32 protein-coding genes (1 of these 32 running past the window's edge) are annotated in these 57,671 nt (G+C 40.9%); 14 read left to right on the top strand and 18 right to left on the bottom strand.

Annotated features, from left to right (window positions below; genetic code table 11):
• Positions 1–314 precede the first annotated feature (314 nt).
• The 10 genes from DW862_RS20370 to DW862_RS20415 all read right to left on the bottom strand — a co-directional run bounded on the left by DW862_RS20370 (position 315) and on the right by DW862_RS20415 (position 17,804).
• Complete coding sequence (locus tag DW862_RS20370; RefSeq protein WP_004307748.1) at positions 315–1,217, bottom strand: BT_3987 domain-containing protein; 903 nt, start codon at positions 1,215–1,217, stop codon at positions 315–317.
• Positions 1,218–1,246: 29 nt separating this feature from the next.
• The gene (locus tag DW862_RS20375) at positions 1,247–3,043 is read right to left on the bottom strand and encodes a RagB/SusD family nutrient uptake outer membrane protein (protein ID WP_004307747.1); all 1,797 of its coding nucleotides are present in this window, start codon (positions 3,041–3,043) and stop codon (positions 1,247–1,249) included.
• Between the two features lie 25 nt (positions 3,044–3,068).
• Positions 3,069–6,152 (bottom strand): SusC/RagA family TonB-linked outer membrane protein, encoded by a 3,084-nt coding sequence (locus DW862_RS20380; RefSeq protein WP_004307746.1) that lies wholly within the window; start codon positions 6,150–6,152, stop codon positions 3,069–3,071.
• A gap of 22 nt (positions 6,153–6,174) precedes the next feature.
• The gene (locus tag DW862_RS20385; RefSeq protein ID WP_032855758.1) at positions 6,175–8,061 is read right to left on the bottom strand and encodes a RagB/SusD family nutrient uptake outer membrane protein; all 1,887 of its coding nucleotides are present in this window, start codon (positions 8,059–8,061) and stop codon (positions 6,175–6,177) included.
• A gap of 20 nt (positions 8,062–8,081) precedes the next feature.
• Complete coding sequence (locus tag DW862_RS20390; protein ID WP_008023524.1) at positions 8,082–11,270, bottom strand: TonB-dependent receptor; 3,189 nt, start codon at positions 11,268–11,270, stop codon at positions 8,082–8,084.
• Between the two features lie 140 nt (positions 11,271–11,410).
• Positions 11,411–12,394, bottom strand: a complete 984-nt coding sequence (locus DW862_RS20395; protein WP_118408732.1) for a glycoside hydrolase family 43 protein — start codon at positions 12,392–12,394, stop codon at positions 11,411–11,413.
• A 35-nt stretch (positions 12,395–12,429) separates the two neighbouring features.
• Positions 12,430–14,061, bottom strand: a complete 1,632-nt coding sequence (locus DW862_RS20400) for a DUF1735 domain-containing protein (protein WP_120070121.1) — start codon at positions 14,059–14,061, stop codon at positions 12,430–12,432.
• 12 nt (positions 14,062–14,073) lie between these two features.
• Positions 14,074–14,484 (bottom strand): hypothetical protein, encoded by a 411-nt coding sequence (locus DW862_RS20405; protein ID WP_074556622.1) that lies wholly within the window; start codon positions 14,482–14,484, stop codon positions 14,074–14,076.
• Between the two features lie 21 nt (positions 14,485–14,505).
• The gene (locus DW862_RS20410; RefSeq protein ID WP_120070124.1) at positions 14,506–16,164 is read right to left on the bottom strand and encodes a hypothetical protein; all 1,659 of its coding nucleotides are present in this window, start codon (positions 16,162–16,164) and stop codon (positions 14,506–14,508) included.
• A 113-nt stretch (positions 16,165–16,277) separates the two neighbouring features.
• Positions 16,278–17,804 (bottom strand): sulfatase-like hydrolase/transferase, encoded by a 1,527-nt coding sequence (locus tag DW862_RS20415; RefSeq protein WP_120070128.1) that lies wholly within the window; start codon positions 17,802–17,804, stop codon positions 16,278–16,280.
• Positions 17,805–18,083: 279 nt separating this feature from the next.
• On the opposite strand from DW862_RS20415, the gene DW862_RS20420 reads away from it, so the two are divergent.
• The 9 genes from DW862_RS20420 (at position 18,084) to lgt (ending at position 30,490) form a co-directional block, all read left to right on the top strand.
• Entirely contained in the window at positions 18,084–19,115 is a 1,032-nt protein-coding gene (locus tag DW862_RS20420; protein ID WP_120070131.1) for a hypothetical protein, read from the top strand.
• Positions 19,112–21,496 (top strand): hypothetical protein, encoded by a 2,385-nt coding sequence (locus tag DW862_RS20425; RefSeq protein WP_120070134.1) that lies wholly within the window; start codon positions 19,112–19,114, stop codon positions 21,494–21,496. The genes DW862_RS20420 and DW862_RS20425 overlap by 4 nt, the downstream gene beginning before the upstream one ends.
• Positions 21,497–21,520: 24 nt before the next feature.
• Positions 21,521–22,927, top strand: coding sequence for a S9 family peptidase (locus DW862_RS20430; protein ID WP_120070138.1), 1,407 nt, complete (start codon positions 21,521–21,523; stop codon positions 22,925–22,927).
• A 50-nt stretch (positions 22,928–22,977) separates the two neighbouring features.
• Positions 22,978–23,349 carry a hypothetical protein gene (locus tag DW862_RS20435; RefSeq protein WP_074908681.1) on the top strand — a complete coding sequence of 124 codons (372 nt, stop codon included), beginning with the start codon at positions 22,978–22,980 and terminating at the stop codon, positions 23,347–23,349.
• 292 nt (positions 23,350–23,641) lie between these two features.
• Positions 23,642–24,784, top strand: coding sequence for an MFS transporter AraJ (araJ, locus tag DW862_RS20440; RefSeq protein WP_074908684.1), 1,143 nt, complete (start codon positions 23,642–23,644; stop codon positions 24,782–24,784).
• A 548-nt stretch (positions 24,785–25,332) separates the two neighbouring features.
• Positions 25,333–26,586 carry an AAA family ATPase gene (locus tag DW862_RS20450; protein ID WP_207895172.1) on the top strand — a complete coding sequence of 418 codons (1,254 nt, stop codon included), beginning with the start codon at positions 25,333–25,335 and terminating at the stop codon, positions 26,584–26,586.
• Between the two features lie 981 nt (positions 26,587–27,567).
• Positions 27,568–28,671, top strand: coding sequence for a redox-regulated ATPase YchF (ychF, locus tag DW862_RS20460; protein ID WP_004298673.1), 1,104 nt, complete (start codon positions 27,568–27,570; stop codon positions 28,669–28,671).
• 47 nt (positions 28,672–28,718) lie between these two features.
• On the top strand, positions 28,719–29,636 hold the full coding sequence (locus DW862_RS20465; protein WP_004322665.1) for a ketopantoate reductase family protein: 918 nt from the start codon (positions 28,719–28,721) through the stop codon (positions 29,634–29,636).
• A gap of 17 nt (positions 29,637–29,653) precedes the next feature.
• The gene (lgt, locus tag DW862_RS20470; protein ID WP_008641392.1) at positions 29,654–30,490 is read left to right on the top strand and encodes a prolipoprotein diacylglyceryl transferase; all 837 of its coding nucleotides are present in this window, start codon (positions 29,654–29,656) and stop codon (positions 30,488–30,490) included.
• 128 nt (positions 30,491–30,618) lie between these two features.
• Here lgt and mutS read toward each other — a convergent pair whose 3' ends face one another.
• On the bottom strand, positions 30,619–33,207 hold the full coding sequence (gene mutS, locus DW862_RS20475) for a DNA mismatch repair protein MutS (RefSeq protein WP_032849410.1): 2,589 nt from the start codon (positions 33,205–33,207) through the stop codon (positions 30,619–30,621).
• A gap of 1,193 nt (positions 33,208–34,400) precedes the next feature.
• Between mutS and DW862_RS20485 the strand changes: the two genes are divergently transcribed.
• Genes DW862_RS20485 through DW862_RS20500 form a run of 4 tightly spaced genes read left to right on the top strand, consistent with a single transcriptional unit; the run spans position 34,401 to position 40,649 of the window.
• A complete protein-coding gene (locus DW862_RS20485; protein WP_008023592.1) occupies positions 34,401–37,718 on the top strand; it encodes a SusC/RagA family TonB-linked outer membrane protein in 3,318 nt (1,105 codons plus the stop codon).
• 13 nt (positions 37,719–37,731) lie between these two features.
• Positions 37,732–39,117, top strand: coding sequence for a RagB/SusD family nutrient uptake outer membrane protein (locus DW862_RS20490; protein WP_008023593.1), 1,386 nt, complete (start codon positions 37,732–37,734; stop codon positions 39,115–39,117).
• Between the two features lie 26 nt (positions 39,118–39,143).
• Positions 39,144–39,350 (top strand): hypothetical protein, encoded by a 207-nt coding sequence (locus tag DW862_RS20495; RefSeq protein ID WP_004307714.1) that lies wholly within the window; start codon positions 39,144–39,146, stop codon positions 39,348–39,350.
• Between the two features lie 12 nt (positions 39,351–39,362).
• Positions 39,363–40,649: a hypothetical protein gene (locus DW862_RS20500; protein ID WP_008023595.1), complete on the top strand. Its 1,287-nt coding sequence runs from the start codon at positions 39,363–39,365 to the stop codon at positions 40,647–40,649.
• 100 nt (positions 40,650–40,749) lie between these two features.
• Here DW862_RS20500 and DW862_RS20505 read toward each other — a convergent pair whose 3' ends face one another.
• The 7 genes from DW862_RS20505 to DW862_RS20535 form a co-directional block, all read right to left on the bottom strand.
• On the bottom strand, positions 40,750–43,248 hold the full coding sequence (locus DW862_RS20505) for a zinc-dependent metalloprotease (protein ID WP_008023597.1): 2,499 nt from the start codon (positions 43,246–43,248) through the stop codon (positions 40,750–40,752).
• On the bottom strand, positions 43,245–45,836 hold the full coding sequence (locus DW862_RS20510) for a zinc-dependent metalloprotease (RefSeq protein ID WP_117811230.1): 2,592 nt from the start codon (positions 45,834–45,836) through the stop codon (positions 43,245–43,247). Before DW862_RS20510 ends, DW862_RS20505 begins: the two co-directional genes overlap by 4 nt.
• A 133-nt stretch (positions 45,837–45,969) precedes the next feature.
• Positions 45,970–48,594 (bottom strand): hypothetical protein, encoded by a 2,625-nt coding sequence (locus DW862_RS20515; RefSeq protein WP_117811233.1) that lies wholly within the window; start codon positions 48,592–48,594, stop codon positions 45,970–45,972.
• A 120-nt stretch (positions 48,595–48,714) separates the two neighbouring features.
• Positions 48,715–50,739: a metallophosphoesterase gene (locus DW862_RS20520; protein WP_120070141.1), complete on the bottom strand. Its 2,025-nt coding sequence runs from the start codon at positions 50,737–50,739 to the stop codon at positions 48,715–48,717.
• A gap of 68 nt (positions 50,740–50,807) precedes the next feature.
• Positions 50,808–51,902, bottom strand: a complete 1,095-nt coding sequence (locus tag DW862_RS20525) for a glycoside hydrolase family 99-like domain-containing protein (protein ID WP_074908747.1) — start codon at positions 51,900–51,902, stop codon at positions 50,808–50,810.
• Positions 51,903–51,914: 12 nt separating this feature from the next.
• Complete coding sequence (locus DW862_RS20530) at positions 51,915–53,597, bottom strand: SusD/RagB family nutrient-binding outer membrane lipoprotein (RefSeq protein ID WP_061447930.1); 1,683 nt, start codon at positions 53,595–53,597, stop codon at positions 51,915–51,917.
• Positions 53,598–53,609: 12 nt separating this feature from the next.
• Positions 53,610–56,801 (bottom strand): SusC/RagA family TonB-linked outer membrane protein, encoded by a 3,192-nt coding sequence (locus DW862_RS20535; protein WP_120070144.1) that lies wholly within the window; start codon positions 56,799–56,801, stop codon positions 53,610–53,612.
• A 231-nt stretch (positions 56,802–57,032) separates the two neighbouring features.
• Here DW862_RS20535 and DW862_RS20540 point away from each other — a divergent pair, with 231 nt between their 5' ends.
• On the top strand, positions 57,033–57,671 hold the 5' portion of the coding sequence (locus DW862_RS20540; RefSeq protein ID WP_120070147.1) for a GH92 family glycosyl hydrolase. 1,620 nt of this gene lie beyond the right edge of the window; 639 of the gene's 2,259 nt are visible here — the first part of the coding sequence; the start codon lies at positions 57,033–57,035; its stop codon lies off the right edge, out of view.

Consider the following 57,671-nt stretch of genomic DNA (forward strand, 5'->3'; position numbering starts at 1 on the left):
GTTGCTCAGGTACTTAAAAAAAATATTTTATAATAGTGTTGCGGAATTAAGGTAAACGGAACTTGCATTTATAAAAACAAAGCTTGCAATTATAGTTTGGAATGAAGAAAAAGGAAGTTATCCAACCGGCAAAAAGAAGTTTGGTCTATATCAAAAGGAAGTTAGCTATTAATAGCCAACAGGGCAAGTAGGTATATATTGTAAATCAACTACGCCCAACAGAAAAAGATATCGCCGGTAATTAATCTGCAACATTCACTGATGTAGCTAATTACCGGCGAGCAATAGAAATCTATAATCAACTCATACCTATTCTACCATTCCTGGAAGCGTAAATCAGCTTCCGGATTCTGACGACGAATCAGTTCCTCGTCAACCTGATAAGTGACGCCACCTTTCGTGTACTTATAAGAAAGGGTAAACTTAGGCTGTTTCCCTACAAATTCCAATGATTCGGCTGCAGGATCTAATGTGGCGGATGCATCTGTGATAGCGACGCTTCCTCCGGCTTCAATATTGACGCTTCCATCCGGATTGACTGTCAGATTCACCGACTCATTGTTTTCCAATGTGTTTCCGAAACCCGGTCTGCGTACTTTGTTTCTACCTAACGAAACAAAGTCGCGGGTCATATTCTGACTCAAATCCTTGTTACTGTATTCAGTAACCTGCTGGGTAGACAAATTGGTAACTTTTCCTTTCACAAAGTAGGTACCATGATACTGGCTGACAAATTTGACAACTACAATACTGTAATCCTTCAAATTACCATTCACATCAGTACTAATTTCATCCTGATTATGATCGACCAACCGGAAAGGGATTGCATAGTGCTTGTTCAAAGCAGCATTGTCTTCATAGAAAGCATCGGAGAAAGTCACTTTCACATCTGCGATTGCCAGGTTCGGGTTGCTGATCGTCATCTTGTTCGGATTAGCCAACTGATAATAGTTTTCCGGCATTAGTGTCAAGCCCGTACCATCCAATAAAGACGGATCGATCTCGAATGTAGCCCAATCATCGGTATGCACCTCTCTTTTACCGCCAATAGCCACTCCTACCTTTATCGACATATCTGTATCGGCTACCAGTGTCCGCAAAGGTTTTTGCGAAGCAAAGTACACAGAACTCTCATCGTAGTCCTTTTCATAATCGTCATAACAAGCAGTCATCAGAACGCTTATCAGCCCTATCCATAATATATTTAGTCTTTTCATTGTAAATAAGTATTTATATCAACAGCACGTTATTCCCAACCCTGATTATTCATTAGATTCTTATTCTTTTCCAGCTCTGCATACGGTAATGGCATGAAATAGTTTTTCACTTCATATTTCCGTTGTTCCACTTTCTGTACTTTGAAGCTGAATGTGCCATCTTCATTGCGGGTAACGGCAACACCCTCCACCTCTTCGTTCAACGGTAATACCCAACGACGCATATCAAAATAACGATGATTCTCGAAAGTAAATTCCAAGCGACGTTCGTTCTGAATCAACTTTCTGAACGAGTCCTTACTTTGAGCCATTTCATCCAGATAAAGATCAAAATTGATACCCCCGGCTTGCGAACGGATTGTTTTCAATATTTCGTATGCAGAATACAGGCATCCTTCGGCTTTCACCGTCGGGTTGCCCCAAGCCTCATTGGCAGCTTCGGCAAAGTTAAGAAGAACTTCCGATTTCCGTAACAAAGGATTGTAATGAACCGAGTTTAACGTCTGAATCGGATTCAGCATAGCCGATTTCTTGGAAACGAATTTAGCCAGATAATAACCCGTACGTGTAGCATTCTCACTAAACGAAGGAGAATCTTTTCCACCCTCGGACATATCCAACGGCTGACCGGAATCGCCAAATGTAGCACTATGATAGTAGACATTCAGCGCAAAGCGATTATCCAGTACGGCATAAAGCTGCGTCAGATCGAAATCAGGATCAGACAGATCGACACCGGAACGAACATCGGTTGCCGGATAACCATTCTTCGCATAAAAAGCCTTTACCAGATTATGAGAAGGAGTGGCACGGGCACTTCCGTAGTAGAACGGCGGGAAATGAAGGCCTTCCAACAGGTTATTATTAAAATATCTGCGGAAAGCATAATCGGAACTTTCCGTCTGAACATCGGCAATGGAGGAAGCCGTAACAGGAACATAAGTTCCGAAACCTTCCATGCCCAGAATCTTATTGATCTCTTTGGCTACCGCTTCCCATTTTGCTTGGTAAACCGTAGGGTTCAGTATTTCGAATTGTCCCATGCCGGTGATCTTCGTCACGTCATCATCCTGCATGGCAGGGCTTGCGCTATATAAAAGCGCACGACTTTTCAGAACAGCTGCCGCCGCTTTCGTGGCACGACCGATTTGTGTATTACCGAACTCCAAGTCATCTCCCTGATACACGTTCGGCAATAACTCGATGGCATTATTCAAATCGTTGACGATAAAATCGACTGTTGCCTGATAAGTAGGACGAAGAAATTCACCGTTCTGCGCGGCCTCATCCTGCGAAATAAAATGATCTGCCAACGGAATACCCAACGCTTTTCCATTCTTCGCCTTTCCGCCGTACATCTTCAATAGCTCAAAATGCCACCATGCACGCAGGAAATACGATTCACCTTCCAGACGCAGCTTGATTTGCTTGTCCACTTCCGGGTCGGTGCGGTTGTACTGCACTTGGTCGGTTAAGCCGTTTTCGAGGAAAGAGTTTACATAGTTCAGCATGTTGTACGCATTACTCCAGTTTCCGATTGGGTTGTTAAACGCTGTCATCCCACCCATATTTAATTTATAGACAGAAGAGCTGCGCAGATTAGTCACTGCATTATCGGTAGCACAATCCAGAAAGTTATCTTCAAAACAATCCGGACGGTTGGCTATGCCATTATAAGCTTTATATAGTACGCCTTGAGCAAGTTCCGGCACTCTCCAGGTATCAGAGTCTCCGATCTGCCATGTCACCTTTGTATCCAATGTGTCGTCACAAGCACAAAAGAGAAACAGACCTGCTAAAACGCAACTTCCTAATATATGTTTCATATTGCCATCTATTAATTGTTCAAAATTAAAATACAAAAGAGACTCCGCCTGTAAAAGTACGTGTCACCGGATAGTTTGTCACACCGGCATTCAGCAATTCAGGATCCAAATCTTTCACGGAAGAAAGGACAAATAAGTTTGCACCACGAGCGAAAACCTTCATCTTCTTCACGACCGAACTTGGGGAGAACTGATTAAACGTGTAGCTCAATTCAACATTCTTCATACGGAAGAAGCTTGTATTCTTCAACCAGAAAGAAGAATTGCGGAAGTTGTTCTCACCGGCAGTGGTTGTCAGGCGCGGATAACTTCCGGTCGGATTGTTTGCCGGATGATAACGGTCTAATGCCAGTTTGGAGTATTTACCTTCTCCATTATTCCAGTAATAAGCATTCGTTGCCCAAGTGTGAACGCCCAGTTCGGAATATCCCTGAAGATACAATCCCCAGCCTTTGTAACTTACATTGAAATCGATGCCCAATGTAGTACGTGGGAATGAGTTTCCGAGTTCCTTTACGTCACGACCGTCAATGATCTTATCGCCGTTCAGGTCTTTGTAGGCGATGTCGCCTTCCTGATAATCGGCAAACGTCTGGGGGGCATGTCCGTTGATGGCTACATCTTTGCCAAATAATCCTTCGGCAACCAGTCCCATCATAGCATCGGTAGAACGCCCCACTGTATAACGGTATTCTTCACCATGTTTCACTTGGTTCCATTTCAATACTTTATTCTTAGACCATACGAAATTAGCTCCTACCGAATAAGACCAGTCGTTGATACGGTCGCTCCAAGTGAACATTCCTTCTATACCATGATTCAAGACGGAGCCCATGTTATCCTGGTAGGTAAAGTTGCCAGTATAATCCCCGTAAGAGGCATCAACAGAACCAATGATATCCGTATGTTTCTCACGGAAATAGTTTATTTCGGTATATAAGCGGTTGTTCAGGAACAGGCCTTCCACACCGATGTTCCATTCTGCTGCCTTTTCCCATTTCAGGTTCGGATTGCCTGCACGGACAAAAGTGGAATAGTAAGCCGTAGCACCGTTGTTCGTTGTTCCGAACCGGAAGCTGCCGTCTTGTGACCAGGCACGTTCATACAATAAATGTTCGGTGCTTCTGTCATATCCCAAGATACCAGCACTGGTTTTCAGTTTCAGGAAGTTCACGTATTCATTGTCTTTCAGGAAATCTTCATTGCTTAGAATCCAGGCAAGGCCGCCCGCTGCCGAGAAGAAGTATTTATTTCCCGATTTGAAACGGTTGCTTCCCATCAATGCCATGTCGGCTTCCACAGCATAACGGCGGTCATACATATAGTTTAAGCGCAATGCGTAGTTTGCATTGATGATGTCCTGGGTCACTCCCTGATTCGTTGTTTTCGAGTACATGTAAGTCAGCCGTGCCGATACATCATGCTTTTGGTTGAATGTATTCTCGTATGCAGCAAAGGCATTCCAACCCAATGTCTGTTGTAAGGTAGTCGACTTCCGACTCTGTGAAGTGGCTACATCTGTTTTCTTCATCTGGGTGTACATGATCTGTTCCTCACCGGCAAAGTTACGATATGTTTTGATGGCATACGTCGGATAGACTTTGCTCAAAGAGAGTTGCAGGTAATCATAGTTGTCGAAAGAAAGGAAAGCACCGGCTTTCAACCCTTTTGTCAGCATATCAAGATCGAATTTCAAACCGATATTGGTCTGGCTGCGTGTATAACGCTCATCCGTATATCCTCCGTACATTGTTTCCGCGTATGCATTCATCGGACGCAGCAGACTTGCGCCAAACAAAGGAATTCCGTCCGAGCTGGCTAGTCCGGTTTCTTCCGGTGACATAGTCAGCGGGTATTCATTCGGACGATGCGTAGACAGGGCCGTAAATACCTGACCACAGTCCAATTGCCCCCATTTACGCATTTCCATACGTCCGGCAACGTCTGCGGATATAGTCAGGAAATCCGTTACATTGAAGTCGAGGTTTCCGCGAAGAGTCAGACGGTGCAGTTGCGGAGTATAGGTAACGTCTTCAAATCCGCTACCTCCTACATATCCGGCAATCAGGGCATAACGCACTCTGTCGGTACCTCCCGTCATATCGAACGATACTTTCCGATAGTTGGCATTTTTGTTCAATAACTGATCGTACAAATCGACGTTCGGATACAATAGGTCATTGGCTCCTTTGGAGTTTTTATATCCTTCCAGTTGTTTCTGATTATAGTAAGGAGTCAATCCGTCATTTGCACGCGCTTCATTGTACAGATTAGCATACTGATAAGAATTCAGAAAATCAGGAGTACGCGTCATCTGTACCACACCTGCTTCGGCGGTTGCGTTATAAATGCGGCGGTTGGCCTTTCCTCTGCGGGTAGTCACCCAAAGTACGCCATTCGCAGCACGCGCCCCATAAAGAATCTTGGCAGTGGCATCTTTCAGCAACTCGATACGTTCGATTTCTTCAGGAATCAAATCCGCTGCCGGACGTTCCACACCATCGATGATAACAATAGCTGTATTCTCCGACATGCCATGCTGGCCACGGATAAATAAATCAGGCGTATTATTACCCAATCCGCTGACTGTGGAGCGAACTTGCAGACCTAACATTTTACCTTGCAGCATATTAGTCAGCGTCAAATCAGGGAACGTTCCGAACTGTCCGTTCTCCAGTACGCTCGTTGCGCCTACTTCATTCCCTTTATATGTCTTGCCACCATCGGCTCTATTCACCAACGATTCTTCGGTCAGGAACAGAGGCTCTTTCTTCAGGACAATCTTTTCAGGAACGATATTGCTGCCTGTCAGCTTATACACTTTATCTTCATATCCCAAAGCCTCCACCATGACGGTTGCGTCATTCTCGACCTTCGTCTGAAAACGTCCCTTTGCATCTGTATATAGAACGACTGCGCCTTCTCCACAAATGATAGAAACATTCTTCAACGGGCTACCTTTCTCGTCGGTAACAATAGAAACTACTTCCACCAAAGGCTTCTTCGCCGACTTTCTCTTTGATTTATTCTGTGCGAAAGTCAGGCTAGAGCCAACGATAAGGACAAATATGAGCCCTATCAGTCTTATATATCTAATCTTGTTTCTCATATACTTTTCTTTATTTTAGGTATCACCATCCGGGGTTCTGTTGAAGATTATCCAAAGCCGCCACTTCATCCATCGGTAGCGGATACCAATAATTACGCTTGTTAAACGTCCGCACGGCTGTCCTCACCGGAACATACTCGTAAGTAAAGTCGGTCAACTTATAAGTGCAGGCTTTTTCCACTTTCAACTGGTCGGCCGTATAAGAATGATTGATCGGGGTTGCTTTGACACCCATGATCGGATATTCACCCTTAAACAGGTCTTCAGCAATCATCCAACGGCGGATATCATACCAGCGGTGTCCTTCGAACATCAATTCCACACCACGTTCCCGACGATAAGCTTCTCTAAAATCCACTCCATCCGGTAGTTCGCCGATTCCGGCTCTTACACGGATTTTATTCAAAGCCTGACGGGCCGACATCGTACAACCCGTAACGACTGCATCCGGATCACCTGTCGCCTCGTATGAAGCCTCTGCCATATCCAGATAAACTTGCGAAACACGAATGTACACAGCCACCAAACGATATAATTGGAAACCAGCTTCGCCAAACAAAGGCACACTTGCTTCCGGCCAAATGAACTTCTTACACATATATCCGGTCTGTTGAGAGCCTCTCGTAAACTGATTGGTAGAAATGAAGTTCTCGGAGTAACCGCCCGAATAAGTAGTCAGATAATAAGGAACACCCTGTAAATTCTTTCCCCATTGCTCACCGGGCACGAGGATATTATTAGTGAAGCGAGGGTCTCTATCCGAGTAAGGATTGGTAGTCTTTACCGCATCATAACCGGAACGCGGATCAGTAATCGGATAGTATTTACCGTCGGCTCCCTTACGTTCGTACATATCTACCGCATTTTGTGTCGGAGCATTATAAGGAGTACCTTCGGCACCGGTTTTATTATCGTATGGTTGTGTCAGCCATTGCGCTCTGACGAAAGCAGACCAGTTGCCATGATGCCAACGCAGGAACCATAAATATTCCGGCTGTGCGAATTGATTGGAATTAGGCATTAGCTGAATACTACGATATTCGTCATGATTCATCAGGCGATAATATTCGTGACTTTCAATAGCATTGATCGCCTTTTGCGCACTACGGGCAGCTTCAGCAGCCATCTCTTTTCCATATCCTTTGTTTTCAATAGAATTCAAGTCGTTCTGCATCAAAGGGCTGGCAGCATAAAGCTGTGTCATCGCTTTTAATGCCATGGCGCTTACTCTGTCAGGCCGTCCATGTTCCTCGTCAGGCCAGCTTATAGGTAAATATTCAATGGCTTTATCCAAGTCAGTCTGCATCCAAGCATTGGATTCCTGATAAGTTTTACGGGGAAAGTCAAAGTCGTCCGATGCTCCCCAAAGCTGGTCAAAGATGGGCATTCCGCCATATCGTTTGATAATCTCAAAATAGAAGTAGGCACGCAGGAAATGGGCCTGTCCCAACAGTTTTCTCCTTTGGTCGTCTGTGATGGATTTCACTTGATCTACTCCGCTAATTACACGGTTCACGATACGAAGTCCGGTATAAGCACGAGAAATAGCACTTTTGAAATTCTTCCCATCACTTTTACTTCCTATTTCGAAACGTGTACCGGCATTCTCCAGCCAGTTACCTGCATTGACAAACTTCGACGGATCATTATCGCGAACGGATGCATATTCATCCGATAAATTACCTACCGTTACGTATGTATTCGAATAAGAGTTGATACCATGTGTAAAGATTAATATATCATCATTTTGAAAGATGCGGTCCATGAACCCTAACAAACTGCTATAATCTTTATAAACATCATCTTCGGAAAGTCCGTCATCGGGAGAGCGGTCCAGATAGTCCTCACAACTTCCTACAAACAACCCCAATAGAATGATCCATATCCAATTCAACTTATGTCTTCTCATATCAGTAAATTTAAAGTGTCTCATAATCCTAATCTAAAACCAATGTTATAACGTCTCACCACCGGATAAACATTCTGTCCCGAATGTTCGGGGTCACGGCGGGAATCACCTTTTGAGAACGTCAACAAATTGGTACCGTTGACATATACTTGCAGTTTTGTCAGACGTAAAGGCTGCAACCAACGCTTCGGAATCTGATAATTCACTTCCAGGTTCTTCAAGCGAAGATAAGCATGGTTGGTATATGTGTATGTACTAGCCACCGAATTATAACTTCTCTGAACATGAATACTGGGGCGAATCGGACCGCCTTGAATCGGAGCATCGGCTGTCCATGTATTCAACGTATTTGGTTGAGCCTTGATATTACCTTCCGGAAAATCCCATAAATAGGAAGGAATCGCTTCTTTATAAACGTCCATAGCACTGTACCACAACATATTGAATCCGATTCCTTTGTAAGAACCTCCCAATGTAAATCCGAGGGTAGTAGTCGGATAGTTCAGGTTTTTCATCGGAACCATATCCTTAGCATCAATCATGCCGTCACCATTATAATCGATGTAATACAAGTCTCCCGGAATCAATGTATTATGTGTACCATTGGCAATAGTGGACTGCGCCGAGTTATAAATATCATCCAATGACTGGAAGTTTCCTGTTGCCAGGTATTTATTCACATATCCGATTGACTTTCCGGCTTTTTTCAAATATTCGCTCTGATTCTTCGGGTCATCAATAAAGACAACACGGTTCTCACTGGTTGCAAAATTAAACTTCGCGTAATAATTAAACTTTCCGATACGGTCGTTCCAAGCAATATCCAGTTCAAGACCGTGATTTTTAGTCTTACCCAGATTCACCTGCGGAAAAGCAATACCACTATCGGCCCATGACGGAATCGTATTACGTGTCATCAAAATGTTATTACGCTTTTCATCGAACAAGTCCACAGTAAAGTTTAGTTTACCCCACAAACCTATTTCGATACCGATATTCTGCTTAATAGATTCTTCCCAAGTAGCATCGGGGTCGGCCAGTTTTCCTTCTTTGTACAAAGGTCCCCAGTTACTGGTCTGATATTTACCAAACTGCGCATTGGCAGATAGTTGCTCAAACTTCTGAATATAGTTGAAACGGGTAGCACCTTTATCATTACCAACTACTCCATACGAATAGCGCACTTTCAGGTTGGTCAGTACACCTTTGGTCAATTTCTTTACCCATGGTTCTTCACTGATACGCCAACCAATAGAGGCAGAGGGGAAGAATCCGAAACGGCGTCCCGGAGCAAATTTTTCCGAACCAGTGTAGGCACCGTTAAATTCAGCAAGATAACGCTCTTTGAAGTTGTAAGTGACACGGCCTACCCAGTCTTCTTCGTAAGCCGGGAAGTTCATCACACCCGAATTAGCAGTATTGGTTGATTCGTTCATCTTACGGTTAAACACAAATAAGGCACTTACATCGTGATCGCCAAACTGGCGACTATAATTCAATGCTAATTCGTAATAAAGTTTACGTCCGTAAGCCTTGAAACCGTCATAAACACCACCAACAGGCAAATCTCCGGGAGCATTTTCATCCGGATAGCGTTTCTCGGTATAATTATAAGTAATTGTTCCGTCAGCATTATAAATAGGATTGGCGTAATCATACACACGATTAATACGAATATGTGTACGTTGGGCAACCAAATCGTCTTTACCTAAAATCTTACCCGGCATGATCTGGGTAGTCCATGAAGAAGAAGTAGTGTAAGACAATGATGCTTTCAATGACAGTCCCTTTGTAATAAAGTCCAGCTTCTGATTCAAGATTACATCGTAGAAACCTTGATGTTGCTTAATATTACGACTACCTCCTTCGTTCATCAGACAGGCTATATTTTGATCGGAGCTTAACCCGTCTCCCCATATTCCATTACTATATTTAATCGGAAATTCATTACTTGGAGCCGTAAAGAACGTTTTAAAAAAACGTTCATCCGGAGAATCGACATTCTCATAATAAGACGGTTGGTTCTGATAACCCATCTTACCGGCCACATTGAACGAAAGTTTAGTAGTACTTGTGATATTGAAGTCGAAATTACTACGCCAGTTATAACGACGGTAAGAGAAGGAAGGATCGAAATCCTCTTGTTTGGTAGTATTAAAAATATCTCCGTCATGCAAATAACCCAAAGATACGAAATAACTCATTTTCTTCGTACCACCGCGTACATTAAGATTATAAGCCTGTTCATAACCTACATTCTTTACCAGTTCTTTCCACCAGTCCACTTCGGGAAAGACATCGTTATACGGACCGTAATTTCCGGTAGCATACGCATTTTCCCATGCGGTAATGGTAGATTCGGGAACCATTGCTCCCCAGTTACCATCATTAGCCTGGGCTCTGTTATATTGTTTCATAGAGGTCACATAGTCAGACCATTCAGGAGCAGCAGAAGGTTGTTTAAAACCGAAGTTAGCTGTAAATGATATTTCCGGTTTCTGTTCGAGTCCGCGTTTGGTTGTCAGCAAGATAACGCCGTTCGCACCTTTCACACCGTAAACCGCAGTTGCCGAAGCGTCTTTCAGTACCGAAATAGATTCGATTTCGTTCACATCTACATCGTTGAAGTCACGTTCGATACCGTCCACCAATACCAGTGGTTCCGCTTCTCCCCAAGTAGACTTACCACGAATCAATAAAGAAGCTTTATCGGCTCCCGGCTTTGAAGTGGAATTGATGGCAACCACACCCGGCATCTGACCTTGCAAGGCTTCGGAAACGGAGTTCACGCTACCTATCTTTAATAAATCATCTCCTTTTGCAGTAGCAATGGAACCGACACTGGATACCTTTTTCTGTACACCGTATCCAACCACTACTACTTCTTCCAGTGTCTCCGTATCTTCTCCTAAAGAGATTACTCCTAAAGTCGTTTTATTCTTTAAATCCAGTTCCAGAGTTTTATAACCCACATAAGAAATGACAAGTATGTCTCCTTTCGATGCCTTCACAGTAAAATTACCGTCAAAATCAGTAATCGTACCGCTTCCCGTACCTTTCACGCGAACACTGACGCCAATCATCGGTTCACCAGATACTGCATCCTTCACTTGTCCCTTCCAATAATCTTGTTGTGCCTGCACGTCCAGCGCACAAAACAAAAAGCAACAAAGACATAAGAAAGAAAAATAAAGTCTGTCTCTTTTCATAAACATTATTTTTAACTGTTAACAAATTCTTTATCTCAAGACACAAATTAAGCGGGAAAATCTTCAAATGAAAAGGAAGATTATCCTCAAAACTCGTACAAATGTGCAAAATAGATTTCTCTACTACATTTCTGAACAAATCATTTCCACATTGGCTTTATGACGTGCTCTTTGTCTACGGTGATGTTGTATATGCCATCGTTTCCTTTCTTCAGGATGAGCGGAACAATACGTGTTTTACGAGGGGACACGGTGGAATCTGAACGATGAACGTGGTAAACATAGTAATATTTTCCATCCAGACCTTTAAATACATCTCCATGTCCTGATCCGTTTTCTCCTACGAGGCTGCGATGAATGATCGGACTGTTCGGATGCTTTTTCCACGGACCGAAAGGGGAAGAAGCAGTGGCATAACCTACCGAATAGTCGATATTCATAAAATGATTGGCAGAATAGAAGAGGTAATATACCCCGTCCCACTTCATAACAGTCGGTCCTTCCATCACCGGTGCAGACTTATAGTTCGGAGTCTTTTCCCAAGGCTCCGTACAGTCCATACATTGTTTCAATGTTTCCGGTTTGATACTTCCCTTCTTTATGTCAAACTCGGCTACCCAAAGATAATTGCCTTTATTAAAGCGGACATGATACAGGTAGTATTTTCCATCATCATCCTTAAATAGGAAAGAGTCTATATTCTTAGCGGAAGCGTCTATCGGTTTGACTTCCTTCTGCCGGAAAGGACCGAACACCGATTTGGAAGAAGCGATCACCGTTTGCTCATTGGCGGTATAAGTGAAATAATAAGTTCTTTTATCCTTAAAGTATTGAGGTGCCCAGAAGCCTTTTTCACCGAAAGCTTGGTCTCCCTTTCTCAATATAAGTTGCAAATCTTTTCCATTAGGCACAGTCCAATGCTTCAAGTCGGTCGATTCGAGGATAGCAAAACCCTGCGGTTCCCGATTGCGTGTACCTGTGAGATAATACTTTCCGTTCTCCACAAAGATAGTGGGATCGGCAAAGAATATTTCTTTCCATGAATCCGCCCATGATTGGGTGATAGATACACATATCACCGCTAATATGAAAATTACTTTTTGGATAGTCTTACATTCTTTCATAAACATATTTCTTACGATTTATTTTATAAAACCATTTATTGAGCCAATTCCCAAACCAAACGAGGCTTCTCTCCTGAAAGATCCCAAATAGACTCATCCCATTGAAGAGCCTTTACTGCTGCCATAAGAGTAGGTATGGTAGAAAGTCCGTTATAACGGTCAGCACCATTAACAGTTGCCGAATAATTTGGAACTACCTCATCTACTATTGCAGGTGTATTAGCTGAAAAACGGCACTCCATATTCGGATTGGCATAACAATTATTTGCCTCATTTTTATCGAAACGTCCGCATACTCTTCCTGATTTAGGTGCACCATTCGAATATAAGGAAGAATTCCAAGCCACACAACGTGTCACTGTTACTCCTGTTCCTTTATTGGCAAGTCCCAAAATGCCTCCTACTTGATTTTGAGCAGCAATTTCACATTCAGAGTAACAATGTGAGATGAGCGCTGTTGGGCTCGGCTCTACAAGTCCTGCAATACCAGCTCCGGGATTCGGAGGTGTAACATTAGGATAGGACTTAGCCACTCCTGATGAATAACAATGAGTAACAGTACCCTGAAACATCCTGCTTACAATACCACCAACACATGACTTTGTGATAATATCTCCTACAAAATAACATTGAGTAATAGTAGCGCCTCCTTTTGCTTCTCCACAAATACCACCAGCAGACCATGTAGCATTAATACTCATTTCTGAAGAACATTGATAGATTTTACTTTCCGCTCCTTGAATTCTTCCGCATATACCACCAGCTTGTCCATTCTCCCAAGCAGTCGGTCCTGTTCCTGAAGTCAGATTTATCGTACCAGATACCCGTACATTTTCAACAACTCCTGCCGCTGAAGCATTTCCAACATGTCCGGCAAGAACTCCTGTCAACTTTTGATTGGCTGTAATCTGCGCATTTTCAAAGTTTATATTGGAACACTTACCAACCAACAATCCAAAGAATCCCTGATTAACAGAAGAGGAAGTATTTACTTTCAGATTACGAATCGTATGGCCGCCTCCATCCAATACAAGTTGTTTGGAAACCGAGGTCTCTATCGGTTGCCAGTCTACACCTTGCAAATCAATATCATTCTCTATCTTGGCATAGATCGTCTTACCATCTTTGAGTTTCTCTCCGAGAGTTATCAAGTCGCTCGTTGTCGCCACGGTATAAGGGTTGTCGATTTCTCCCTGTTTCTGTTGCAGGAAGAAAGTCATTGTACTTTTCTCTTGATTGACTGCAAGATCATCGGAAACCAGTTTCAAACCGAGAACGTATTTCTTTGATCCGTCAAGCGTACCTAAATCATGGAAGCGCAAATTTACCATACGCAGGACATCGTCCCCCTTAAAATTAAAATTACTTCCATCCAGATCATAATATTCCACAGGTAAGAGGTGATATTCTTCACCAAACTCTTTGGCATCGACAACAGCCAATTCCGCCTTTGCTTCTTTTTCGCAATGGCTTTTCTCCACCATAATGTTATATTGGTATTCCGGCTCATCCAGATATAAATCATATTTGCCTGTCTGATAAAGCGACAAGGTAATATTGGAATAGGTAACTTCAGCCTTTTCCGGCTGTGTCAGATCCATGACTTCACCACATGATATCAACGAAAACACCATTAATGACGCTACAATAGGAATGTATCTTTTCATAATATCTTTCTTTTAATTATTAAAAACAGGGATTACTATACCGACGTTATCTCCTGACAACCAAACTTTATCTCCGTCTATACGAACTACCTCCATCTCCATCCCTTCTTTGAGGAAAGAAACTCCTTGGAATGAGAATTCAGTCTTTATCTTTTGACCAACAGCCGTGGGCTTCCCGTCAAACTTCACATGAATGTATTTGCTTTGATCCGAATTTTGTAGGCGATAAGTCAACCGTTTAGGATTAATTGCAGCCTGAAGTTGTTCCTGCTCTGTAAAAGTACAAATTCCATCCAAACTATAAAACCCAACTTCGGTATATCCTGTTATATTCTTCTTATCAACCCCGTTTTCGGCATATTCCGTCTCCGCACAAGAGGTGAAAGCCAACAAACATACCAACACTACATATATTACTTTCATAAGCGAATAAATTTAAGATAATTACTTTCTAATAGTTGTCGACAATATTTCTACCGATCCATCCTTATAAGTCACTTCGGCGGTAAGTATTTGTCCGTTCAGGTTCTTATTCACTATATTGATTTCCTGTCCATCCAGCTTTACTTTATAAGATGAGACATCAGCCGGCAAATTTAATAGTTGTACTAACATATATTCATCCACTTGTTGATATTTCAACAAAGGAAACTTTCCTGTTACAGACTTGGTCTTAACATCATCCTTCCACAACACGGCATCATCCGATTTCAGCAATGCTACATGGTAGGCAGTTCCGGGAACAAGATTTTCAACCAATGTATAGTCATTCTCCGAATCAAGCGACCGACGTACTACCTCTGTTCCATTTTCATCTGTTACTGACAATATACCTGTTTTATCGGCTCCATTCCCCCAACGAATGAACAATTCCCGTTGCCCTCCGACAAGGCTGGAAACTGCCAATCCATCCCGGGCAGCGATGAAATCGGGATACAGCAATGGATTGGGATTGTAGAATCCGTCTGCATCCAGTCCTAAATAACGGGAAAAATAAATTCCTCCAAGTTCCCACATTTCAGTCTTCGCATCGTAAACAGCTCTCGCTCCACCGGGAACCACACTAAAACGTCCGGTAATGGCATACGTATCATATTTCTTGAACACCTCATAAAAAGTTTTATACCAATTCTTCGGATACCAGGAATAACTCTCAAAAAGGCTCTTGAACTCGGTTGCACTGACCGGTGTACCGGCGTTAGCTTTTTCGGCTATCAGATTAAGATATTCGTAAATTTTCATCCCGGCCGTATAACCATGCTTGGTTCCCCATTCTCCCAGTGCGTCGGCTACATGAGGATTTAAAGCACGTACCATAGAGAATTCCGTGCAAATCAGTTTCTTTGTTACACCATATTTATCGCGGATAATACGGAAATCATCTTCCGCCTGGTTGATTTTCAATGCGTGAACGTGCAAGTCGAGCCCTACAACATTAGGATTGTTATTAACCACAGAGACTACTGCAGGTACCGTTTCGCTCTTCGGCAACTCGGAAACACGGTTCAATGCTCCGGCATAAATATCAAATGTCCAGCCATTAGCCTGTTTCCAGGTAGTCAGCCGATTGGCAAACTCATTCAGAAATGCCCGATAATCTTCACCATCCGCATGACAGAGATCGGTATCCAATGCATTCTCCCATTCCGGCTCGTTACCCATGACAAGTATTTCAATATTCTTCGCCATATCATAGGTTTTCAGTAATATTTCCGTTGCCTGAAATATGTACTCCATCTCCTTAGTTCCTACTTTGGGAACCGTATCGGTATATAATTCAAAAGGTATTTTCAGACTCAAGATGAATTTCACACGGTCGCCCAACGCTTTCTTGGCCTGAATAAATTTCAATGTAGGAATATGTGTCCTGATGACATTTTCTTTCACACCAACAATCTTCCCGTTTTCATTCTGAAGAAACAGATTGGGGATATTGACAAATCCTCTCACCCAACTCACTTTCGACTGTTTCAACATCTCTATTTCCGTAATCGGGTAATCTATATTTTCATTATAGTTCGCCCCCAAATCCTGCGCCTTTGTTCCCATCGAACATAAGAACAGCAATACAAACATTAAAAAAGCTTTCATTTTCATATACATACTTCAAGGTTAATTGTCCGACATCGAACAGAACAAAGGTAAAGAAATAAATCCCGGTAGAATAGAACGATTGTTTTATCAACGGGATTTATGTTCAGAATAAACATTTGACCTTATTTTAATGGTTCTTCTTCTACTTCACTGCGATAATAACCGTCCACTTCAGCAAAGAAATTCTGCTTCAGGGAGTCCAGAAGTTCGAGCTGTTGTGCCGCCATATTCTGGTATTGAGTTCGGTCGGCTTTTACATTGAATAAACCGTATTCACCCAAGTTACCCAATTCATTTCCGGTCAGGTTGCGTTCGGAACCTTTATAAGGAGGCATCATAATCCAGTCGCCCGAACGATAAGCCATACGTCCTTGCGCTTCCAACACTACATCCTTGCGGGCAGTCTGCTCTTTTCCGAAGAAAGCATCCAGATAGTTCCGACTATCCAAACCTTCCGGCAAATCGGCATGTATCATCGACCCCAGAGAAGCAAGAATATCTACCTGGCAAACCAGTGCATCGGACACAACCGGCTGAATCTTTCCTTTCCAATAAACAAACAAAGGAATATGCGTACCACCGTCGAACAAACTATATTTACCTCCGCGCAGACCTCCTGCAGGAAGGTGATCGCCTGCCAATTCGGGAGCTCCGTCTTTGTAACCGTCATTCAGAACCGGCCCGTTATCACTGGAGAAGATAATCAGTGTCTTTTCCAACAATCCTTCTTTCTTCAAGTGGGCAAGCAGTTCGCCGACACACCAGTCTGCCTCAACGATGGCATCGCCACGAGGCCCCATCGTTGTTTTGCCCACAAATCGCTGGTGGGGAGCACGAGGTACGTGAGGTTCGTGTAAACCATAATACAGGAAGAAAGGAGCATCTTTGTGTTCAGTAACAAAGTTCTTTACCTTATCTACAAAATAGTCGGCCATATCCTCGTCTTTCCAACGGGCTTTCTGTCCGCCTTTCATATATCCGATACGAGGAATTCCGTTTACTATAGAGTTATTATGTCCGTGTGCCCACTGCATTTTCAGCATCTCCGGATGAGAGATGGCAGTCGGTTCGCCCTCAAAATTATGCTCGTAACTCACTTCGATAGGGTCGACCGGGTCGAGTCCTACTACATCACCGTTTTCCACGTAAACCGTCGGGACACGGTCGTTGGTTGCCGCAATCAGGCAAGAGTAGTCGAAACCGATTTCTTTGGCACCCGGTTTGACGGTTTCGTTCCAGTTGACATTGCCGTCTCCCATCCCCAAATGCCACTTTCCGATAGCTCCGGTCACATACCCGCACTGCTGCATCATCTTCGGCAAGGTAAACTGATTTTCATTAATGATAAGAGGAGCATCTCCCGGCAGGATTTTTGCATCCTTATTTTTCCACGGATACATTCCGGTCATCAAAGCGTAGCGGCTGGGAGTGGAAGTTGCCGAAGTGGCATATCCGTTCGTGAAACAAACTCCGCCATGAGCCAGACTGTCGATATTCGGAGTATGAATCGTAGTAGAGCCGTAAGCGCTGACATCACCAAATCCCAGATCATCGGCAAGAATCACAATCACATTCGGCTTTTCTTCTACGTGCTGTGAGGTACAACCTACTAAAGACAACGTAGGAACTAGATAGATTATCTTTTTCATAATATTATGTAGTTAATAACGATGCAAATTTAGCCACCACTTATTTATTTATGTAGAACAAATGTTTAATAATGGGGAGAAATGTCCATCCTGCAACTATTCTTATGAATCGGATGTAGCATATATATCAATCAAGAGCCTTATGTGAGTTTACAAACAGTAGACAAATTACTTCCATATTTCGATTGCAAAAGCATTTTTTTTCATAACTTTGTTCGCAATATCTTGGTTACCTCTCTTGCGGAATACAATTTAATGAGCCAAGATACCCGATAATATATGCAGACTCGACTACTACAACTGGCTATTTTACTCATCTGCCTGTCCGGATGCACCAATGAACATACCAATACTCCCGCATTTTATATATGGAAAAGCAAATTAAGCGTACAAGATGCGGATACTGCCTACCTGAATACACTCGGAGCCCAAAAAATATACGCCCGGATGTTTGATGTAGACAACAAAGGAAACGGGGCATTCCCTACGGCAGACTATTCGCCTTCGTTTTCTTTGGATAATCCCGGCTTTCAGCAAAAGATAGTCCCCGTTATATTTATCACCAACAAGGCAATCCGGCAATGCACTGCCGCTGATATAGAGAAGCTTGCCCGCAACTGTGCCGACCGGATAGACACCTTATACCGTTTGCATTTCAACAAGCTCCCGACCGAATATCAGTTCGACTGCGACTGGACGGAAAAGACAAAAGAAAACTATTTCAACTTCCTGAACCACATCCGCAAGCTAAGGAAAGGAGTCCCGATAAGCTGCACCATCCGCCTCCATCAGATCAAGTTCAAAGACAAAACCGGAATACCTCCCGTCGATAAGGGAACACTGATGTACTACGCTTCATCCGAACCTACGGATTTCGAGAATGAAAATACCATATTAAACAATAAAGACGCTGCTTCATACATCGAAAAGATCGGTTCCTATCCGCTGCATCTGGACATCGCACTGCCGCTCTACAGCTGGGGAATCGTGAGAAATCCGTTCGGACAGATTAAACTGATAAACGGAGTCCGCAAAGCTACCATCGACGCACGTCCCGACTATTACCAACCAACGAAAGACGGTATTTACTGCATACTCCAATCACACTATATAAACGGAGTATGGGTGAATAAAGACTACGAACTTAAAGTAGAAGAAGTCAGCCCGGAAACACTGCTCGAAGCGGCCAAACTCCTGCGCAAAAAACTACGAAAGGAAAACAGGGAAATCATTTTCTACCACCTGGACAAAGAGATTATCAAGCAATATTCTACCGAACAATTAATCAACATCATAAACACTTTCTCATGAAACATCTGAAACGCTTTATCGCCACACTTGCCATAACCGTACTCCCCTTCCACTCCTACGTCAACGGATGCGGAGGCGATTTTTACGATTATATGAACTACTATAACCTTTTCGACCAGCTTCTTCTCGAGAACAAAGGCCTGCAACCTTTCCTCCTGACAACGGATGATGCATTCTACGGAGAAGACATGAACCCGGACGGGAAACAACAGCAGCCCGACGAAAATATAAACGCATGGATGACATTTTTCAAGAAGAACAAAACCCTTCAGGACATGAATGAAGAGCAGTTCAAAGCATTGCTTTACACCGCTTCCTACCAGTCGTTGAAGCAACCTTCTTCCCCATACGTCACCGCCCTGAACAAGACAGATGCAGGAAAGCATACCCTTACCTACCTGCAATATGCGAAAGAACTGGAGCCATACGCCCAACTATCGAATAACGGCGACTGGTGGGAAATGAAACGCACCTCCTCCCCCTCTGAAGAAACATACACCCACTACAAAGACAAAGGACTGGAACTCTACCGGAACTGCCCATACGATGAACTGAAACTAAGGTACGGCTACCAACTCGTACGCCTGGCACACTATATGCGAAATAAGAACAACGAAGCTATCCGAATGTACAACCTATACGTGAAACCTCTCAAACAGGAACATTACATCTACTACGCCGCCCTCGAACAGACAGCCGGTGCCCTCTATAACATAGGTAAACTGGCAAATGCCAACTACCTCTACTCCCGTGTGTTCGACCATTCGGATAACAGGAAAAAAACAGCCTATACCAGCTTCAAAATACAAAACGAAATAGACTGGAACGAAGCAATGTCCTGGTGTAAAGACAATCGGGAGAAAGCAGCCATGTATGCACTCCGGGGTTATAATACGTTCTCCAATGAACTGGAAGAAGTGGAAAACATCCTGAATATATATCCTGAATCACCCTATATCAAGCTGCTCGCCATCCGCTATATCAACAAGATGGAAAGGGATATTCTGACGCGCTACAGTCATTCGGATGCCACCGACGACACAAGTTCATTCATGCAACCTTCCGGAAAAGTACTTGCAGAATATGAGCGTGCACAGCAGATAATCAAAGCGGTAATGAATCACCCCAAAGTGGGCGACAAAGACTTTTGGGCTCTCTACCATGCACATATGTCTTTCCTCTGCAAAGATTACCGACAGGCAGCCACATTCATCGACTCCCTCCAGACCACGAAGCCCGAATTGCTGAAACAAAAAAGCCGTACCCAATTCAGTCTTTACCTGGCACAACTGAAGTTTATCGGTGAAGATGAAGAAAAAAACATCCGGCAATACCTGCAAACAAGCCATGCCGATGAGGACTTTATCAACGAAATTGTCGGTCATCTTTATAAAATGCAGAAAGACTACGGCAAAGCATTCCTTACCCACAACCGCATAGAGAACCTGCGGCAGAATCCGGACCCGGATATTATCAATTCGCTTCTGGCAAATGCCGGGAAAGAGAATGACCAGACGCTATTGACCCAGCTTTACGAACTGAAAGGAACTTATTACCTACGCATGAATAACTTTGCAGAAGCAGCCAAATGGTTTGCCAAAGTTCCGGAATCCTATAGCCTCACTCACTATAAATACGATTATGAAACAGAGAAATATATCCCTGCGGGTATCTCCTCGGATGATTTCAACGGCTATTCGGAAATCTCCCCGTTGATATTCAGCAATGGATTCAAGAGACTATTCAGCGTTCCTGCCGCTTCGCAACTAACGGACGTGATGTACGAACAGTATCCCTATCTGAACAAAGAACACAATAAGGCTACATTGACCGCTGCCCTGATGCAACTGGAAAAGGAAAGCCAGATGATGACGGAAAAAGGCGCACGGGCTGCCTATATGCTGGCCAACTATTATTATAACATATCTCCTACCGGTTATTACAGAAATATTCCTGCATACTTCACAGACAACTCCTACTATTGGTCTGCATACGTCTCATACGGCACAACAGGCCCAAACTCCATTCCTGATTACAGCAAAGAGTATAATTACAGAGACTTCACCCAGGAATATATGATAGTCGATAATATGGAGAACGCCCTCGCTCTGTATGAACAAGCTGCCACCTACTTCACCGACCGCGAATATAAAGCACGCGCACTGTTCATGGCCTCTTCCTGTACAATGGATCTTTATGCCCAAAACTGGTGGAGTAACTGGAACAATATCCTTAATTCTGATTTCAGCAGGTCGGATGACGAAAAGAAAGTGGACAGCTATTTCCGCCAATTGAAAAAATCATATAGCGACACACAGTTCTTCAAGGAGGCCGTACACGAATGTAAGTATTTCGAATATTATGTAAAGACTGAACTCTAATTCCCCAATCATCATCACTATAAAATGAAAACAGCAGTATTTAAAACAAAAATGAGAGCTCTCGTCTTCTTACTGGCAGGACTGGCTTTATCCTCTTCCTTATCCGCCCAAGATATTTCGGGAACTTGGCATGGAAAACTTTCCCTTCCCACCGGTTCGCTGACTATTGTATTCCACATCAGTCAAACGGAACAAGGCGCTTATGTGACCACACTGGACAGTCCCGACCAGGGAGCCAACGGTATCAAGACACAGACCACTTCTTTCAATGATTCTACTTTAATTATCCAGATACCTATGATTCATGCTTCGTACAAAGGAAAGCTGAACAGTGATAACACAATCAACGGAACATTTACGCAAGGGATGCCCCTTCCGTTGAATTTGAAAAAGGGAGAAGCCAGCCGCCCCAAACGTCCGCAGGAGCCTCAACCGCCTTTCCCTTACAGAAGTGAAGAAGTCACCGTGAGGAATGAACGGGATGGAATTAACCTTGCCGGAACATTGACTCTTCCCGAAAAAGGAACTAAATTTCCGGCAGTAGTAATGGTGACGGGAAGCGGTGCGCAGAACCGGGATGAAGAAATCATGGGACATAAACCTTTCTTTGTCATCGCCGATTATCTGACCCGAAATGGAATTGCTGTGCTTAGATGTGATGACAGGGGCACTGCCGCTTCACAAGGTACTCACGCAACAGCTACCAATGAGGATTTTGCCACAGATACGGAAGCAATAGTGAATTACCTGCGCAGCAGAAAAGAAATAAATGCAAAGAAAATCGGAATTATCGGACATAGCGCAGGCGGAATCATTGCATTCATCGTCGCTGCCAAAGACCCTTCCATTGCATTTGTCGTTTCATTGGCAGGAGCCGGCGTGAGAGGCGACAGTCTGATGCTGAAGCAGGTAGAGTTAATCTCTAAATCCCAGGGAATGCCGGATGCCGTCTGGCAAGGGATGAAGCCTTCAATACGGAACAGATATGCCATACTGCAACAAACAGACAAAACTCCCGAAGAGTTGCAGAAAGAACTGTATGCAGACGTTACAAAAACAATGTCTCCCGAACAATTGAAAGACCTGAATACCATCCAGCAACTATCCGCACAAATCAGTTCGATGACTTCTCCGTGGTATCTTCATTTTATGAGATATGACCCGGCCCAGGATTTGAAGAAACTAAAATGTCCGGTTCTGGCTCTGAACGGAGAAAAGGATATTCAAGTGGATGCCACCATGAATCTTGCTGCCATCCAGGAAAGAATCACCGGAAATGGAAACAAAAATGTAACAGTCAAAGCCTATCCGAACTTAAATCACCTGTTTCAGACTTGCAAAAAAGGAACATTGGCCGAATACGGGCAGTTGGAAGAAACAATCAATCCGGAAGTCTTGAAAGATATCATTGAATGGATAAGGAAACAATAAGTCTCTTATTGACTAAAGGAATAAAATATTAATTTTTAATTGAAAGAGAAATGAGCACTCAAACAAATGATTTAAAGGAAATTATAAAGAAATGGATTATCAATATTGATAAAACAGAAGAACTACCTTCCGATATTGTGGCTTTGAGCTTCAATCTTTATGAACCATATGGTTTAGAATTGGTTGGAGCTACTTGGTTTGATGAAGAAGACGAAGATTGGGCATGTGATGAAGATTTTGAACCTACTCAACGGAGTTGTCCTGATTTTAAAATTTCAGATGATCTAGAATGGGAAGAAGTATTAGAGATTGTCACAGCTACTCTTAAAGCTCTAATCAAAGAACTTCCTGATTTAAGACTTTTCAAAGTCGAACATATAGCAGTTGGATTTGTGGATGGAGATCTGATAATTCTAAAATGATCCTTATTGATTATATACTTTTCAGGAAATATTTCTGAAACTCATATTTACTTTCTTTCCAATTCTTGCAAATATTTGCAAGAATTGGAAAGAAAGTAAATAGCTACAATTTACATATACTACATAAATCCCTCGTCATCAGTTTACACCAACATTGTCTAAATTGATTTAAATCAAAATCCATCTCATCGAACTCACCCTGAAAGATTTTGTTTTACCTTTACAGCCAAAACAAATAAGCGGCAAATAATAGCAAGGTAGTAAGGTAACAGGTATTAAGGTAAAGTTTTGTATGAAGAAGAGTCTTATTGCATTGGCGTTCGGCACACTGGGATTAGGTATTGCCGAATTTGTAATGATGGGAATTTTGCCCGATGTGGCAAAAGATTTAGGTATTAGTATTCCTACCGCAGGGCATTTCATTTCTGCTTATGCATTAGGCGTCTGTGTCGGTGCACCTGTATTGACATTGGCTCGCAAATATCCGCTAAAACATATTCTGTTAGTATTAGTTACCTTAATTATGATAGGTAATATCTGTGCGGCTATGGCTCCCAATTACTGGGTATTGCTCGCTGCCCGCTTTATTTCCGGTTTGCCTCATGGTGCATACTTCGGAGTAGGCTCTATTGTTGCAGAGAAACTGGCCGACAAGGGTAAAGGTTCGGAAGCCGTCTCCATCATGATTGCAGGAATGACCATTGCCAATCTGTTTGGCGTACCTTTGGGCACTTCCTTAAGTACCATGCTTTCCTGGCGTGCCACTTTCCTGCTGGTTGGTATCTGGGGAATTGTTATCCTATATTATATCTGGCGATGGGTTCCGCATGTAGAGGGTCTGAAGGATACCGGCTTTAAAGGACAATTCCGCTTTCTTAAAACTCCGGCTCCGTGGTTGATTCTTGGCGCTACGGCACTAGGTAATGGCGGTGTATTCTGCTGGTATAGCTACATCAATCCGATGCTTACCAATGTGTCCGGCTTCTCCGCAGAAAGCATTACGCCCTTAATGATCCTTGCCGGCTTCGGTATGGTGATGGGAAACCTGATTAGTGGACGTCTCTCCGACCGCTACACCCCCGGAAAAGTAGGAACTGCCGCTCAAGCACTTATCTGTATTATGTTATTGCTCATCTTCTTCCTTTCTCCCTATAAATGGGCAGCAGCCCTGTTGATGTGCCTTTGTACGGCAGGACTGTTCGCAGTATCCAGTCCGGAGCAGATATTAATTATCCGCGTATCAAAGGGAGGAGAAATGCTGGGAGCAGCCTGCGTGCAGGTTGCATTCAATCTCGGAAATGCCATCGGTGCTTATGCAGGCGGACTGGCTGTTAATGGTGGCTACCGTTATCCGGCTCTGGCGGGTGTACCATTTGCTCTAATTGGATTTACTTTATTCCTGATTTTCTATAAGAAATACCAAGCAAAATACTAAAGAGAATATTACTTGATTGAAAATATTGCCATACAAAGGAACTATTGGAATATATTCATTACATTTGCGCACATTCATTATAAATGATATTACATTGTCTAAACAAACAAGTATTCTAATAGAAAAACGATTATGGCCTCAAATTCTGAATCACCCAAACACAATAAAATAGAAAGTAAGCAACTCGGTTATGGCTTCACTTTTGTATTAATCGGGCTACTCGCATTAGTAACTGGAATTATTATACTTTCGATAGAAGTAATAATTGGTGCCATAGTTGGAATTATTATTGGTTTCATAATAATGTCTACAAGCAAAATAACAATAACCCCCAATAATACTTTGGAAAAGCAGCCCATACAAACAACCGCTACATTCAATGGAATCGATCAACCTTATTTTAATATTGTTCAAGACTGTAAGATAAACTATTTCTGTTTATTCAGAAACTAAACGATAATCCACGTCTAAAAGAAGAGGTTGACAATGCGATACATTTCCATTCTACCGGCAACCCCGCTGAAATACCATTTCCAGACTTGATTAATATGTTGATAACCGCAGATTTATTAAAGGTTTATCAGCAACTAGGTTATCGATTTGGAATAGATAGAAAGGAGAGCTTTGCCATCATCTATCTGTTTGCCCGCATATATGGCTTACAGAAAATCACATTCTCTAAATTGCCTGTTGCCTATGACCGTATTTCTAATAGTATTGCCGATTACCTCCCTCTCATTGAAAAAATAAATGCGGACAATATCAAATCGGACACTTTATTCATATTAGGTGCAATCATCAACAATATGGATAATGAAATAGGAAAACAATACCATTTACTTTTATATCGTTATGCATCTATTATTGCCAAAGCAGATGGAACCATTACAACAAAAGAAACCGATTTCCTGAAAAGCATCATGTCTCCCTGGAATAATGAAATCAGTAAAAGTGAGCTAGAATCTAATACGGCTACATACGTCAGCACACCCGAAAAGCAAGGAGGAATGGAGCAGCTAACTCAGTTGACCGGACTTGAACTAGTAAAAAATGATGTGGCTACATTAGTCAATTTTATCAAAATTCAGAAGGTACGTGCATCAAAAGGAATGAAAGCCCCCTCACTTTCATATCATTGTGTATTTATAGGGAATCCTGGAACAGGAAAGACTACCGTTGCACGAATTTTAGCCTGCATTTATAAAGAACTAGGTATCTTGGAGAAAGGACATTTAGTTGAAACCGATCGATCTGGCCTGGTCGCAGAATATGTAGGACAAACCGCTGTCAAAACAAATAAAATCATAGACTCTGCCATGGGTGGAATACTGTTTATTGATGAAGCTTATTCTTTGGTTACAAATTCAAGCAATGATTATGGAAAAGAAGCAATAGCAACACTGCTAAAACGAATGGAAGATGACAGAGAACGCCTGGTTGTTATTCTTGCCGGTTACACGCAAGAGATGAAAGAATTCATAGACTCAAATCCCGGACTACAATCGCGCTTCAACCGCTACATTGAGTTTAAGGATTACTCAGCAGAAGAACTATTACAGATATACCTTGGTAATCTGAAAAAGTATGAATATGTAATCACTGATGGAGCCATAGAGAAAATGAAACGGGTGATTAATAAAGCTATTATCAATAAAGACCACAATTTTGGAAATGCCCGTTGGGTTCGCAACATTTTTGAAAAAACATTGGAAATTCAAGCGAACCGTTTAGCGACGGACGGAAACATATCAAATGAATCGTTGACTACTATTACAGAGGATGATATAATTGAAAACGATTGAAACTTTTCACTAAGCCCAAAAATCGAAAGCGGGCATTTGATTCTTTATCGCATAAAAGAATCACCCTAATATAAATTTATTTTCAGTCGGCTTATAACAAAGCAAAACAGCTGACGCAATAGATATCGGAAGAAATGAACCAGCCCTATTTCTTTTTCTTTTGATACCGCAAAGGTATTATATCACAAGGGATTGAAATGACGTACTTTGTCCCAGATTAGCTTACTTTGTCTTACTTTCATCTAAAATGTATTTACTTTCATCTAGAATGATTTTACTTATGCACCGGACGATTTATCGTATATTTGGGATACGATAAGCATCTCAATGAACCATGAGCCTCTTGATAGCAAGTGCTGATTAGCTATAATGAAATCGGGATTAGCTATAATGAAATTGAGATTAGCTATAATGAAAATAAAAGCAGCTATAATGGGATTCTGTGCTATACATAGCATAGGAAGATAAACTGGCTGTGAGTTTTCTTTTTAATAGTGTACACGTGCGCAGACGCAAAAGAATATTCTTTTTATATGAAAAAAGCGTGTAATTGAGGTGGCCCCCCTCCACCTCAATTACACGCTTTTTCTAATATAATTAATTATATAAAGAGAATAAATATCATAAGTAAATGATAAAGACAAAACAAATGAGCCTTTGCATCTTTTTAAAACAACATTTAGCTGGCTCATTACCAAAAAAACAGATGAAGTCTACATTGAAAGAGACATTGATATCGTTTTTATCTGTTTTTTAAAGACAGAAAGCATACCACGTTTTCTTCGTTAGCTTAAAAATTGATTTTTAATGGACAAACTTATTTTGTTCTACGAAATTGGGGTAATTTCGATTAGTAAGTATTATCTTTGCAAACTACAATGAGCAGCCCGGCAACAAATACTCTTTATTTATCCGGACATTGTTGCCAAATCGTTGTTCATTTGTATAAATCATTGATAATAAAAGAAATAATAGATTAATATGGCATTGCAATGTGGTATTGTAGGACTACCGAACGTGGGTAAGTCGACACTTTTCAACTGTTTGTCGAATGCGAAAGCACAGGCGGCAAATTTCCCTTTCTGTACAATTGAACCCAATGTAGGTGTAATCACTGTTCCTGACGAACGTCTGAACGCACTCGCTGAATTGGTGCACCCCCAACGAATTGTTCCTACAACTGTAGAAATCGTAGATATCGCCGGACTGGTGAAAGGCGCAAGCAAAGGTGAAGGACTGGGAAACAAGTTCCTTGCCAATATCCGTGAAACAGACGCAATTATCCACGTACTCCGTTGCTTCGATGACGACAATGTGACACACGTAGACGGAAGCGTAAATCCCGTCCGCGACAAAGAAATCATTGACTACGAACTTCAATTGAAAGACCTGGAAACCATCGAAAGCCGTATCCAGAAAGTACAGAAACAAGCACAGACGGGCGGAGACAAAGCTGCAAAGTTAGCTTACGATGTACTCGTTCAATATAAAGACGCACTGGAACAAGGAAAATCTGCACGTACAGTGACTTTTGAAACAAAAGACGAACAAAAGATTGCTCACGAACTGTTCTTATTGACCAGCAAGCCGGTAATGTATGTCTGCAATGTTGATGAAGCAAGCGCAGTAAACGGAAATAAATACGTAGATATGGTACGCGAAGCCGTAAAAGACGAGAATGCTCAAATCCTGATTGTCGCAGCCAAAACAGAAGCGGACATCGCCGAACTGGAAACGTACGAAGACCGTCAAATGTTCCTTGCCGAAGTAGGCTTGGAAGAATCGGGCGTAGCACGTCTTATCAAGTCTGCTTACAAACTCCTGAATCTTGAAACATATTTCACTGCCGGTGTACAAGAAGTACGTGCCTGGACATACGAAAAAGGATGGAAAGCTCCTCAATGTGCCGGAGTGATCCACACCGATTTTGAAAAAGGCTTTATCCGTGCCGAAGTTATCAAATACGATGATTATATCAAATACGGCTCGGAAGCAGCTGTGAAAGAAGCCGGAAAACTGGGTGTAGAAGGAAAAGAATATGTGGTGCAGGATGGCGACATCATGCATTTCCGTTTCAACGTGTGATTATCGGTTACCACCGACGACTTATTAATTACTAATTCGCTAACAATATGAAATATCTCATTGCAGGAACGGGAGGTGTAGGCGGCAGTATCGCAGGATTCTTGTCGCTGGCAGGCAAAGATGTAACCTGTATTGCCCGTGGAGCTCATTTGCAGTCGATTCAAACGAACGGTTTGAAACTGAAATCGGATTTGAAGGGCGAACATACGCTCCGGATTCCGGCAACTACCGCTGAAGAATTCAATGGAAAAGCAGATGTGATATTTGTATGCGTAAAAGGTTATTCGGTCGATTCTATCGTAGAACTGATTAAAAGAGCAGCGCACAAAGACACGGTTGTCATCCCTATCCTGAATGTGTACGGCACAGGGCCACGCATACAAAAGTTGGTACCGGAAGTCACTGTCCTCGACGGCTGCATCTATATCGTAGGCTTCGTATCCGGCACCGGAGAAATCACCCAAATGGGAAAGATATTCCGGTTGGTATACGGCGCTCATCGCGGCACGGTTGTGAAGCCCGGATTGCTGGAAGCTATCCAACAAGACTTGCAGGAAGCAGGCATAAAGGTAGACCTGTCACCAGACATCAACCGGGATACGTTTATCAAATGGTCGTTTATCTCTGCAATGGCCGTAACGGGTGCTTACTACGACGTTCCGATGGGAAAAGTACAGAAACCGGGAAAGATACGGGATACATTTATCGGACTTTCTACGGAAAGCGCTGCCTTAGGAAAGAAACTAGGCGTCGAATTTCCCGAAGACCCAGTCAGCTACAACCTGAAAGTGATTGACAAGCTCGACCCCGAAAGTACCGCTTCTATGCAAAAAGACCTGGCACGCGGACACGACTCGGAAATACAAGGATTGCTCTTCGACATGATTGCAGCAGCCGAAGAACAGGGAATAGATATACCGACCTACCGGATGGTTGCAGAGAAATTCAAAAAATCTAATCATTAACATTAATCCAATATAGAATGAATACCATGCTATTATCCATCAACTGGAACCCGAATCCCGAACTATTCAACCTGTTCGGCATTTCTATCCGTTATTACGGATTACTGTGGGCAGTAGGAATATTCTTTGCTTATGTGGTTGTTCACTACCAGTACCGGGATAAAAAGATAGAGGAAAAGAAGTTTGACCCGCTTTTCTTTTACTGTTTCTTTGGTATTCTAATCGGTGCCCGCCTAGGACACTGCCTGTTCTATGACCCGGGATACTACCTGTCTCATTTTTGGGAAATGATTCTTCCTATCAAGTTCATGCCGGACGGAAACTGGAAATTTACCGGATATGAAGGACTTGCCAGCCACGGCGGTACATTAGGACTGATAATCGCCCTTTGGCTGTATTGCCGCAAGACGAAGCTCCATTATATGGACGTGCTGGATATGATTGCCGTAGCTACTCCAATCACCGCCTGCTTCATCCGCCTTGCCAACCTGATGAACTCCGAAATCATCGGCAAACCGTCTGATGTGCCCTGGGCATTCGTTTTCGAACGTGTAGATATGCTCCCCCGTCATCCGGGACAGCTCTACGAAGCCATCGCTTATCTTATCCTGTTCTTCATCATGATTTACCTGTATAAGAATTACAGCAAGAAACTGCACCGTGGCTTCTTCTTCGGGCTCTGCCTGACTTACATCTTCACCTTCCGCTTTTTCATCGAATTCCTAAAAGAAAATCAGGAAGATTTTGAAAACAGCATGATGTTCAATATGGGGCAATGGCTAAGCGTTCCGTTTATCATAATAGGCGTCTATTTCATGTTCTTCTATGACAAGAAGAAAAAGAAAATAGCCTAAATCAAAAAAAGGGATTAGCGGTTCAAACATCACTAATCCCTCTTTCTTATCAATAAAACAAATGCCATTTCCCTAATGTCAGGACAACAATCGAAAACATATCCTAAGACATTATATACATTTTCAGCTTATTTCCCCCTGACTATCTTCTTAATATCATTCAGTTTATTCAGCGCTTCAATAGGAGTAAGATTATTCACATCAAGATTCAATATCTCATCGCGAATCTGACAGAGAATCGGATCGTCCAACTGGAAGAAGCTTAACTGCATACCTCCACGATTCTCGCTCACTTCTGCCAACGGTTTACCTGCTATGCCCTGTTGGCGATTATCAGATTCAAGCTGTTTCAATATCTCATTTGCACGTTTCACAATGCTTTTCGGCATACCGGCCATCTTTGCCACATGAATACCGAAAGAGTGTTCACTACCGCCACGTTCCAGTTTACGAAGGAAGATTACTTTATTATCAACTTCTTTCACCGATACATTATAATTCTTGATGCGCTTGAAAGATTTCTCCATCTCATTCAATTCATGATAATGCGTAGCAAATAATGTACGTGCTTTTGCTTTCGGATGTTCATGGATATACTCTACAATTGCCCAGGCAATGGAAATACCATCATAAGTAGAAGTACCACGACCCAATTCGTCAAATAATACCAGACTCCGGGAAGAAACATTATTCAGGATATCAGCCGCTTCATTCATCTCTACCATAAATGTAGATTCACCGACTGATATATTATCGCTCGCTCCTACACGGGTAAATATCTTATCAACTAAACCGATATGCGCACTTTCCGCAGGAACAAACGAGCCGATTTGAGCCAATAGCGTAATCAACGCCGTCTGACGCAAGAGTGCCGACTTACCGGCCATGTTCGGACCTGTAATAATAATAATCTGCTGTGTATCGCTGTCCAGCATTACATCATTGGCAATATACTTCTCACCTATCGGAAGTTGTTTTTCTATTACCGGGTGACGTCCCTGACGAATATCCAGTACGTCATTATCCTCAATAATCGGACGGATATAACGATTCTCACGGGCCACATTGGCAAATGACAACAAGCAGTCCAAACGTGCAATCTGATTCGCATTAATCTGTATCTGTGGAATAAATTCCATCAATGCCTGTACTAAGTCCGTATATAGCTGCGTTTCCAGAACCAGAATCTTATCTTCCGCTCCCAAAATCTTTTCTTCGTATTCTTTCAGTTCCTGCGTGATATAACGCTCTGCGTTGACCAACGTCTGTTTGCGAATCCATTCGGGTGGAACCTTATCCTTATGCACATTACGGACTTCGATATAATAACCGAATACATTATTATAAGCTACTTTCAAGCTCGGAATACCCGTCTCTTCGCTCTCCCGCTGCTGTATCTTTAGCAGATAATCTTTTCCTGAATAGGAGATTTGCCGCAATTCATCCAAGTCTGCGTTCACACCGTCCTGAATCACTCCACCTTTATTTATCAGTAAAGGAGGATCATTTTTAATCTCTTTGGCAATCCGGTCACGAATAGAAATACAAAGATTCAACTGTTCGCCAATGCGATTCAAGCTCGCATTATCAGCTTCCATACATGCCTGTTTTATCGGCTCAATTGCTTGCAAGGCAACTTTCAACTGAACGACTTCACGAGGCGACACACGCCCTACAGCCACTTTGGAAATAATACGTTCCAGGTCACCTATCAGATGCAACTGTTCTTCAATCAATTCCTTAAAATCTGGTTGGCGGAAGAAATATTCCACTACGTTCAAGCGTTCATTAATCGGCTTCTCATCCTTCAACGGAAAAACCATCCAACGTTTCAACAGACGCGCTCCCATCGGGCTGATCGTTCTGTCGATCACATTGATTAGACTACTGCCTCCATCATTCATATTGCCAATCAGCTCAAGGCTACGCACCGTGAACTTATCCAGACGGACGTATTTATCTTCTTCAATACGTGCCAATGAAGTGATGTGACCAATCTGCGTATGCTGCGTCATTGTCAGATACTGCAGGATAGCACCGGAAGCAATGATACCGTTTTTCAAGTGCTCCACTCCGAAACCTTTCAGATTCTTCGTTTCAAAGTGTTTCAGCAGTTTCTCACGGGCAGTCGTTTCTGTAAATACCCAGTCGTCCAGCTCGAATGTAAAGAACTTGTTACCGAAATTACCTTCAAACATCAGGCGTTTGCCACGTTCAAAAAGAATTTCCTTAGGGGCAAAGTTATTCAACAGTTTGTCTATATAATCAAAAGGTCCTTCTGCAGTAAGGAATTCACCGGTAGAAATATCGAGAAAAGCAACTCCACAGGAAGCCTTTCCGAAATGAACGGCAGCCAGGAAGTTATTCTCTTTATAGTTCAGAACATTATCATTGATAGAAACACCAGGAGTAACCAATTCGGTAATACCACGCTTCACCAGCTTCTTCGTCATTTTGGGGTCTTCGAGCTGGTCGCAGATAGCGACACGTTTTCCAGCGCGAACCAGTTTCGGAAGGTAGGTATCAAGGGCATGATGAGGAAAACCTGCCATCTCGATAGTTTTTCCTTTCCCATTGGCACGTTTTGTCAGTGTGATCCCTAAAATTTCGGCTGCAACGATGGCATCCGTAGAATATGTTTCATAAAAGTCACCGCAACGAAACAGCATCACTGCATCCGGATGTTTTGCCTTCAAATCCAGAAACTGTTTCATCATCGGGGTGAGGACGATCTCTTCTTCGTTCACGGGTGTCTCCTTTTCTTTTTTATTGAGTGCATAATGTGATTATCCTTGCAAAGATAACGGTTTTTCGGCAGAGAATCAACGGTATGCTCCGATTCAATTTTCAAAATTAATGTTACATACCTTGAAATAAGGAGGACTAATTTCTTAACAAGTAGGGGAAAACTATTAAAACGTGTTATAAAACATGCTATTTTTCTTGGATAATTTGCTAATTTCCCAAGAGTCCGTATCTTTGCAATGTGTTTTTCATAGTATTAGATTTAAGGTTAACAAAGGTTGGAGCAAGGCGTTGCTCCTTTTTTTATGCCTATACGCTTCGTCCCTATTTGATATAAACCAGCAGAACTCTCTCTTTTCAATCATCAGATTCTTTTGGCGCAATCTGAAATCCTAGAGATTCGGTTCAGAGCAACCCCACCTTTAAAAATAGATTCATTCCTGTCTCAGAAAGGAATGAAACAAATTCTTTTATAAATGCCATATTTTAGTTTTAATGTAAATATTATTACAGTAATAGATGCAATAGAAACAAATGGCGTTACCAAAAAAATGTCAATAAAACTCCTATGTATTTCTGATAGATAACACTGTTTTGTAAAGCACTGTTATCCAGTCGGTTACTATTCGGGGTTTTCCTTTAAAACCAACGCCCCGTTTCTCACCGAGAAACAACCTGTTCGACACCGAGAAACGAAGTGTTTCTCACCGAGAAACGAATTAACTGATAAAGTCCTAAACTTATAATTAAGGAAATTGTTAGTCTCTTTTATTTTTGACACTTCTATCGTAGGAATGCATATGTTGAAATATATTTCAATGATAATCTTATCATGTCCAAAATATAATGATATGGAATAAATTTATAACCATACATGAAACGAACCGTTTTGGGTATAGCAATTATGCCCCAAAATTGTCAAATTAAGCCACTTCTTTTTTGCCTTCTACAACATATCAAACTCCCCAATATGCAGTATAATGCAAAAAGCCAGTCGTAACATACCATGAACCAATTTTCTATACTTTTATAAAAATATAATAAACATCGAATGATATTCACTCAAACAAAAGCACACATTTTAAATACAAATATTATCATTTTTCTTGTTTATATCAGCTAATAATAATACATTTGCATATATTCAAACCAATATAATACAATTATGAATAAAATTACCATTTTTTCATTAACATTACTTTTCGCTCTAATTTTACCTTTATTTGCAAATGCACAGGTAACAGTGAAAGGTATTGTAACTGACGAAAGTGGGGTACCATTAGTAGGCGTATCCGTCCGCTATAAGGAGCTCCCCCAAGTCGGTGTTACCACAGATATTGATGGTAAGTTTTCCATCAAAGAGATGAAAGAAGGCAAGACACTTGTTTTTTCTTACATTGGCATGAAAAATGTAGAGCACTTATTGAAAGGAGCAACACCTTTTATCAAAATTAAAATGGAATCTGCAACAAGTGAACTGGATCAAGTTGTCGTTACAGGTTATACCCAAACTACTTTTAAGAAAATGACTGGTTCTGTCGGAATTATCTCGGCCGACCAGTTAAAAGACCAAGCCCAACCAACGGTAGACGCCCTCATGCAAGGTAAAATAGCAGGAGTGGCCGTATCAGCCATATCCGGACAACCTGGTAGTACACAAAAAATACGAATCAGAGGTACCAATACAATCACCGGAGATGGTGAGCCACTATGGGTTATCGACGGAGTTCCCATGCAAAGTGGAAGTACCGATATGCCTACCAGTGCTGAAATAAAATCCGGTCAATTTGACGACTTGTTCATGAATGGTGTCGCTGGCATCAATCCCAGCGACATAGAAAGTATTACTATTTTGAAAGATGCTTCAGCCGCTGCTATTTATGGTTCGCGAGCAGCCGGTGGGGTAATTGTTGTCACCACCAAAAAAGGCAAATCAGGAAAAGCCCAAATAAACTATTCAGGCAATGTATCAGTCACTTTACCACCCCAACGGAACTACTCTTTGATGAATTCACAAGAGAAGCTTGCCTATGAACAGGGATTATGGGATGAATTCTCTGCTCCTGGATTTGAAGCCGGGGCAAATGACTATCCGGTGGTAGGAGTAGTAGGCATCATTCGTGCTGGTAGGGGAAAGTTTGCCGGATGGAGCAAAGAACAACAAGATACGTATATCGAAGAATTAGGTAAAACGAATACCGATTGGTACGATGAACTGTTTCGCAACAGTGTTTCTACCACCCACAACCTATCCATTAATGGTGGTGGAGACAAATACACCTATTATACTTCACTAGCATATACCCGCAACGCTGGTTTATTGAAAAATAATGATTACGACCGTTATAACCTGACAGCTAATCTATCAATGCACCCCAGCCAGAAAGTCAAGATTGACTTTGGGGCATCCATGTCTTATCAATATTCAAAGTCCCCGGCACTGAATAGTCTCGATCCTTTCCAATATGCTTATTTTGCCAATCCATACGAAAGTCCGTATAACGAAGACGGCAGTTACCGGGCAGATGAAACATATTATGCACTAGGAGAATATAACAATAAAAAGACTAGTTCCAAGATTATACCTGATTGTGGATTTAATGTACTTCGCGAAATGGACGAAACTTCTTCACGCACTAAGAATATAAAAACAATGGTTCGTGCAGGAATTGATTACAGCATTATCAACCATTTGCGTTTTGTGGGTCTGGCTTCATATACTTATTCCACCAACCGTCTAAAGGAAATATATGGTAAAAACACAAAAGCAGCTTTAGACAACCGTCTCTCTATCGATAACAATACTAATAAGGAATATGCTTCTATCTTGCAACGCAATGTAGATAATGAGAGCTATATGGTCCGCGGGCATTTTGCTTATGATGATTCTTTTGGAGACCACTCTGTCTCCCTTATAGCCGGTGCCGAATTCCGCGGAAGTAAATCAGACGGTTTGTACAGCAAACGATACGGTTACGACGAAATCACCGGAAATGCCATAACCCCACTTCCTGATGACCCGACAGGAGTAGGCTACGAGAAGCTGAAAGCCTATCTCGCTGCTATTGATGGCTCGAACGGAGAAACATGGAGCGAACAACGCTTTGTCTCTTTCTATGCATCTGCTGACTATTACTACAAAAACAAATATGTACTGAATGTCTCTTTCCGTACTGACGGTAGTTCTAATTTTGGTAGTGACAAACAATTTAATCCTAACTGGGCAGCCGGCGCAGCGTGGAATGTTAGTGAAGAAGATTTCATGGCTTCGCTGAAACCCGTACTGAACAGATTAACACTCCGTATAGCAACCGGATTTACTGGTAACATCAACCGTAGTGTCAGCCCACAAATGATTATCAGTTACTACGATGACTACCGGAATATTTCCAACAATATTTATCATATAGGAAAAGTAGTTAGTCCACCGAATCCCAATCTACGTTGGGAAAAGACGCAAGACGTGAAAGTGGCTCTTGATTTCGGAATGTTTAACGACCGCTTGACAGGTATAGTGGAAGGATACTACCGGAAAAGTAAAGATATTGTAACAGGTGTGCAAGTACTAAGCAGCACAGGATTCACCCAACAGAAATACAATACTGCCAATATTGACAACAAAGGTATCGAAGCTACCCTGAATGGAACTCCTGTTAAAACAAAAGATTTCAGTCTGTCTCTTTCTGCCAACATAGCTTACAACAAGAATAAAGTGACCAAATATAAAGCTTCCTATAGCAGCATGGGATATAATAACTTATGGGAGGGCTATCCTGTAGACGCCATCTATAGTGGGAGATACACAGGTATTGACCCCGAAACAGGATTATATACATACCAGCTGCGTCCCGATGCTGAAATACACACAGCTACCGACTTGAATAAGCCCGATAATTACCGGTATTATCTAGGCACGAGTGAAGCTCCCGTAACCGGAGGATTTAATGTAACCGCCGAATATAAAGGTATTCGCCTTAGCGTAAACGGAACTTTTGCCACAGGAGCCAAAAATTTTGAATTCATCAAGTCGCCAACTTCAGCTAACACCGTAAGCGGTAATGGGGTATTTAATTACACAGAACGTGAACAAGTCTTCCAAAATGATTTGTTCGCACACCATCTGAATGTTCCGAAAGCAGCAGCCGACCGTTGGACGCCCAATAATACAAATGGCACTTATCCGCGCGTATGGAATCCGTTCGGTGAGGTTTACGGATTTGGCTATTATAACCCTATGCACAAAGAAATCACGCATGGAGCTTTCCTTACCAACTTATCTTATGCCAGAATTAAGAGCATCATTTTAGGATATACGCTACCTAAGAAGTTAATAAGTAATTCCGCTCTCTCCAATGTAGATTTCTCTCTGTCACTGAACAACTTCTTCACATTCACCAGCTATTCAGGCATGGATCCTGAAACCCCCGGTGCTACTTATCCGATAAGCCGTTCTGTGATGTTTAGCGTAAATGTTGGATTTTAAATAACAATAAACGATGAAAAATAAACTATTCATATCTATCTATTGTGGTCTAATGATATTGTTGGCTTCCTGCAACAATTACTTAGACGTAAAGCCCAAAGGAAAGATAATTCCTGAAACAGCTGAAGATTTTTCGACCATTATCCATTATTGGTTGGATCAGATAGAAAAAGGAAGAGATGACGTTATCATTCCCAATCCAGAAGTAATGACAACTTTAGAGATGTTTGCCGATGACTTGAATGCAACGCTTGCCAGCAATTTCGGCTATACGAGCATTTATGTGGGAAGTGCCATTAACAAAAATCAGGCCACTTACAAAACACTCTACTCTGTTATCAAAGACTGTAATATGGTTATCGGCAACATGGATGATACGGAATCCGATTTAGCTAGAACCCTATTGGGAACAGCCTGGAGCATTCGTTCTATTTGCTATTATAACCTTATGCAGCGCTACTGTGAGCCATACCAGCCGGAGACGGCAAAAGAGACTCTCGGACTTCCACTTGTCGACGATTTTGATATGGAAGCAAAGCCTGCACGCGCCAATCTGAAAGAAACTGCTGAATTTATAGAAGAAGGATTCCGAAAAGCCCTCTCATATAATGTGTCTAATGAAGACTTTATCTTTACTTCATCCGTAACAAAAGCCTACTTCGCACGTTTCTTCTTTTGGACACAGAACTGGAGTAATGCCATTACCTATGCCAAAGAAGTATTGGAAAAATACCCGATGCTGGAAGCTGACGAATATGTAGAAGCCATTAACCAGAAACAAGCAAAAGCACACAATGTCATTATCCGTTCATTCACCATGGATGATGATATAGGAACCATGAGTTACGCAACTGCACAAGCCGATATAAAATCAAGACCTGTCGACAGAAATTTGGTTGATTTATTTGCAGCCACCGACAATGATGTACGTCGCAGATGCAACTATGATTCCAAACGGATTGTCAATAAAATCATCACCACCAAGTTTCGTAGTGAAGAACTTTGCCTGATTATAGCCGAAGCCCACGCACATCTGAATCAGGAAACAGACGCACTAGGTTATCTTAACCAGCTTCGTTCCAAACGAATCACTCAGAATTATATAGCCTACACAATTGACAATCTCCCAGAAGTTTTCCAACAAAATATAAAAACCGACGCCACTGGGATCCCTTTGACAAAATTGATGTCAGCCATCCTCTGTGAACGCCGTAAAGAATTGTTTGTTGAAGGCGACCGCTGGTTTGAATTAAAACGCAACGGACGTCCGGAATTTTGGGTCGCTGCCAAAGGAAAGAAATTTATCACAGAAAAGTATCTTTATACTTTTCCTATTCCCAAAGCAGACATCAGATTATTTCCTGATTTGCTCATTCAAAATCCAGGCTACATAGAATAATTTATCCATAAAAAACAGAAACAGTTATGAAAAAGATACTATATATCCTATGTTTCATTCTCACAGGTTCTTCCGCTTTCTTGGTCTCATGTGATAAACCGGAAGAACTGACACCCAAAGTAGATAATACATCAGAAGATTATTTACTTCCCACCGGAAGTATCCTGAATGCACAAGACCGTGAAGAAGTACAAGCATTATGGGATGAATACAACAATGCCATTAACCAATAAAAAGGGATTAAAATGAAAACAAAAATCAGAATAACAGGCTCCTTTCTTCTAATGATTATACTAATCATAGTGTCGGCAGCTTGCAACGATGACGACTCGTCGGGTGCAAAGTTATCTTTTAGTCGCTCCATATACATATTACCTTCTAACGGTAGCCTGGAAGTGGAATTGAGAGCTTCTGTAGCACCTGAAACAGACTTAAGCATTCCTGTCATCATTGAAGGTACTGCCATATTGGATGAAGACTATGAAATTTCTGCTAACGGGTTCATGATAAAAGCCGGAGAAACAAGTGCCACTTTAACCATTACTCCCAAAAACAACCTGACTGCCAACCGTGAAATCCGCCTTTCCATCAACCCGGTTTCCGGATATACGCTCGGTGACAAGAAAATAGCGATCATCCCCGTTGAAGTGAAAGAGCACATTATGTATACTTTCAAGCCTGTTATCTATCGTCTGTTAAGTGAAATAGACATTAGAATCGAAGTGGAAGGAGAAAATAGCGGCAGCAGTTTCAGGGCAACAACAGACATCGTGTTGCCGATAGAAATAGACCCGTCCAGTACAGCCATATTGAACGAAGATTTTGAACTTGAAAACGGAATAACTTCTGTCACCATTCCAAAAGGATCTTACTACACACGTTTTAAGATAAAAATAAAAGAAGGAGCAGAAGATTATACAGGAAAAAACGCTATCCTTAAACTAGGTACACCAGTTGACAACTCCGAACTCTACTATCCGGGCTCATTTGTATCCTATAATATAAAACTGGATCAGTTAAAGTTTACTGACATGCTGGGCAAATGGAAACCTGTAGAGATTAAAGATAAAGACAACTATGTATATATTGGTATGCCTGACGAAGACTGGGTAAATAGTCTGCCGGAAAACAATGGAGCTAATGACTACCTGGAATTTGTACATCAAGAAGATGGTACAGATAAAATAATCCCATACCTGACGGGAGATTTAAAGAACTTCTTTTGCAATCCTCAAGGACACACTGTTGTTTTCGATCATATAGAGAAAGGCATCTATAACTGGGTAACTGACGAAGAATATGACGCTCCTTATTTCATCACCTCGCAAGTGAATCGTTGTTTCTCAAAGAGAAAAACAGAGCTTGGAAATGCATTTATAGGATTGGATAAGATAGATGATAATAATATCATCATTTACTTTCACGATTTTATACCAACTGATTTCTTCAGCTCAACGTTTGAAGAGTACGGTCATTATTTCGATGCGAGTTTCTTTGGTATAACCTACGCATTCACAAGGGTAGTAGAATAAACAAAACAGAAGAAAAACTTCATTAAAAATATAAGCCAATTAATTCATCTTATCACGAATTAATTGGCTTTTTTATATCTAATCATTTTATAGATTATATCTATTTCCGCAGTGCCTTCTCAATCGTAAACAACCGGTAATCATACTCCTCTTGCATTTCCCGGTTAGGTGCTACTGATTTCGCTCTCGTAAACTCACTTTTCAAATCCAACAGACAGCCATACCAGAATGGAGCCCGTTCAGGAGCAGAAGAATAAGGAATGCTCTCAATAGCCGTCATACCCCGGTAAGGACAGACAGTCTGAATAGTCAGTTTAGAAGAAGCATTAGCTGTCTCATCTTTCCCTTTCGGCACATTTACATTCGACCAAGAAATGACAAAACTCAGCAATTGTCCCTGTAAGAAACGTTTCCAGTCGTCAGGCTCCTTTCCTGCCCTTGTTTCCTTGAAAAGATGATTCTTCAAATCTTCAACAGCCTGCTGTTGCGTATAAGGGTCACTCGATTTGCTTTCGCTAAGCCAAAGGTTATTGAGCTGTATTAATAGCAAATTGGCGAAAAACTTCTGTGAATAGTCAGCAGCGCTACCTGTCAGCGCACAATGATTCAACAGTTCCCGATTGTCCAACCAGTTCATTTGACTGATAGCTTCCATCATCCACTGGTACGAACGACGTTGCAACTCTTTGGATACCGGTTGATAAGAAGGGTAACTATCCCCTTGATAACTGTCATTCAAATAGATTCCACCAACTTGCTGCAATACATGCTTCACGTATTCATCCGCCTGATTGATAATTTCTCCATATAGTGAGGCTCGTTTTTCATAGTTGAAATCTTCCTTGTCTAACCATTGGTTTGCATTCGCCACTACTTTACCCAAATTCTCAAAAGCAATGGTTGCCGCACGAATAGCATCATTTCCCAAATCCATCTCCATTCCGCGAGGATCATAATAAGCTTTCCTGCTCTGCGGACGTTTAAAAAGCAATAATGGGTTCTGATTCCGTTCAGAAACCAGCTTCCGCAAATCCGATAATTCTTCTTGCGGTGTTTTCTTATTCATTGGCTGATAAAGATAACGAATCGCCCAATGGTCATATTCTCCCAGCACTTGTTGCGTCAAAGGTATATCAGCACTATAATTATCAACCGAAAGTAAATAGTTCATCGGCAACTTATCCATGACTGACGCAGATAGCCCATGTTTTTTTACAAACTCTTTCGACTGAAGCGAATCTACCGGATAAGCAATAGATCCTGCCATATTATCCGTCAATCCCAGACAATGCCCCCAATGCCTCAACAATAACGAAGTCAATGCTTCTTCCACCAAATCTTCATCCGGCATCAACGTGCGGGCTTTCTCGTTAAAGGAAGCTGTCTGTAAGAAATAATTCAGCTGAATTTTCGAAGCTAAATTATGAGGGATATAAATATTGGCACTTATTATTTCTCCTGTCAACGGATCACTCCAATAATTATCCGTAATCTGACCGGAAGGTGAAACGACATACCGGATACAAGACTTAGTAATACTGTTGGCATCAAATCCTATATCTTTAGGGTAAGGTTTCACATCTAACGCATTAGAAAAACCTATTTTCTGAAAGCTTTTGTTCCATATCTCAGCGCTACGATACACACACTTCTGCCATTTTTCAGGCAACAGCGTATCCACATAGAAAACAACAGGTTTATCAACAGCCAGGTTCCAGCGATTCACCCAATACTGTATGTTGCTGCCTTGCTCCTTATCCGAAAAATTCACCTTGCCGCTCCATAAAGTTCCGATACGAGGATCAGCCAAACGAGGACAATAATCCCCATCTTCCGGTAATAACATAAAAGTACGCTTCACAACTGCGCTGAAGGGAATATTTTCTGCTATCGGAAAAATACCGAATAATGACATCGCTAATTCATAGCTCATATAGCATGAAATAGATACATTATCTGGATAAGAAGCTATTCCGGATATCATTGATTGTTTCTGTTTGAAAGAGGCTTTACGCTTCACCCAGCCCCCCATCGTATTGTATGCTTTCGGATCAATCGGATTCATGTATTTATCATCCTGAAAAACATAAGATGTAACGTCAATCACCAAAGCGCTGTCCGGAGAATAAGCCTTTATAGAAAACTGATTTAAAATGACATCACTGAAACTTTTTTTCAGCGCATCTCCGATACGAGAATCTTGTTCTGTCACCGGACGGTCCGCTACCTGATATAACCTAACCAAAGAATCGGACCGGCAGAATTTCACTTGTAAAGGTGCAACAGGGCAAAAGCCAACAGATGATTCCTGAGGGTTACTTAGTTTATCGACTACACCTCCCATCAGCAAACGTTTACCCAACACATCTCTGGGTATTTCCATATATACTTTATCGTCTACCCAATAAAGATTCATCAGTCCTTTAGTTTCGACGCTATTCGGTTTATCCTTCAACAGTTTTTCGTATGCGCTTTTGGGTTTAACCTGCTCTATTTTCCCTTTTTTCTTTTTTTTGGCAACAGCCTCCAAAGGAGAAAAGACAAACACACCAAATACTGATAAAAAGAGCAAAAAGATATATTTATTCTTCATAATCATCTGTTTAATGCATTATTCATTTGATGAAGCAATAACTGATAATGAAGCCGCGTATCTTTATCAACATGTTGCTTCCGGCTGTTTAATAAATTACGTATGCGCAGGAAATAACCATAACACATACTATCCTGGTTTTTGGGAATAAAATACTCTGCCATTGGTTCGTCAAATCCAGCCACTGGATTAAACATACGCCCCAGATCGGACGCACAACAACATCCTTTATGCCCTACACCTGTTTTATGATGAAAAGCAGCTAACTGCCCCCATGCATCTTCTTCACTTTTCAATGATTTAGTATCTTTACTCAATCGGATTCCGGCAGTCGAAGCCAGGTGTTTGATAAACAAATTCTGCAGTTTCATTTGAGTAGCACTTAATTTACGTCCTTGTATAGTAGGATTCCATATATATGTATAAATATCATTCATACATTCATCAACATCATATCCTTCTTCTTTACCGGCTTTTAATGCCGAGAATTCTACCCGGGCAGGAGCTTTCATCAATAATTTCATCATTACATCCCGCAAAGCATCCGATGGTTTCCCTACCATAGGCAGTACCTTCAGGACATTTTCATCATCCAGCCAATCCAAGGTCGCCAATTGCTCCAAAAAGTAATTCATCGCCTCTTTCTGCTTCTCTTTAGGTTCAACCTGCAAGGCTTCCACCTTATCACCAACCAATTTTTCATGCAAATAGATTCCTCCTATATTATGATATACATGCAACATATAAGTCAAATATTGCATGATTATACCATCGTAAATATCCGACCGATGTGTATAATCCACATCTTCTTCTCCTAGCCATTGATTCAGATTAGCCAGAATGTATTTCAGATTTTTCACTCCATATCGGGTTGCTTTCACAGCATCATCACCCAAATCTTCCGTTTGAGAACGAGGGTCGAGTATATCCGACTGCTGCTTACCATACCGATATACAGGATTATCTGATAAATCCGTAATCCATTTCGAAGTGATGGCATATTCCTCTTCCGGAGTTTTAGCTTCCGGCACAGGTGTATAATTCCAGCGAATCAGATAATCGTCATACAAACCAAAATATGGCGGCATCATACGTACTCCCCGTTCCATATCACCAGGTTGTGCCACATAATTAAAACGCGCGTAATCCATAATGGAAGTGGTAGTACCATGCTTCTGCGTAAATGAAGGAGAACGGAGCGAATCTACGGGAATTACGGAAGAAGCACTCATATTATGCATAAATCCCAAACAATGACCCACTTCGTGAGAAACGACATAACGTAAAGCATCGTCCATCACCTCTCTCGGAATTACTTTATGACGTACACGCTTATCGGCTTGAGCAGTTTGAATAAACAGCCAATTATTCAACAATTTTATGACGTTATGGTACAGATATACAGAAGCATTCAATATTTCCCCACTACGAGGGTCAACCCACGATGGTCCCATTGCATTCTCAATCCCTATCGGAGCATAACGAATACATGAATATTTCAAATTATCCGGATCAAATTCCGGATCGTCTTTCGGAAATTCTTTAGCCTGGATAGCTTGTGTAAAACCGATTTTTTCAAATGGCTCATTCCATTGATTGACAGCTTCAAATATAGATGCTTTCCAACTTTCAGGAAAACAACTGTCTACGTAGAATACAATCGGTTTAATAGGAGTCACTTTCTTTCCTTCAATATAACCTCTCAAATCTGAAGGTTCCAAACGCCAACGATTGGCATAATAGATAGAACGGGTTGTCTGTTTAGCAGCTGAATATTCATTTTTCATTGTAGGAAAAATGCCAATTCTGCTATCCATCAATCGGGGACGATAAGGAATCGTATCCAATAATATAATCGAACGGGTTACCTTTGCGGTCAGAGGCTCGTCTTTTATGTCTTTCCCTTTGCCCCCAGTCAACGAATAAGTATAATTCAAGCAACTACGGACTGATATGTTATCTTCAAAAGCCTTAAAACTATCAATAAATGATTTGTTACTTTGAAATGAGGCCAAACGTTTACGTCCCCCTGATGTATTCACGCTGTATTTATCGAACGGGGACATTAATTTATTGTCACTTACAAAGAAATCGGTAACATCAAAAACAACTGCCGTACTGTCGTTATTATAAGCCGAAATATCAAATACTTGCAGAATGGCATTCATATTACTCATCTCAATAGCTGCCTTCAATCGGTGACCATTGTCATCACCCACATTATTGGTCTGCACTGCCGACAAGCAGACTTTATTATTCAATTTCTCAAAACGAAAATGAAGAGGTTCGGTAGGTTTCGAACCAATAATAGCATTCTTATTATCACTAATTTCTGTTACTGTAGAACCTAGTAACATATCACGCTGCAACATTGATAAAGGAAGTTCAAAATAAACTTTCTCCTTTACTTTATGTACAGTGATAAAACCTTCTGCTTTTGAATGATTAGATGAGAACAGTTTATCATAAGCAGTTTTTTCTTTCTCAACAGACTCCTTCTTTTTTGACTTTTTGCGTTTAAAAGAAATAGCATTTGCTGATACACTCCCTCCTAGTATAGAAAACACCAAAAGAGCCACCCAAATTCTTTTCATTTTGATAATAGTGTTAATTCATATTCTGTAATAGGATACAAATTTAAGAATTATAAAGAATTAACTCCAATAAAATCGACTTTTTCCTCCAGAAAAACTACACAATATTTTTTGTAATACATCGACCTATAAGTTACACTTCACTTATAAACTGCTCAAAACTATATTTAAAATCCTCATTCAATATTAGCTTATACTCCTTGGTGAATTGATCAAATGCAGTATATGCCATTCCCATGCGTTTCAAATCCACTAAAGCACGGCACTTAACGCGAACAGACTCTTCATCTAATGAATCAAATCGCAGAATACAATTTGAGATTTGTATTCTCAAGTTATCATTTCCTACAAATTGCTTGCTATCTCTTAACCGGCTCAGAAGATCAATCATTGAATCGGAATAATCTGCTTTAAAACTATCTACCCAATCAAATTGCATGTTAGGAAGCAATTGACCAAATGAAGCCAGACTCAATAATTTTTCCAGATCTTCCTTATGGACCACATCTAAAGGCGCCATCTTTTGCATCAATTGATTTGCTATAGTATAGTCATTATATACATGCCCCTTATTAAGAAAGTACCAATAACCATTTGCCGATGATATCTCCGTATCTCCTACCTCTTCCAACAAAAGACGTATCTTACGTATATTTACACTACGGTTATTAGAAAAACTCTCCTCTGACTTATCATACCACAACAATTCTTTTAACTTGATATTAGAAATCCCCTTATTATTCTGATTGGAATAAAGAATAATAACAGATAATAATTGACGCATGATAGGCGTAAACTTTCCGGTAATGTCTTTTAAATCCCGATTAATTACCTGAAATCCGTTTAGCATATAAATTCCTGGTGTGGTGTTCAATACAGGAGCTTCAAACGAGGAATATAGGTGGTCATTTTCTTGAATTTCTTTTTCACTATTTATATTTGAAACAACCCCTTCTTCTTTTTCACAAATATCTTGTTGAGGAATAGATATAGCTTCTTTCTTATCATGCTTTCTGCTATTCTTTAATCTCCACCCAATTCCCCCTAAACCTGCTACACAAATACATACAAACAGTAATTTCCACCAAGTCCCCTTGTTTTCCTGTACTATTATATTTTGAATAGGCAACACTGGAGATGCAATAGAATAAATATTAGCTTCATAATTATTCCCCTCTACTTGGTGAACTGTTACAGCGTAATAACATTTTTCTGAAGCAAGATAAATTAAATCTGCATGAGAATTAACATCTAAGAAAGTATAAGGTATTGTATCACCTAAAACAGTTTCTTGTCCATTCTCCAAATTTAAATCTTTCAAAACCAGAGAAGATAGAAAACGACCTGAAGAAAAAAACAATCCTTTTGCATGTTCACCTTTTTCTACTTCATCAACTATCAACGTAGAAGCAGCTACCTCATCACAAAGATTCTCCGGTATAGCCCACTTTTTTTCCAAAGAATAATCATTCAAGTTCAATTTATACAAATCCTTATAATGAACGACCCCATACTCCTGTTTACCCAAGTCATTTCCCAATCCTCCATAAATATAAACCAGCGAATCGGTCTTCCCTATGGCACTCAAATAGCGAGGAGTAATCACATCCGGCAACTCTCCCTTTATCACTTCACCCGATAGAGATATTCTATTCAACTCACGGGTATACAAATGAAATCCATATCCCAGAATTTGTACAATTGATGAATCTTTTGGATTGAAAAACCGATTATGTTGTGTATAAGAAGACTGCCTTTTCCGTTGGATAGGAATAGACCAACTTTTTGTTTGAAAATTGAAAAAAGACAAATTCTCCCCATCAGGCTTCTCAAAGTCATAATAAACCAACTGGCTACCTTTATCTTTCAAAGGAACAAAAAGAAACTGGTTAGTGATCCGACTTACATCAATCAATGGCGAGAAAACATATTCTTTAGTTATACTCCGTATTAAATCATATTTGACAATACGATCTTTTGCAATAAAATAACATGCCGACTGATCTTCACACGGGACAGGAAAAGTCTTGGATGAAAAAGATAACGTTTTCCTATGTTTCCAATATATATGACTATTAATAATCCATTCCGGATTTGATATAAAAGCTGTCATCTGCCGAAACTTGTCCTGAAGCAAAGTGTCAGATACGGCTTGCTCCAACGACCATTCATATTTTATGCTCCCAGGTTCCAGACCGATCTGTACATCCTTCAAAATAATAGGTGCCACGTCCGAAGTGGTGTAAGAAGCTAATTTATTAGCACCAAAACAGACTTTAACAGAATGATTATCCGGGGCGGTAACTTTCTCTTTAGAAATAAGAGAACCATTATTTCGGACATATAACGTATCATTTTTATACTCCAATTCTATCTTTATCCTATTCCATTCATGAATATCGATAGGCGCAGAAGAGTGTATCTTTCCTAAATATTGCTGGTCTTTAATCAAACACAAATAAGGCTTTTCGTTCACAGGATTAACCAATATCAGATTGAGGCTATTTCTATTGTCAACAATCATACGGCATACATAACCAAAATGCTCGCCTTTTTCCCTAATCTTCAAATCAAAAGAAACAGATAAATAATCTTTGAATCTCACTCCCTGATTGCCGGACGGTATGATGAATGAAGTACGTTCATCTTTTGAATATTCATAAGCACGAAAAGAAAGGCCTCCGATATTTTCACCACCCCAAGTGACTATAGTCTTCGAGATAAATAAAATATAAAATAGCAGTCGGATATATTTCATAGTAAAAGCTTATTTGAAGCAAAGATATAAAAAATATGTTTTTTCAATCTTAGGATATTAAAATAATATAGTTACTCTGCACCAATAACGAAATATATCCGGCTATTATACTCCACATCCTTATCGAACCGGCATCCGGGACGAACGCAGTTCTCCTCTCAAATATTTAGCAGCTTCACCTGCCAGCCAAAGATAATGATCGGGTGCTTCTCCTTCATAAGTTATAAAAGAACTTTCACCCACCGGAGGTGTATTTGTACATTTAAAGAAAGCTGTCCCCTCATCTATCTCATCAAACATTGCCAAATAAAGGCTTTCTGCTCCTGCATCTACAGCACCTTTCACCTGTTGCCAGAAGAAACGTCCCCCTAATCTCGGAATCATGTTTTGCGGAGCATCCTTTTTCATGTTATGCCAACTAAAGCCCGGAAACAACACCGGCATATAGTCTTTACCATTCGCTTTGCACCATTTTATATCTTCCTCTATCAATTTACGATATGGCTCATACGTATGATTATCAAAACGTCCTACCAACCATGGATGGACAATATCCGCCTGTTTTACCAGTTCGAGCAATCGCGTATCAGAAACAGCATCTATCGTTAATGTCCGCCAATGAGTAGGTACACCTACCAATATAGAACAACCTTCACTCTTCAGGAAATCAATGATTTTCTTTACCTGCTCATATCCATATTTACGGCGATCATTAAACCCTATTCCCCAAACAGCAACTAACGGTTTACCATGATGATAAACATAATGATTGTTGTTCCGGGAAACTAGTTTATACTTCTCACACAGCTCTTTCCAGTCACGTATCAATATATCTTCCTCACCGGCTTCCATACCGGAAAGGTCATACATCAGGCAAATTGCCCGGTCATACTTTTCTGCCGAAAGAACAGCATTATTCAGTATCTTATTATAATTATCCTTCCCTTTCTGATTTCGTATAGAAACAACAAAACGTTGCATAAATACCCCATCAATTCCATATTGCTTCATCCATTTAAAATGCAGATCTGTAGTAGAAGCATCATACGAACTAAAAACCTTTGCCGGTGTCTCATCAGGTAACTTAAAAGCCGTTTCATAGGTTTTCTCATATTCAGAAACATCCGGCCAAAGATCAATGGTACACTTGCCCGGTTTGAACTCTTTTTCTTTTTCAAAATGTTTCCAACCCAAACCAGCACCGTCTTCAGGAGTATTAAACCACCCCTGATACCCTGCCATCACTAAATTCTTTATTGATTTGAAACGGACACGACTCATCGACTCCGTTGTTTTTGCCGCCGGATCAGACATCAGCACCTCTTTAGGAAATTGATTTAAGGCAATAAATTCACTGATAAACCGATCCGGATATACTTTCACAAGATTCATCCCTTGATACCCTGTCCCCAGCACCTTTCCTACCGGACCTATCGTTATCATTTCCATATTGCCCACCTTTCCATAAGCATTGTTATGTAAATGCCCTGCAAATATTGCGTTTACTCCATATTTCTGAAACAAACGCACATATTTCTCTCGCATAGGCAAAGAGAAATTCGAATAATTCACAGGTTCATCCATCCGCTTTAGAAAAACAGAGCAATGAGTAAAAACAAACTTGAATCTGGCATCCTTCGTTTTCTGTAATTCCTGTTCCAGCCACTTAAATTGAACTTCTTCCCTCTCCTTGTCCTCTTCTTTTATCATATTTGAATCAATACCTATAAATACACAATCACCATACCTGAATGAAAAATGGGTTTCTCCGTAGTTCTTTTTATAATTATCTATAGAAGCCCGGCTGACCTTACCTATATCGTGATTTCCCGGAATCATATAAACCTTTACTGAAGAGTCTATTTGAGCAATCATCGACTTATAAGCAGCAATCTGTTCCTTACTCTTCGAATTATTTACAAAATCACCGGTTATCACCACAAACGGAGGTTTTAACTGATTAATAGCTGTCACAGCCTTATTCATAGCCTCTGTTTCTGCCGAAATACTCTTATTATTATCTATGAAGCCAAATTGGGGATCACTTAATTGCAAAAAGAAAAAGGGAGCAGAATCCGCAGCTATCCCATGAGATACAAAAACAGCCAAGAGAAAACAAACGACCGATATTATTTTCTTTCTCATAAATTATTTATTGTTATCACGAGATACGACGATCTGCCTGATGCGTCGTATCCCGTTATTAATAACTATTACTTCTTAAATTGATTTCTGGTTATCTTCAGAAATTCTGATTTGTTTTCCTCCGTCGGTTCCAAATTCGTTCCTTTCTGGTAATTATTCCATGAATTGACTAACACAATGTTTTTACTTCCGATATTCCGTTTAGCTACATTACAGAAATTAATATAATCAGCAGTCTCTCCATCTTGCCCGAAAGTATATTTATAACTTGAAGTTGAATTGATACGGTCATTATAAGAAGGAAAGATACAAGGAACAAAGTCTGTATTCCATTTGGATATTGTAGTCTTCCAATTGGCCCAATTCAAATCAACAAAACTGAAAAAGGCATAATAACGGTCATACATATTCGTTGACCAGTCGTTCACTGTCACTCCATCAAAAGAAGCAATCTGATGTTCCTCATAATTCACCGGAGCTACCCAACCGGTAGTAAATTCTCCAATCGTATAAAGATCATACCCCAATTCTGATACAGCCTTCTTTAATGCCGGGATGACCAAAGAATAATCAATACTCTTCAATGCAGAAGAAGAAAGGTTAGACGGAGTTATTAGAATAACCGGTCTTCCGTTCATTTTATAATAGGCCTCATCATTAAATAAAGGCACTAAAGTATTCGTAAAGTCATTGATCATCTTATTCAAATTCTCTTCCTCTTGAAGCGGTTTGTCATTAGATACTTTCAGATGTTTGGTGTTATAATTGATCACCAAGCGGACTTTTGCATTGGTTGCCGCACGTACAGACTTAAAGTTTGTAATCAATGTATTATCTGCTGAAGCAGCATCCCAAGTAACTATCAGAAAGTCCAAGGCAGCCTCATCCGCCCAAGCAAGCTGTTGCTGTAACACTCCACTAGTTGTAGACAAATATTCACCCAACAAAGGAGTACCGGCATATATTTTCTTACCGGACTTTAACCAGCTGGAAGAGGAAGTTATATTGGTATAATAAGCACCGACTATCGCATCCACAGGTAAATCCGTCTGTGGTATATCATACACATATTTGCTCTTATCAGGAGCCAAATGATCGTCTTTATCACAAGATACAGCTAACAAAGCGATGAATCCGAGCAATATAATAGTTATCTTTTTCATATCCTTCATTTTTTAATTATTCGTCAAATAAGGGTTAGTCTTAGTGGGCAATGCAAACCATAACTTAGTCGACATTGCATCTTGTCCACCATCGAGATTTGCAATACCTTTCGTCAATTCATATTCATTGTTTGTTTTCTCGCTATCGGGATATACCAATCGCTGAGGAATATAAGCATAAGGATTATCCTTGGTGCCCGCATTTACAGCACCATATCCGGTTTCCGGCTGGAAATGCGGCGGGAATTCCAATACTTGGCTACGGCGAATCAGTGTCCACGCATCCAACGATTGATAAAACATAGCTATATATTGCTGCATGATAATTTGACGATAAATCGGATCAGGTTCATCAGAGGTAATAGCAGAAGATACAATGCCGATAAAATCTTTATAATAATCTTCACCTTCTTCTGTGACTGTGAGATCTGTCAATGTATTCCATTTAATTCCCGGAGTCTGAAGATAATTATTTACTTTTCCACCGTCTACGCCATATTGAGCCATCGAAGCGTTCACACCTGCATTGTAATAAGCCTCGGCTGTTTGCGAACCACTTCCCAAACCTTTATGAACCAATTCACTTTTCAACAGGCACACTTCTGCATAATTCATAATTACTTCTGCATAACTCTGCTCCGTGAATTTATCCTGTAATTGAGAGTAATCATCTGCCGTCTTTCCACTGTGCGGATTGGGAGACAAGCTGACTCCCGAAGGCAAATTAGAAACTTTCGGTTGTCCCCAATAAGGTGCCCAATGGAAATTATCAGGCATAGAAGCAGCATTGGCAGGAGTAAAAAACTTCTCCAACCGCGGATCAGCATAGGGAGCCATATACATCAGAATCGATTCGCCGGCAGAGTGAAGCTTATCCAAATTACTTTCACGGTTGATGACCAGATAATCATAAAAATAATTTCTTGTATCTGCGTTATCCCCCCATTGCAAAAGACAATTATCTTCATTACTTGTCATCAAGTTCTGTTCATTTTCCATAAGTTCATCAATCACTTCAGTCGCTTTCGAACGGTCAGCATTACAAATACGAACGGCCAAACGCAAACGTAGTGAATTGGCAAACTTCTTCCATTTCAATAAGTCGCTGGATTTCTGTCCTGAAGGAAAAATAGGGTCTGCTTTATAAACATCTCCATCCATCTTCAACCCGTCGGCACATGCTTTCAAATCATTCAGCATAGCATAATAAATATCCGATTCCTTATCGTAAGGCACTCTCTCGCCGGCATTAAATGCCTGACTTTTAGGAATACCTCCCCAAATAGAAACTGCTTGTGAGAAAAGATAATTTTCCCATATTTTAGCAATAAGTACACGATTGTGATATTGCTCGTCATTTTCCATTTGCGTTTGTATAAAGTGAACAGGAAAAATAGCATAGTTATATACATTCTTCCAATATGAATCATTAGTTGAACCTTGATTTCCATACCGTTGTACCTGTCCACCAGTAGCTCCACCATAATAATGGCTATAGTTGGCCAACAACACTTTTTTCATGCTTCCGCAAAAAGCATTCAGCGTATAATAAGAACTCGTATTGAACAAATATTCAGGATTAATTTCATTCAGTTCATTGGGATTGGCATTGGCAGATTCAAAGTCATTCGTACATGAAACGAAAGAAATGGCCATTGCAGCAAAACCGGCTAATAATATTTTAATCTGTTTCATAATATTCTATCTTTAGAAGGTTAGTTTAATATCAAATCCGACAGAAGATACGGGCGGCATTCCTCCATATTCTATACCTTGAGCATTTCCTGATGAAGAAGAAGCCTCCGGATCTATGCCTTTAGGAGTATTTTGATGAAGAATAGCCAAATTACGTCCTACCACAGCCAGTCGTAGACCACTAATCGGCAATTTCTTTAGGATAGACTTCGGAAGACTGTAAGCAACAGAGAGTTCACGGAATTTAATATAGGAAGCATCAAATACAGATCTTTCATCAAAACTAGCATAGCGGTTATTAGGTTTGACAAACAAGAGACAAGGCGTTCCGTCTTCAAAATAAGCGTCCGGATATTGATAACCGGAAGTTGCCTTCGCGCTACTCTCACCATAAATCACATTACTCAAATAATATCCTTCACGTCCTTCGGCAGATTCGGCAACAACACCGGCTGTTGTCGCTCTATTCCATGTTCCCGAATAAAGAGTTCCTCCAATACGTGCATCAAACAGGAAACTAACTGTAAAATTCTGGATTCTGAAATTGCTTCCAAAACTTCCCGTCCATTTCGGCTCGGCACAGCCTAAATATTGCGTATTATCCGTTACCAATATTTTACCTGAAGAATCGACTAATTTACGTCCCTGGTCATCACGTTTCCAAGCACGTCCCCGAATGACTCCATAAGGCATGCCTTCTTCCAACATGATACTGACATTACTTGATTTCAATAATTGCACATTAGGATTTCCGTCCACTACCTTAATCACTTCCGACCGATTACGCGCCCAGTTGATATTTGCATTCCATTCAAACAATTTGGTCTTGACGGGAGTAGCAGACAACACAACTTCCCATCCTTGATTACGTACATGACCTGTATTCAAGAATTTAAAACTATAACCACTAGGCACCGGCAAAGCGACTTTCGTTATCAAGTCATAGGCATCAGAACGATAATAAGTTACATCTACACCCAAACGATTATGGAAAAAGCGTAGATCAGCTCCAAGTTCCAAAGAACGGTTACGTTCCGGCAAAAGTTGATCATTATTTAAAGTTGTACTAATGGTTTGCAAAGGTGAACCATTATAAATGCTACCCAACTTATAGGTTTGATTAATCCGATATGGATCTGTGTCAGAACCGGCATAAGCAAAAGAAGCACGAATCTTACCGAACGACAAAATAGGTGATTTGATCTTAAATGCATCGGTAAAAATAAACGTAGCACCAAAAGAAGGATAAAAATAAGAGCAATTATCCAGTGGTAAAGTAGACGACCAGTCATTGCGGGCCGTTACATCTAAATAAACATAACTATTGTAACCTAATGACACCGAGCCGTAGGCAGAACGGATTATCTTCTTAGATTGCAGTTGAGTGGCACTAGGATACTCATTCGAGTTAGAAATATTCTTGAAATCAGGAACCAATATGCTATTCACGCTTTCCGTTCTTTTCTCCGAGTTGCGTTCATATCGGCTAATACCGGCAATGGCATTGACTGATATTTTATGAAATGTTTTATTATACATTAATAAAGCTTCAAAGTTAGTAGAAGTACTGTTATTGATCCAGTTCTTCATACCACCGTCCACATCACTACGTGCACCCAGATTAAAGAACTCCATTCCTTTCCACCAATAAGCATCCAGTCCGGCTTTACCTACCGCCTTCAAGCCCGGAAGTAATTTTACTTCCAGATTCATCGATCCGCTCACCCTGTCACGCGTGTCAGAGTTCGTATTTTCATAAATATTCCAATACGGATTATAACCACGTTCACCAATCGGAATCATTTCATTTCCATTTTCATCCTTATAATGTTTCAATACATCAATAGAAAGCGAACGGGGAAGAGTAACAAACGCATATATAGGATTCTTATCCGAACCATTCATATATTGACGGTTGTCTACCTTTTCATGTGAGTAAGTCATTTTAGAATCTAAAGTCATCCATTTGGTAATCGTATTCATCAACCGGAGATTGAATATATCTTTAAAGCTTTCATTGATACCGTGTACTACACTATTACCCTTACTTCTCGTATACGATACGCGATAATTATTCTTTTTCGAACCACCTTCCACAGCCAATGTATGCGTGTACCGATGGGCGGTTTCGTAGAAATCCTTCACATTGTCCGGATGTGAAGAATGAGTAGTAAGTACACCGTCATGTCCATAGATAACCTGATCCCACAAAGGCGCTCCCCAGCTACGCAATTTAGCACCTGCAGAAGAATTATAACCACTGAAATCCGGTAAATCTGTTTGTAACCTGTTACCATTAGGTTGAAGCGTCAATTTATGGTCAAGCAAATAAGAGTTCTCTCCCGTTCCCCAACCATTCTGATAATCTAAAAACTGGTTCACTTTTTCAAATTGAAAATTTCCGCTATAAGATACTTTTGTTTTTTCGAATGTGCTCGAACGTTTAGTTGTCACCAATACAACCCCCTGTGCTGCACGCGAACCATAAAGTGCAGCTGCATTGGGTCCCTTCAGGATTTCAATGCTTTCAATATCATCCGGATTGATATCCGCTACCGGATTACCAAGGTCGGTAGAACCTGTACCACCATCAACGGTCACACTTGTATCACCCGGTTCGTTTTCAATAATCATACCATCAATCACGAATACGGGCTGTGAGTTTTCAGTCAGTGAGCTTGTTCCGCGAATGACAATACGCGCACTACCATTGCTCGTTCCCGGAGGAGTAATGGTAACCCCCGCCACCTTACCGGAAAGAGAAGATATCAGATTGCCACTACTATTTTCTGCCAAGGCTTCCGCATTTACACTCTGCCGTGAATAATTAAGACTCTTAGCTTCACGCGTCACTCCGAAAGCGGTAACAACCACTTCATCAAGAGCCTTCGCCGTGCTGGCCAAAGATACATTGATATGAGTCAAACCGGTAATTTTAGCCGTTTTCGTCTCCATTCCGACATACGAAAATTTCAATTCTTGACATCCATTAGGCACATGAAGTGTAAACGTACCATTTATATCAGTAATTGTACCTACCGATTTAGCGTTCGTCTTACCATCCGGATCAACAGCTACCACCGTAGCTCCTATGATAGGCATTCCATCCGCAGCATCTGTCACTTTACCCGTTATACGCTTTCCTTGCGCATAACCCGATACACTTATTACTAAAAAGAATAAGAATAGGAAGTAGTTTTTCATAATACTTAATTATTAAATTAAAGAATACAGTATTGATTAATGCATTAAAGATGAACCAAAGATATTTTATGGTGATTAATATTAGATTAATATTCTCTTAATGGCGAGACTTTACAAAAAAAATATTTGTAGAAGATAGATTTTAAGGTTACATTAAGTTTTCATTAATCAAACTATCCTATATTTACAGCAAATCTAATTAAAACCATCGAAAAATAAAAAAATCTGTTTATGTACAAGAGAAAATTCATTCCGTTAGTACTGTTAATGATTTTAATCGTCAATGGATGCAGCAATAAGCAAGAGGTAGTGTTAACTCCGGTTGACTATGTAAATCCCTATATGGGGAATATCAGTCATTTGTTAGTTCCTACTTACCCAACTGTCCATCTTCCCAATAGTATGCTCCGCATCTATCCGGAAAGAGCAGATTACACCTCTGATAAAATAAAAGGCTTACCGGTCATTGTCACCTCGCATCGGGGAAAGTCTGCATTCAGCCTGTCTTTCTATCAGGGAGCAGAGAGCGGATTACAACCGGTATATTACTATTGTTATGATAATGAAGTGATAAAACCCTATTCCTATTCTTCCTATTTTGAAGAAGAAGAGGTTTCCACTAAATTCGCTCCTTCCCACCAGGCAGGAATCTATGAACTAAGTTTCCGGAAAAACGATGCTCCATATTTAATACTTAGTACCACCAATGGTGAGCTTAAAACTACGGAGAATACCATTTCCGGTTATCAGAACATAGATCATCAAACCAAAGTATATGTTTATATGGAGACTTCCGCACTGCCGGAAAAAACGATGACTGTCAGCAAAGAAGAAATAAATCACAGCCACACTGCCATAAAAGGCAAGAAC

It is taken from the genome of Bacteroides sp. AM37-9, from assembly GCF_003603455.1.
In the GTDB taxonomy this organism is placed as follows: domain Bacteria; phylum Bacteroidota; class Bacteroidia; order Bacteroidales; family Bacteroidaceae; genus Bacteroides; species Bacteroides xylanisolvens.

What these genes read in the sequence shown, in the direction of transcription:
- DW862_RS20430 (WP_120070138.1), top strand. Translation starts at nt 21,521, where the DNA reads ATGAAAACAGCAGTATTTAAAACAAAAATGAGAGCTCTCGTCTTCTTA.
- DW862_RS20495 (WP_004307714.1), top strand. Translation starts at nt 39,144, where the DNA reads ATGAAAAAGATACTATATATCCTATGTTTCATTCTCACAGGTTCTTCC.
- DW862_RS20415 (WP_120070128.1), bottom strand. Translation starts at nt 17,804, where the DNA reads ATGAAAAAGATAATCTATCTAGTTCCTACGTTGTCTTTAGTAGGTTGT.
- DW862_RS20400 (WP_120070121.1), bottom strand. Translation starts at nt 14,061, where the DNA reads ATGAAAAGATACATTCCTATTGTAGCGTCATTAATGGTGTTTTCGTTG.
- DW862_RS20390 (WP_008023524.1), bottom strand. Translation starts at nt 11,270, where the DNA reads ATGAAAAGAGACAGACTTTATTTTTCTTTCTTATGTCTTTGTTGCTTT.
- DW862_RS20385 (WP_032855758.1), bottom strand. Translation starts at nt 8,061, where the DNA reads ATGAGAAGACATAAGTTGAATTGGATATGGATCATTCTATTGGGGTTG.
- DW862_RS20530 (WP_061447930.1), bottom strand. Translation starts at nt 53,597, where the DNA reads ATGAAACAGATTAAAATATTATTAGCCGGTTTTGCTGCAATGGCCATT.
- DW862_RS20520 (WP_120070141.1), bottom strand. Translation starts at nt 50,739, where the DNA reads ATGAGAAAGAAAATAATATCGGTCGTTTGTTTTCTCTTGGCTGTTTTT.
- lgt (WP_008641392.1), top strand. Translation starts at nt 29,654, where the DNA reads ATGAATACCATGCTATTATCCATCAACTGGAACCCGAATCCCGAACTA.
- DW862_RS20485 (WP_008023592.1), top strand. Translation starts at nt 34,401, where the DNA reads ATGAATAAAATTACCATTTTTTCATTAACATTACTTTTCGCTCTAATT.
- DW862_RS20505 (WP_008023597.1), bottom strand. Translation starts at nt 43,248, where the DNA reads ATGATTATGAAGAATAAATATATCTTTTTGCTCTTTTTATCAGTATTT.
- DW862_RS20515 (WP_117811233.1), bottom strand. Translation starts at nt 48,594, where the DNA reads ATGAAATATATCCGACTGCTATTTTATATTTTATTTATCTCGAAGACT.
- araJ (WP_074908684.1), top strand. Translation starts at nt 23,642, where the DNA reads ATGAAGAAGAGTCTTATTGCATTGGCGTTCGGCACACTGGGATTAGGT.
- DW862_RS20405 (WP_074556622.1), bottom strand. Translation starts at nt 14,484, where the DNA reads ATGAAAGTAATATATGTAGTGTTGGTATGTTTGTTGGCTTTCACCTCT.
- DW862_RS20510 (WP_117811230.1), bottom strand. Translation starts at nt 45,836, where the DNA reads ATGAAAAGAATTTGGGTGGCTCTTTTGGTGTTTTCTATACTAGGAGGG.
- DW862_RS20490 (WP_008023593.1), top strand. Translation starts at nt 37,732, where the DNA reads ATGAAAAATAAACTATTCATATCTATCTATTGTGGTCTAATGATATTG.
- DW862_RS20370 (WP_004307748.1), bottom strand. Translation starts at nt 1,217, where the DNA reads ATGAAAAGACTAAATATATTATGGATAGGGCTGATAAGCGTTCTGATG.
- DW862_RS20435 (WP_074908681.1), top strand. Translation starts at nt 22,978, where the DNA reads ATGAGCACTCAAACAAATGATTTAAAGGAAATTATAAAGAAATGGATT.
- DW862_RS20395 (WP_118408732.1), bottom strand. Translation starts at nt 12,394, where the DNA reads ATGAAAGAATGTAAGACTATCCAAAAAGTAATTTTCATATTAGCGGTG.
- DW862_RS20535 (WP_120070144.1), bottom strand. Translation starts at nt 56,801, where the DNA reads ATGAAAAACTACTTCCTATTCTTATTCTTTTTAGTAATAAGTGTATCG.
- DW862_RS20425 (WP_120070134.1), top strand. Translation starts at nt 19,112, where the DNA reads ATGAAACATCTGAAACGCTTTATCGCCACACTTGCCATAACCGTACTC.
- DW862_RS20465 (WP_004322665.1), top strand. Translation starts at nt 28,719, where the DNA reads ATGAAATATCTCATTGCAGGAACGGGAGGTGTAGGCGGCAGTATCGCA.
- DW862_RS20500 (WP_008023595.1), top strand. Translation starts at nt 39,363, where the DNA reads ATGAAAACAAAAATCAGAATAACAGGCTCCTTTCTTCTAATGATTATA.
- DW862_RS20410 (WP_120070124.1), bottom strand. Translation starts at nt 16,164, where the DNA reads ATGTATATGAAAATGAAAGCTTTTTTAATGTTTGTATTGCTGTTCTTA.
- DW862_RS20420 (WP_120070131.1), top strand. Translation starts at nt 18,084, where the DNA reads ATGCAGACTCGACTACTACAACTGGCTATTTTACTCATCTGCCTGTCC.
- DW862_RS20380 (WP_004307746.1), bottom strand. Translation starts at nt 6,152, where the DNA reads ATGAGAAACAAGATTAGATATATAAGACTGATAGGGCTCATATTTGTC.
- ychF (WP_004298673.1), top strand. Translation starts at nt 27,568, where the DNA reads ATGGCATTGCAATGTGGTATTGTAGGACTACCGAACGTGGGTAAGTCG.
- DW862_RS20450 (WP_207895172.1), top strand. Translation starts at nt 25,333, where the DNA reads ATGTTGATAACCGCAGATTTATTAAAGGTTTATCAGCAACTAGGTTAT.
- DW862_RS20525 (WP_074908747.1), bottom strand. Translation starts at nt 51,902, where the DNA reads ATGAAAAAGATAACTATTATATTGCTCGGATTCATCGCTTTGTTAGCT.
- mutS (WP_032849410.1), bottom strand. Translation starts at nt 33,207, where the DNA reads ATGATGAAACAGTTTCTGGATTTGAAGGCAAAACATCCGGATGCAGTG.
- DW862_RS20375 (WP_004307747.1), bottom strand. Translation starts at nt 3,043, where the DNA reads ATGAAACATATATTAGGAAGTTGCGTTTTAGCAGGTCTGTTTCTCTTT.